Annotated in this window: 55 protein-coding genes, 1 tRNA gene and 2 pseudogenes (2 of these 58 only partly in view); 31 read left to right on the top strand and 27 right to left on the bottom strand. The window is 56.4% G+C overall.

Going from position 1 to position 56,501, the window contains the following annotated elements; genetic code table 11:
• The 9 genes and pseudogenes from I9188_RS05620 to I9188_RS20180 form a co-directional block, all read right to left on the bottom strand.
• A protein-coding gene (locus tag I9188_RS05620) for a CbiX/SirB N-terminal domain-containing protein (RefSeq protein WP_209504424.1) crosses the window boundary here: on the bottom strand, positions 1-620 show its 5' portion. The gene continues 79 nt to the left of window position 1, outside the view; only the first 620 of its 699 coding nucleotides appear in the window; its start codon is at positions 618-620; its stop codon lies beyond the left edge, outside the window.
• 61 nt (positions 621-681) lie between these two features.
• On the bottom strand, positions 682-1,614 hold the full coding sequence (locus tag I9188_RS05615) for an AEC family transporter (protein ID WP_209599572.1): 933 nt from the start codon (positions 1,612-1,614) through the stop codon (positions 682-684).
• Positions 1,615-1,647: 33 nt separating this feature from the next.
• Complete coding sequence (locus tag I9188_RS05610) at positions 1,648-2,466, bottom strand: MBL fold metallo-hydrolase (protein ID WP_209504422.1); 819 nt, start codon at positions 2,464-2,466, stop codon at positions 1,648-1,650.
• Positions 2,463-3,269, bottom strand: a complete 807-nt coding sequence (locus I9188_RS05605; protein WP_209504421.1) for a TatD family hydrolase — start codon at positions 3,267-3,269, stop codon at positions 2,463-2,465. The genes I9188_RS05610 and I9188_RS05605 overlap by 4 nt, the downstream gene beginning before the upstream one ends.
• Complete coding sequence (locus I9188_RS05600) at positions 3,266-4,387, bottom strand: DNA polymerase III subunit delta' (RefSeq protein ID WP_209599571.1); 1,122 nt, start codon at positions 4,385-4,387, stop codon at positions 3,266-3,268. Before I9188_RS05600 ends, I9188_RS05605 begins: the two co-directional genes overlap by 4 nt.
• A 3-nt stretch (positions 4,388-4,390) precedes the next feature.
• Positions 4,391-5,017, bottom strand: coding sequence for a dTMP kinase (tmk, locus tag I9188_RS05595; RefSeq protein WP_209504419.1), 627 nt, complete (start codon positions 5,015-5,017; stop codon positions 4,391-4,393).
• Positions 5,014-6,180 (bottom strand): D-alanyl-D-alanine carboxypeptidase family protein, encoded by a 1,167-nt coding sequence (locus I9188_RS05590; RefSeq protein ID WP_209504418.1) that lies wholly within the window; start codon positions 6,178-6,180, stop codon positions 5,014-5,016. The genes tmk and I9188_RS05590 overlap by 4 nt, the downstream gene beginning before the upstream one ends.
• Positions 6,181-6,197: 17 nt before the next feature.
• Positions 6,198-6,416 (bottom strand): SPOR domain-containing protein, encoded by a 219-nt coding sequence (locus tag I9188_RS20440; RefSeq protein WP_348540328.1) that lies wholly within the window; start codon positions 6,414-6,416, stop codon positions 6,198-6,200.
• Between the two features lie 618 nt (positions 6,417-7,034).
• Positions 7,035-7,481, bottom strand: a pseudogene (locus I9188_RS20180) (SPOR domain-containing protein); the annotation flags it as partial.
• Between the two features lie 202 nt (positions 7,482-7,683).
• Here I9188_RS20180 and I9188_RS05580 point away from each other — a divergent pair.
• Positions 7,684-7,773 (top strand) — tRNA-Ser (locus I9188_RS05580).
• A gap of 375 nt (positions 7,774-8,148) precedes the next feature.
• On the opposite strand, the gene I9188_RS05575 is transcribed toward I9188_RS05580, so the two are convergent.
• Genes I9188_RS05575 through I9188_RS05565 form a run of 3 tightly spaced genes read right to left on the bottom strand, consistent with a single transcriptional unit; the run spans position 8,149 to position 10,468 of the window.
• Positions 8,149-9,828 (bottom strand): recombinase family protein, encoded by a 1,680-nt coding sequence (locus tag I9188_RS05575; RefSeq protein WP_209504416.1) that lies wholly within the window; start codon positions 9,826-9,828, stop codon positions 8,149-8,151.
• Positions 9,825-10,241 (bottom strand): DUF2924 domain-containing protein, encoded by a 417-nt coding sequence (locus I9188_RS05570; RefSeq protein ID WP_209504415.1) that lies wholly within the window; start codon positions 10,239-10,241, stop codon positions 9,825-9,827. The genes I9188_RS05575 and I9188_RS05570 overlap by 4 nt, the downstream gene beginning before the upstream one ends.
• Complete coding sequence (locus I9188_RS05565) at positions 10,238-10,468, bottom strand: DUF3489 domain-containing protein (RefSeq protein WP_209504414.1); 231 nt, start codon at positions 10,466-10,468, stop codon at positions 10,238-10,240. The genes I9188_RS05570 and I9188_RS05565 overlap by 4 nt, the downstream gene beginning before the upstream one ends.
• Positions 10,469-10,916: 448 nt before the next feature.
• On the opposite strand from I9188_RS05565, the gene I9188_RS05560 reads away from it, so the two are divergent.
• The 4 genes from I9188_RS05560 (at position 10,917) to I9188_RS05545 (ending at position 16,085) form a co-directional block, all read left to right on the top strand.
• Complete coding sequence (locus tag I9188_RS05560) at positions 10,917-12,332, top strand: DNA methyltransferase (protein ID WP_245223701.1); 1,416 nt, start codon at positions 10,917-10,919, stop codon at positions 12,330-12,332.
• Positions 12,304-12,738, top strand: coding sequence for a DUF5681 domain-containing protein (locus I9188_RS05555; protein WP_209504413.1), 435 nt, complete (start codon positions 12,304-12,306; stop codon positions 12,736-12,738). Before I9188_RS05560 ends, I9188_RS05555 begins: the two co-directional genes overlap by 29 nt.
• Entirely contained in the window at positions 12,725-14,203 is a 1,479-nt protein-coding gene (terL, locus tag I9188_RS05550) for a phage terminase large subunit (protein ID WP_209504412.1), read from the top strand. The genes I9188_RS05555 and terL overlap by 14 nt, the downstream gene beginning before the upstream one ends.
• 220 nt (positions 14,204-14,423) lie before the next feature.
• A complete protein-coding gene (locus I9188_RS05545) occupies positions 14,424-16,085 on the top strand; it encodes a caspase family protein (protein WP_170417841.1) in 1,662 nt (553 codons plus the stop codon).
• 548 nt (positions 16,086-16,633) lie between these two features.
• Here I9188_RS05545 and ureG read toward each other — a convergent pair.
• Genes ureG through I9188_RS05505 form a run of 8 tightly spaced genes read right to left on the bottom strand, consistent with a single transcriptional unit; the run spans position 16,634 to position 21,805 of the window.
• On the bottom strand, positions 16,634-17,284 hold the full coding sequence (gene ureG, locus I9188_RS05540) for an urease accessory protein UreG (protein ID WP_209504411.1): 651 nt from the start codon (positions 17,282-17,284) through the stop codon (positions 16,634-16,636).
• Positions 17,281-17,934: an urease accessory UreF family protein gene (locus I9188_RS05535; RefSeq protein WP_209504916.1), complete on the bottom strand. Its 654-nt coding sequence runs from the start codon at positions 17,932-17,934 to the stop codon at positions 17,281-17,283. The genes ureG and I9188_RS05535 overlap by 4 nt, the downstream gene beginning before the upstream one ends.
• Entirely contained in the window at positions 17,918-18,370 is a 453-nt protein-coding gene (gene ureE / locus I9188_RS05530; RefSeq protein ID WP_209504410.1) for an urease accessory protein UreE, read from the bottom strand. Before ureE ends, I9188_RS05535 begins: the two co-directional genes overlap by 17 nt.
• A gap of 18 nt (positions 18,371-18,388) precedes the next feature.
• Positions 18,389-20,098: an urease subunit alpha gene (gene ureC / locus I9188_RS05525; RefSeq protein WP_209504409.1), complete on the bottom strand. Its 1,710-nt coding sequence runs from the start codon at positions 20,096-20,098 to the stop codon at positions 18,389-18,391.
• Positions 20,098-20,403, bottom strand: a complete 306-nt coding sequence (locus I9188_RS05520) for an urease subunit beta (protein ID WP_209504408.1) — start codon at positions 20,401-20,403, stop codon at positions 20,098-20,100. The genes ureC and I9188_RS05520 overlap by 1 nt, the downstream gene beginning before the upstream one ends.
• Positions 20,400-20,561, bottom strand: a complete 162-nt coding sequence (locus tag I9188_RS05515; protein WP_209504407.1) for a peptidase M23 — start codon at positions 20,559-20,561, stop codon at positions 20,400-20,402. The genes I9188_RS05520 and I9188_RS05515 overlap by 4 nt, the downstream gene beginning before the upstream one ends.
• A 16-nt stretch (positions 20,562-20,577) precedes the next feature.
• Complete coding sequence (locus I9188_RS05510) at positions 20,578-20,880, bottom strand: urease subunit gamma (RefSeq protein WP_209504406.1); 303 nt, start codon at positions 20,878-20,880, stop codon at positions 20,578-20,580.
• A gap of 1 nt (position 20,881) precedes the next feature.
• On the bottom strand, positions 20,882-21,805 hold the full coding sequence (locus I9188_RS05505) for an urease accessory protein UreD (protein ID WP_245220423.1): 924 nt from the start codon (positions 21,803-21,805) through the stop codon (positions 20,882-20,884).
• A gap of 293 nt (positions 21,806-22,098) precedes the next feature.
• Between I9188_RS05505 and urtA the strand changes: the two genes are divergently transcribed.
• Genes urtA through urtE form a run of 5 tightly spaced genes read left to right on the top strand, consistent with a single transcriptional unit; the run spans position 22,099 to position 28,061 of the window.
• Positions 22,099-23,379, top strand: a complete 1,281-nt coding sequence (gene urtA, locus I9188_RS05500; protein WP_209504405.1) for an urea ABC transporter substrate-binding protein — start codon at positions 22,099-22,101, stop codon at positions 23,377-23,379.
• Between the two features lie 60 nt (positions 23,380-23,439).
• Positions 23,440-25,392 (top strand): urea ABC transporter permease subunit UrtB, encoded by a 1,953-nt coding sequence (urtB, locus tag I9188_RS05495; RefSeq protein WP_209504404.1) that lies wholly within the window; start codon positions 23,440-23,442, stop codon positions 25,390-25,392.
• Between the two features lie 3 nt (positions 25,393-25,395).
• Positions 25,396-26,625, top strand: coding sequence for an urea ABC transporter permease subunit UrtC (gene urtC, locus I9188_RS05490; protein ID WP_209504403.1), 1,230 nt, complete (start codon positions 25,396-25,398; stop codon positions 26,623-26,625).
• The gene (gene urtD, locus I9188_RS05485) at positions 26,622-27,362 is read left to right on the top strand and encodes an urea ABC transporter ATP-binding protein UrtD (RefSeq protein ID WP_209504402.1); all 741 of its coding nucleotides are present in this window, start codon (positions 26,622-26,624) and stop codon (positions 27,360-27,362) included. The genes urtC and urtD overlap by 4 nt, the downstream gene beginning before the upstream one ends.
• Positions 27,363-27,365: 3 nt before the next feature.
• Positions 27,366-28,061, top strand: a complete 696-nt coding sequence (gene urtE, locus I9188_RS05480) for an urea ABC transporter ATP-binding subunit UrtE (RefSeq protein WP_209504401.1) — start codon at positions 27,366-27,368, stop codon at positions 28,059-28,061.
• Between the two features lie 129 nt (positions 28,062-28,190).
• Here urtE and I9188_RS05475 read toward each other — a convergent pair.
• Positions 28,191-29,126: pseudogene (locus I9188_RS05475) on the bottom strand (IS5 family transposase).
• A 219-nt stretch (positions 29,127-29,345) separates the two neighbouring features.
• Here I9188_RS05475 and I9188_RS05470 point away from each other — a divergent pair.
• From I9188_RS05470 to I9188_RS05425, 10 genes are all read left to right on the top strand, one after another.
• Positions 29,346-30,665 carry an extracellular solute-binding protein gene (locus tag I9188_RS05470; protein ID WP_209504400.1) on the top strand — a complete coding sequence of 440 codons (1,320 nt, stop codon included), beginning with the start codon at positions 29,346-29,348 and terminating at the stop codon, positions 30,663-30,665.
• A gap of 79 nt (positions 30,666-30,744) precedes the next feature.
• Positions 30,745-31,692 (top strand): sugar ABC transporter permease, encoded by a 948-nt coding sequence (locus I9188_RS05465; protein WP_170332156.1) that lies wholly within the window; start codon positions 30,745-30,747, stop codon positions 31,690-31,692.
• A complete protein-coding gene (locus I9188_RS05460) occupies positions 31,689-32,627 on the top strand; it encodes a carbohydrate ABC transporter permease (RefSeq protein WP_010442361.1) in 939 nt (312 codons plus the stop codon). The genes I9188_RS05465 and I9188_RS05460 overlap by 4 nt, the downstream gene beginning before the upstream one ends.
• Complete coding sequence (locus tag I9188_RS05455; RefSeq protein WP_209504399.1) at positions 32,624-32,812, top strand: hypothetical protein; 189 nt, start codon at positions 32,624-32,626, stop codon at positions 32,810-32,812. Before I9188_RS05460 ends, I9188_RS05455 begins: the two co-directional genes overlap by 4 nt.
• Positions 32,813-32,814: 2 nt before the next feature.
• Entirely contained in the window at positions 32,815-33,912 is a 1,098-nt protein-coding gene (locus tag I9188_RS05450; RefSeq protein WP_209504398.1) for an ABC transporter ATP-binding protein, read from the top strand.
• A complete protein-coding gene (locus I9188_RS05445; protein WP_209504397.1) occupies positions 33,905-34,897 on the top strand; it encodes an ABC transporter ATP-binding protein in 993 nt (330 codons plus the stop codon). The genes I9188_RS05450 and I9188_RS05445 overlap by 8 nt, the downstream gene beginning before the upstream one ends.
• Positions 34,898-34,908: 11 nt before the next feature.
• Positions 34,909-36,531 carry a dihydroxyacetone kinase subunit DhaK gene (locus I9188_RS05440; protein ID WP_209504396.1) on the top strand — a complete coding sequence of 541 codons (1,623 nt, stop codon included), beginning with the start codon at positions 34,909-34,911 and terminating at the stop codon, positions 36,529-36,531.
• Between the two features lie 7 nt (positions 36,532-36,538).
• The gene (locus tag I9188_RS05435) at positions 36,539-37,597 is read left to right on the top strand and encodes a LacI family DNA-binding transcriptional regulator (protein WP_209504395.1); all 1,059 of its coding nucleotides are present in this window, start codon (positions 36,539-36,541) and stop codon (positions 37,595-37,597) included.
• A 27-nt stretch (positions 37,598-37,624) separates the two neighbouring features.
• Positions 37,625-38,680 (top strand): sugar phosphate isomerase/epimerase, encoded by a 1,056-nt coding sequence (locus tag I9188_RS05430; RefSeq protein ID WP_209504394.1) that lies wholly within the window; start codon positions 37,625-37,627, stop codon positions 38,678-38,680.
• On the top strand, positions 38,680-39,834 hold the full coding sequence (locus I9188_RS05425) for a Gfo/Idh/MocA family oxidoreductase (protein ID WP_209504393.1): 1,155 nt from the start codon (positions 38,680-38,682) through the stop codon (positions 39,832-39,834). Before I9188_RS05430 ends, I9188_RS05425 begins: the two co-directional genes overlap by 1 nt.
• 164 nt (positions 39,835-39,998) lie before the next feature.
• Here the strand turns inward: I9188_RS05425 and I9188_RS05420 are convergent, their stop codons facing one another.
• A complete protein-coding gene (locus I9188_RS05420; RefSeq protein ID WP_209504392.1) occupies positions 39,999-40,877 on the bottom strand; it encodes a LysR family transcriptional regulator in 879 nt (292 codons plus the stop codon).
• A 163-nt stretch (positions 40,878-41,040) separates the two neighbouring features.
• On the opposite strand from I9188_RS05420, the gene I9188_RS05415 reads away from it, so the two are divergent.
• On the top strand, positions 41,041-41,304 hold the full coding sequence (locus I9188_RS05415; RefSeq protein WP_209504391.1) for a DUF4242 domain-containing protein: 264 nt from the start codon (positions 41,041-41,043) through the stop codon (positions 41,302-41,304).
• Positions 41,305-41,779: 475 nt separating this feature from the next.
• The gene (trpS, locus tag I9188_RS05410; RefSeq protein ID WP_209504390.1) at positions 41,780-42,790 is read left to right on the top strand and encodes a tryptophan--tRNA ligase; all 1,011 of its coding nucleotides are present in this window, start codon (positions 41,780-41,782) and stop codon (positions 42,788-42,790) included.
• 396 nt (positions 42,791-43,186) lie between these two features.
• Here the strand turns inward: trpS and I9188_RS05405 are convergent, their stop codons facing one another.
• A complete protein-coding gene (locus I9188_RS05405; protein ID WP_209504389.1) occupies positions 43,187-43,906 on the bottom strand; it encodes a sulfite exporter TauE/SafE family protein in 720 nt (239 codons plus the stop codon).
• Positions 43,907-44,217: 311 nt separating this feature from the next.
• Between I9188_RS05405 and I9188_RS05400 the strand changes: the two genes are divergently transcribed.
• Positions 44,218-45,051 (top strand): methyltransferase domain-containing protein, encoded by an 834-nt coding sequence (locus I9188_RS05400; RefSeq protein WP_209504388.1) that lies wholly within the window; start codon positions 44,218-44,220, stop codon positions 45,049-45,051.
• A gap of 223 nt (positions 45,052-45,274) precedes the next feature.
• On the opposite strand, the gene I9188_RS05395 is transcribed toward I9188_RS05400, so the two are convergent.
• Positions 45,275-46,423 carry a hypothetical protein gene (locus tag I9188_RS05395; protein ID WP_209504387.1) on the bottom strand — a complete coding sequence of 383 codons (1,149 nt, stop codon included), beginning with the start codon at positions 46,421-46,423 and terminating at the stop codon, positions 45,275-45,277.
• A 74-nt stretch (positions 46,424-46,497) separates the two neighbouring features.
• Positions 46,498-47,694, bottom strand: coding sequence for an adenylate/guanylate cyclase domain-containing protein (locus I9188_RS05390; protein WP_209504386.1), 1,197 nt, complete (start codon positions 47,692-47,694; stop codon positions 46,498-46,500).
• Between the two features lie 378 nt (positions 47,695-48,072).
• On the opposite strand from I9188_RS05390, the gene I9188_RS05385 reads away from it, so the two are divergent.
• Entirely contained in the window at positions 48,073-48,318 is a 246-nt protein-coding gene (locus tag I9188_RS05385) for a type II toxin-antitoxin system ParD family antitoxin (RefSeq protein WP_209504385.1), read from the top strand.
• A gap of 547 nt (positions 48,319-48,865) precedes the next feature.
• Here the strand turns inward: I9188_RS05385 and I9188_RS05375 are convergent.
• Together I9188_RS05375 and I9188_RS05370 are read right to left on the bottom strand one after the other, a co-directional pair.
• Positions 48,866-49,708 (bottom strand): SDR family NAD(P)-dependent oxidoreductase, encoded by an 843-nt coding sequence (locus tag I9188_RS05375; RefSeq protein ID WP_209504383.1) that lies wholly within the window; start codon positions 49,706-49,708, stop codon positions 48,866-48,868.
• A gap of 36 nt (positions 49,709-49,744) precedes the next feature.
• Positions 49,745-50,557 (bottom strand): SDR family oxidoreductase, encoded by an 813-nt coding sequence (locus I9188_RS05370; protein ID WP_209504382.1) that lies wholly within the window; start codon positions 50,555-50,557, stop codon positions 49,745-49,747.
• A 200-nt stretch (positions 50,558-50,757) separates the two neighbouring features.
• On the opposite strand from I9188_RS05370, the gene I9188_RS05365 reads away from it, so the two are divergent.
• The 7 genes from I9188_RS05365 to sulP all read left to right on the top strand — a co-directional run.
• Positions 50,758-51,465: an IS6 family transposase gene (locus I9188_RS05365; RefSeq protein ID WP_209504914.1), complete on the top strand. Its 708-nt coding sequence runs from the start codon at positions 50,758-50,760 to the stop codon at positions 51,463-51,465.
• 296 nt (positions 51,466-51,761) lie between these two features.
• Entirely contained in the window at positions 51,762-52,232 is a 471-nt protein-coding gene (locus I9188_RS05360) for an Rrf2 family transcriptional regulator (protein WP_209504381.1), read from the top strand.
• A complete protein-coding gene (locus I9188_RS05355) occupies positions 52,229-52,894 on the top strand; it encodes a Crp/Fnr family transcriptional regulator (RefSeq protein WP_209504380.1) in 666 nt (221 codons plus the stop codon). The genes I9188_RS05360 and I9188_RS05355 overlap by 4 nt, the downstream gene beginning before the upstream one ends.
• Before the next feature lie 150 nt (positions 52,895-53,044).
• A complete protein-coding gene (locus tag I9188_RS05350; protein ID WP_245220422.1) occupies positions 53,045-53,665 on the top strand; it encodes a hypothetical protein in 621 nt (206 codons plus the stop codon).
• Between the two features lie 92 nt (positions 53,666-53,757).
• Positions 53,758-54,642, top strand: a complete 885-nt coding sequence (locus tag I9188_RS05345) for an MBL fold metallo-hydrolase (protein WP_209504912.1) — start codon at positions 53,758-53,760, stop codon at positions 54,640-54,642.
• Between the two features lie 15 nt (positions 54,643-54,657).
• On the top strand, positions 54,658-56,340 hold the full coding sequence (locus I9188_RS05340) for a bifunctional protein tyrosine phosphatase family protein/NAD(P)/FAD-dependent oxidoreductase (RefSeq protein ID WP_209504379.1): 1,683 nt from the start codon (positions 54,658-54,660) through the stop codon (positions 56,338-56,340).
• A gap of 100 nt (positions 56,341-56,440) precedes the next feature.
• Positions 56,441-56,501: the start of a sulfate permease gene (gene sulP / locus I9188_RS05335; protein ID WP_209504378.1), read on the top strand. Its footprint extends 1,676 nt past the window's final position; only the first 61 of its 1,737 coding nucleotides appear in the window; the start codon lies at positions 56,441-56,443; the stop codon falls past the right edge of the window.

Below are 56,501 nucleotides of genomic sequence, written 5' to 3'. Positions count from 1 at the left end.
AGAACGCCTTTGAACCCTGCTTGGCTCAATCCGGCGGGCACGTCGTCTACTGCGTGCCCCCCGGTGCAGGCAAAGAACGGAAGGCACAGCGCCTGAGCCCCCGTGCCGGTAGCGGCATCGGAAATGGATGGTGGCTCTTCAACAAACCCAACGCGGACAGATTTGAAAACCAGCATTTCCTCAAGTTGAGATGCGAAATTCAGTGCCACGGCTGACGGGTTTCGGCTACGCCCCGACCCATGTGCAGCAATGACCAGATCGGTTGACGCAGTTACCCAATTTCTTACGGACAACTCAGATTGCAGGGCGTGCGCGGTCAATTCCGGTAGCTCTGGGTCAACACCCAATGGGTCCAGGATGCGCGCTTTGTGATCCCCTAACCGCTTGGGCAAAGCGCTGGTGACAAACCACCCATTTGCCATGAAAAGCGGATAGATGACCGTGTTCTCCGGCAGGCTGTTCAGCTTAGCCTCGAACGCGCCGGGCGCGGCCAGAGTTGCTGAATGCACCGTTACATGCTCGGTCAGGGCGTCGACTGTAGCCGCAAATGCAGCCAGGGCAGCCTCGGCCGGTTCCGGATCGGACGGCTGGCCATGAGCGACGATGATGGCATGTGGCATTTGGATCTCCTGACACGATATGCGTTAGGTGTCTCTGTACGAACCGAAGTCAACACTACAGTTAGCCCAGAACCGTTAGCCAAAGCCAGACAGTCAGAATGGATGTGGCTGTCCCAATGAGAACAGCCGAAGCTGCCACCCGCTTGGCGCGGCCATACATGTTTGCAAAGATATAGGCGTTGAACCCCGGCGCCATCGCCGCGTTCAACACGCCCGAGCGGAACAGATCCTGTGGCAGCCCCGTGGACTTGCCGAATGCCCACAAAAGGCTGGGATGCAGCATCAACGAGATTGCGCAAACAAAGGCGATGGTGCGCAGATCACCTTCGGGTTTGTATTTGACTAGTACCCCGCCCAGTGCAAACAGGGCGCCGGGCAGGGCGGCCCGCGTGATCAGACCAAGGGCTTCGTCCACCACAGCCGGGATGGCCAACCCGGACAGATTAACCACGAATCCCAGTGCAATACCAAGGATCAGCGCGTTCTTGAACATTGCGGACAGAACGGAACGCGCCATGCGTACGCCACCGTTTCCGCGATTGCGGACAACCTCCATCACAGTGATCCCCACGCCGTAACAAAAGGGGGAATGGAAGGCGATAATCGCATAATTACCTGTCAGGTTCTCGGGACCATAAGCGCGTTCAGTAATCGGCAATCCCAGCAGAACCGAGTTAGAGAACAGGCAACAAAACCCGATTGCCACGCAGTCTTCCCATTCGCGGCCGAAAAGGATGCGCGCACCAAAAAGGCCAGTGATGAAACACAGGGCGGCGGCGGAATAGAAACTTGCCAAAAGCCGGGGATCGAAACTGGCGCTGAGGTCCAGATGCGCGATGGCAAGAAACAATAGGCATGGGATCGCGAACCCTTGAGTAAATCTCATCAGCCCGTCGACATGGTATTCTTTGAAATATCCTGTTCGTGTTGCCGTGTAACCGGCGCCGATCACAAGAAAGACAGGAAGAATGACGTCAATCAGGCTTTGCAGCATTTGGCCCCCGTGCAACGGCCATGTTGCGATATCTTATGCAAAAGAAACAGGGGTCTGAAACGCGTGATGTATCACCATCCCGTCATAGGCGGGGGTGATATTGTCCGGCGTTTCCGCATCGACAGTCGCATAGTCAAGATCGATATGCATGTTGGTCAGTATCGCCTGATTTGGTTGCAGCTTCTCAATCCACTCAAGCGTTTTTTCCAGATGTGCATGTGTGGGATGTGGGCTTCGGCGTAGGGCGTCGATGATGAGATATTCCAACCCTTCCATTTCAGGCCATGCCTCGTCGTAAATTTCGGCAACATCCGGCAAATAGGCGAGCTGCCCCATTCGAAAGCCCAGAGAATCTATCGAGCCGTGATTGACCTTGAATGGACGAAACGGAATCGGTCCTCCGGGCCCTTCGATTTCGAACGGCCCGTCAATGGACTTGAGGTCGAGGATCGGAGGATAAGGTGACCCTTCGGGTTGTATGAAGGCGTATCCAAACCGCCCCAGCAGAGCGTTCTGGGTATCACCATCAGCCCAGACCGGAACGCGGGTTTTCATGTTGAACACGATCATGCGCAGGTCGTCGATCCCATGGACATGATCCGCGTGAGAGTGGGTATAGACCACACCATCAAGCCGCCCGGTGCCCGTGTCCAGCAACTGGCTGCGCATATCCGGGGTTGTGTCAATCAACACGGAGGTTCTGCCGCCGGGGCCGTCACGCTCAACAAGCAAGGAACAGCGCCGGCGAATGTTCCTGGGGTTTGCAGGATCGCAAGCACCCCAGTGACCACCCAACCGGGGTACACCGCCCGACGATCCGCAGCCCAGAATGGTAAATCGCAATTCGGTCATGCAGCGGCCCTGTACGTTGCCGCCTTGCTGAACAGCCGGTCAAAATTCGCCTGAGTTTGGGCGGCAAAAGCCGGATACTCCAGCCCGAACAGTTCGGCCCCTTTTCGGGCTGTATGCGCGGTATAAGCCGGTTCGTTTCGCTTGCCACGATAAGGGGGCGGCGCCAGATAGGGCGCGTCGGTTTCCACCAGAATGCGATCCACCGGCGCGCTTGCGAAAATGTCGCGCAACTCGTGGCTTTTGGGAAAGGCCGCAATGCCGGACATGGACAGATAAAATCCCAGATCCAGCGCGGCTTTGGCCAACTCGGCCGAGGACGAAAAACAGTGCATCACGCAGGAATAAGGCGCATTGCAATACTCTTCGGCCAGAATTCGGGCCATATCGTCGTCTGCGGCGCGGGCATGAATGATCAAAGGCAACCCAGTGCGCTGGGCAGCCTCGATATGAATGCGCAGGGATTGCATCTGAAGCTCAGCGCTGTCGGCAGTATAGTGGTAATCCAGACCGGATTCGCCGATGCCCACAAATTTCGGGTGCTGTGCCAACGCGACCAGTTCATCGACCGAGACCATAGGCTCGTCTGCGGCGCTCATCGGGTGGGTGCCTGCGGCGTAGAATACCGGTGCATGGGCTTCGGCAATTGCACGGACTGCGGGTTCATTGCGCAGTTTGGTGCAAATCGTCACCATCCGGGTCACGCCAGCGTCAGCCGCGCGCGAGATGATGTCGTCCAACTGACCGTCAAAATCCGGGAAGTCCAGATGGCAATGACTGTCGGTGATCTGGGGGATGTCGCTCATCTGACCTGGCCGGCGGTTTCCTGTATCTTGAACACCGTATCTAGGACCAGAGCGGCAGGGTCAAGGTTCACCGCCTGGCCATGTCGCGCGCGGGCTGTGATTGTCGCGGCGACTTCGGCCCAGCGACGGGCCTGATCCGAAGAATTTGACAGTCTGGCCAGCGTTTCCGCTTCATTCGGGGCGGCCTCAGAGGTCGGCGGTGCGCCGGTTGCCCCGGTCAGGGCCAGCCGAGACAAGGCAACATCGATCAGTGTCAGCAGCAGATCAAAGCGCTCGGCTGCGCCACGTTGGGCCGCAGCCTCGGCCAGGGCCAGTGCGCGCTGGCGGTCAAGGCGGGGCAGGGTACCCAGAATGGCAATCAGCTCGGCATAGATTTCAAGCCCACCAAGATTGATCAGGCGAACCGCGCCCCCGACCGAGCCAGCGGCCAAAGAAGCCAGATGTTCGGGTTGCGCTGGTAAGGTCGTCCCGGTTTGCGACAGCGCGTCCTGCATATCCCCGGCACTCAGGGGGTCCAGACGTAGGGTGCGGCAACGAGAACGGATAGTTGGCAGCAAGCGCGAGGGTTGGTGCGACACCAGCAAAAGGGTTGTACGCGCCGGAGGTTCTTCTAACATCTTCAGTAACGCGTTGGCGGCGCTGACATTCATCTCATCCGCTGAATCCACGATTACGACCCGGCGCCCACCATCGGCAGAGGACAGGCCAAAGAACTTTCCCAGTTTTCGGATGTCATCTACAATGATTTCGTTGCGCAGCCGCCCCTGATCATTCAGCGACCGGGCTATTGTGGCCAATCCCGGCTCGGCCCCGGCCAGTATGCGACGTGACACAGGGTGGTCGGGATCAATGTCGAGCGTCTCTGGCGGTGGCGGCGCGCCAAACAGCCCTCCGTCGTCTGCCAAAGGTGTTGCCAGCAAAAACCGCGCAATCCGCCAGGCCAACGTCGCCTTGCCGACGCCACGCGGCCCGGTCAGCAACCAGCCGTGGTGCAGGCGGTCCGAGTTATAGGCGGTCAGAAACGCCTGTTCTGCCGCATCCTGACCAAAAAGCCGGACGGTCTCGCGGGGATGCGGCGCACCGGGCACTTGATCCGGAGAGGGGATTTCGTCATTCATCGTCTATCGCAAAGCAGCCTGGACGATTTCTGTCACATCCTGTGCAACGCTGTCCATGTCCCGGTTGCCATCCACAATGCGGAAACGGTCGGAAAACTCATGGGCCAGTGCCAGAAAGCCCGCCCGCATCTTCTTTTGCAAGTCCGGGCCGAAATCTTCGAACCGTTCTTCCGCGCCTTGCCGTCCCTTGGCGCGGGACAGGCCGGTATCGGGGTCCATGTCGATCAGCAGAGTCAAGTCCGGCTCGCGCTTGATCATCAGGCTGTGCAGCTGATCAACAAGGCCGCGCAGGTCGCCCCGCGACAGGCCCTGATACATGCGTGTGCTGTCGGCAAAGCGGTCGCAGATTACCACTTGCCCTGCGGCAAGCGCGGGTTCGATCGTACGTTCCAGATGGTCGCGGCGGGCGGCCGTGAACAGCAGGATTTCCGTCTCGGCCGACCAGCGGTCGGGATCACCTTCCAAAACCAGGCTGCGGATTTCTTCCGCGCCAGGAGAGCCGCCCGGTTCACGCGTCAAAATGACCTCATGACCCTGCGCGCGCAGTTGATCCGCCAGCTTCCGCGCCTGAGTTGACTTGCCTGATCCGTCAATGCCTTCGAAAGTCAGAAATAACCCCGCCTTGGTCACATCGACTCCAGCGGGTTATTGATCACGTCTTTCAGAACAATGCCGCCAACAGTCAGCATACGCACGACAAATCCGCCAACTGCAACGTCTTCCGCCGCCACCAGCGGACGTCGTATTTCAGGCAATCCTTCAGGCTTGATGACAAGCTCGGCCAGTTGCTGGCCTTTCTTGACCGGAGCATTGACGGGACCCTGATACACAACTTCGGCCTTGACGTTCTGTGTCCCCAGAACCGGAAACAGAACCGTCAGATCGCCGTCAGGGACAAGACCTACGGTCTTTTTCTCGCCCATCCACAGCTTGGCTTCGGCTATCGGCGTTTCCGCGTTGGCAACTGTCCTCTCGACAAAATTTCGAAACGACCAGTTAACCACGGCCTCAGCCTCCTCTGCCCGTTGGCCGGTGCTGTCCAGCCCGCTGAGGACAAAGATGACACGCCGGTCGCCTTGTTTGGCGGAGCCGACCAGGCCGTATCCGGCCTCCTGCGTGTGGCCGGTTTTCAGGCCATCCGCGCCGATGCTCAGTTTCAGCAACGGGTTGCGGTTGCGGGCATTCGACGGCGCACGGCCATCGAATTCGAATACCTCTTCTGAAAACAGGGGGTAATATTCAGGGAAGTCGGTAATCAACCTGTCGGCCAGAACCGCCAGGTCATGAACCGACATCATATGTCCGGCGGCAGGCCACCCATTCGAATTCGCAAAGTTCGAGTTGTTCATACCCATCTGCTTGGCGCGTTGGGTCATATATCGGGCAAACCCGGCCTCTGTGCCGTCAGGGCTCAGCGCCTCGGCGAGCACCACGCAGGCGTCATTGCCTGACAGGACGATGATGCCGCGCAGCAGGTCTTCGACCCGAACCCGATCCTGCGTGTTCAGAAACATGGTCGAGCCGCCATAGCTCATCGCGTGTTCGGACACGGGCAGGGTTTCGTCCAGCGTCAATCTGCCGTCACGCAGCGCTTCGAAAGCTACATACAGCGTCATGAGCTTGGACATGGATGCAGGCGGCAAGGGCTGATCGGAGTCTTTTGCCAAAAGCACCGTACCGGTGGATTGATCGATCACATAAGCTGCGCGGGCAGATGTATCAAAAGCCTGAGCCGGAATTGCCAGCACGGTAAGCCCAATGGCCAGAACAGAAGTTCGCAATGAGGATAGCATCTTATGCCTCCTTGTATTTAGTCGGACACGGTGAACGCATCTTTGAAACCAAGATCCTTTACATCTTTTTGAATGGCTTTGCGTTCGGCCCGGGTTGCGGCAGGGCCAACCAGGACCCGCCATACTGTTTTGTTTTCGGTTTTCAGTTCCCGCACAACAGTCGACATGCCATTCCGGCGCACTTTCTCAGCAGCAGTATTCGCATTTGCTTCGACGCTGAATGTGCCGATCTGCACAAATGGTTTGCTCAGCGACGACGCAGCGCCTGTCGCTGCCGCTGCGGCCGGAACCGCTTCGGTCGCGTCAATCGCGGATGCTGCGCCTTCGATGGGGTCTAGTGGTGTTTCGGTGATTTCAGCGGGGTCTTTCTTTTGCCACCACTTCCGTTTTGCAGGCTTTTCAGCGGGGGCCTCGACGGGCGCATCTGACAACGCTGGTGTAGCTGCGGCTGCCGCAACATCTGCGGCCACATCAGCACCGCCTGTTGCTGCACCCGCCGCAGCCACGGTGGCTCCCGCAGCCGCTGCTGCTGCTGGCTCTTTTTTCTGCCACCACTTCCGCTTGGCCGGTTTCTTTTCAGCGGGCTCTGCCGGATCCTCAGCGGCTGCCGCCGCATCGGTGGTCGTTTCCGAACCTTCGGTCGCCTCGTTGGCAGAACTTTCCGCTTCCGCCGCGACTACTGCTGTACCGGCTGCTGCTGCTGGCGCCTTCTTTTGCCACCATTTCGGCTTGGCCGGTTTTTCGGTATTTGCCGCGGATGGGGCGTCGGTGGCCGCGGCGTCCGACACCGCAGCCGTATCCGTCGCCTCGTCTTCCGGTTTGGGCGCGTCCTCTGGTTGCGATTCCTTTACAGTTTCACGGCGTAGGGCGACGACACTGACCTTTGTCGGCGCGCCCGCCAGCATTCCGAGCTGTTCCGCAGCCGCAGATGAAACCTGAATCGCTGGGCCGGGCAGGTTGCGTTCACGTCGGAACAGGGCCCCTGTTACGGACTTGTTGTTTGCAGTGTTCGTAATCACGACACGCTCGGGCTGGGATACTTCCGGGTAGGCAACCCAGATACCGCCCAGCGAGGGCCTGCCATCCCAAAGCCCTGCTTCGGTGACCTGAAAAACCTCGGGGGCTTCGACGTCACGCTGCGAGCCCGAGGCCACCTCGGGAAGGAGTTCAGTTTTGTTTGAGTTTTCTTCAGGTTTTTCAGCCTCTTGAAGAATATCCTCACACCCGCTCAGAACTGTCAAAGTCAACGCCAGATACGCCAACCGTTTCGGTCCCGGGCGTGTCATGATCGCTCGCTTCATCTGCTTATCCCTTGCCTGAAGGGGTCTCGTTCTCGGAACCCCGCTGCCGGTCTGCTGGTTCTGCTTGCCAGCCTGTTTCGGTCTATTTCGGGGATCATAACGCGGCTGAAGAGTCATGGAAAGACCGCTGCGCGGGCTTCGGCAAGAAATCCCGATTTCGACTTGCCTCTGGCCGAACTTGCGCTTAGACCCTGCCTTCGACGGGGAGGTGGCAGAGTGGTCGAATGCGGCGGTCTTGAAAACCGTTGGGCGTGAGAGCGTCCCCAGGGTTCGAATCCCTGTCTCCCCGCCACTCATACCTGTCTCACTTCAGTTGTATTTTCTGATCCGGAATTGTTACGCAATTCCCGCGCGTTGGCGCATGCGCTTTCAATCAGAGACGAAGCAAACCGTACATTCAGAGGACAATTCAGGCGCGAGTCTCAGTGTCGCATTTTAGCGGGGTCGCTTTGGGCTGGATTTCCCTGATAACCTGCAATTTACAGGGAATATTCGCAAACCGGGACTGACTTCCGTCATTTCTTCTATCAGAACTGTATGTTTCTCAGAGGTTTATGTTGCAAATTCCCTAAAAGGTGGAACAGGGAATTTCCTCGTGCGAACAGGGAATTGTTCCGCCGGATCAGGGAGGGCGAAGTCTGTATCAGGGACGCAGGAGCTGGAGATGTCAGAAGCCGAACAGGCGTTCCTGTTCGGACCATTCAAGTGGGTGGGTCACGCTGACCAGACGCTTGAGTGTGAGTTCGGGCGGCTGGCTCCCGTCGAGAATCGCCGTTTGAATCTTTGGTGAGAGAAAGGCGAGCTGAGCACGGGTGCGGATGAAGGCGTCAGGGACGCTTTCGCGGCGGGCAATCTCCATCAGTTGAACTCCGGCCTTCAGATCACGGGCCCAGCCATGGGCGCGGATCAGCATGGACCGGAGGTGGGGATCAGGTTGGGGTGCCATGTCTCCGGCGATGACCTTGGCCTCGACGCCGCGGCGGCGCAGATCGAAAGATGCGGTGACGTGGGTGAGATCCGGGTGCAGTTGGTCCGCAGCAATGCCAACTGCGCTTGCCAGAGTTTTGGGGTTAAATTCGAGGTCGATCTGTCCTCGTGCAAGTTTGCCTTTGGCCAGAAGAGCAGCGCCGATCTGACAGCCATGGCCTAGAAGCCGGGTTACTAAATCCGCAACTGAAGTCTGAACTGCCTCGGCTGACCCGGCCTCCGGCTGCGCCAGTACTTGGTGCGCCGCGGCGGCGTCTTGCAAATGTCTGACGATGACATCAATGACCGCGTTTTCCAGCGCTGGGCCGGGCAGTCGCCAGCCAGAGATATCCTTGCCGCCTGAGATCAGTCGATTGGAGATATAGTAGCGCAACCGTCGGCCTTTGCGCGTGGTGTGGGTCGGCGTCAACCGATCACCAGTTTCGTCATACAGCAGACCGGTGAGCCAGGCCCCGGGGTCAGTGGAGTGTTGGCGCGCATCGGAGTCGCCGCGTGCCCGCGAGCGGTTGGAGGCCTGTCGCATTTTTTCCTGCACCCGGTCCCAGATGTCCTGATCGATGATCGCCGGATGTTGTCCGTCCCAGATCTTATCCTTGTGGCGGATTTTTCCGAGATAGACCGGATTGCGCAGCAGGTAATAGATTTGACCCCGTGACAGCGGACAATCCCCCTTCACACTGCCATCTGTCCGAACAACCCGTTTTGACCGCAGGTCTTCTGCCGTTGCCCGTTCTTCTACTTTGCGCAGGCAACCAAGCTCGTCATAAAGCCCAAAGAGATGCCGGACCGTTCTGGCCTCCTCTTCATTCACCACCAGCGTTCTTGCCTTCGGATCGGGGTGGCGATCATAGCCCAGAGGCAGGTTGCCACCCATCCAAAGCCCCTTCTTCTTCGACGCTGCAATCTTGTCGCGAATACGTTCGGCGGTGACTTCCCGTTCAAACTGAGCAAAGGACAACAGCACATTCAGCGTTAACCGGCCCATGGAAGATGAGGTATTGAAGGCCTGCGTGACGGACACAAAAGAACAGTTTGCCTGTTCCAGCCGGTCGACCAGCTTAGAGAAGTCGGCAAGCGACCGGGTCAGCCGGTCAATCTTGTAGACCACCACCATGTCAATACGCCCGGCATCGATCTCTTCAAGAAGGCGCTGAAGGGCGGGTCGCTCTAGGGTGCCGCCCGACAGGCCACCGTCATCGTAGCGCCCGGACAACAGGGTCCAGCCTTCATGTCGCTGGCTTGCGACATAGGCCGCGCAGGCCTCATATTGCGCATCCAGCGAATTGAAGTCCTGATCCAGACCATCTTCTGAGGACTTGCGCGTGTAGATGGCGCATCGGATTTTACGGCGCGGGCTCATTTGGCCGCCTTGCCGGTGAGCCCAAAGAAACGCGGCCCTGACCAATGCGCGCCGGTAATCTCTCGGGCGATGGCCGAGAGTGAGCGATAGGACCGACCGTTCCAAGTGAAGCCGTCTTCTGTAACGTCGACTACATGGGTCACACTATTCCACTCGCGTAGCAGGCGCCCGCCGGGTTTTAGGGCAGGGCATGTAGGCCGGGGTTTCTTCCCAGAGCCCTTTTCCAGCGTGGCTTTGACCTGGCGGGGTAGCCTGCCATGACGGCGGGACTGCATCTCAAAGGCGATAAAGCGGCGCAGAAAGGGTTGGCTGAGCATGGCGGGGGCAGGCTGATCAAACAGCTGCTGCCAAAGCGTGACCAGATCCGTTCGACCCATGGCGGCCAGATCGGCGACATCGCTCGTCTTCGTCATGACTCGCCGCCCTTGTTTGCTGTGAGGTGATATGTGGAAAAACCATGTGGCTTGTCGGATTTGCGCCGTTCAATCGTTGCGGCTGTCTTCCGCAGCCCACTCAATGCAGCTCGGACCGAATGAGGTTGCCACCCCGTTGCTTTGCAGAGCGCCTCAATGCTGGCGCCGCTCGGGCGGCGCAACAAGTGTTGCACCTTGTCAATTTTGGTTTGTTTGGATTTGGACATGTATTGTCTCCTCTGATCTGGGGTTGGCGGAACGCCAAACCCTGGTACCGAGGAGCGTCCGAATGGCTCGGGCGTGGGTTCAGTGATGCGTGGTTCACAGCAACAGTCCAGCTCTTTCTGGGGCAATCCCAAGAGGGGTGAGTTTTGCAGGGCGTTGCTGCCGTACCCCCGATTATTCGTCAACAATCTTAATCGGTTACTTTTGGTTTTGGGGGGTGCGTCTCCTAATGATGGCACCTACATTCGACCTAATCGCCCGGACTATCAGGGCGGGAAACTGCTCCCGCAGGCAGCACTCATTGGAAACACAGGTTTCCGCAGAGAGCATTCAAAGGAGCAACGTCTCGGATCGATTGGTCCGGGGAGTTGCGATTTGTGCTCTCTCCGATTTTCCAGCGCGATCCCTCCATCTCGACGTCCGCGCGGCGTCACGCAAAAGGAGGCGGTTATGCCTGCCAAAAACACACACAGCGACGTTCGGGCGTCCAATACGCCTATCTGGATGGCCGAAAAAGTTATCCAATCCCAGATCAGCCAGATCAAGCCCTACGCCAACAACAACCGCGTGCACGCGGCCAAGAATGTCGACAAACTGAAAGCATCGGTGGCCCAGTTTGGCTTTGTCACTCCGATCCTGTTGGATGGTTCGGGCACAATCATCGCGGGTCATGGCCGCTATGAGGCCGCTAAGGCCCTGGGGTTGAATTCCGTACCGACTGTTGTCGCGGATCATTTGTCAGAAGCGGAAGTGCGCGCTCTGCGCATTGCGGACAATAAGCTGGCGGAATTGTCGGACTGGAATGAAGCGGCGTTGCAGATCGAATTTGCCGAGCTGATGGACCTCAACCTTGATGGCGAGTTGAACTTTGATCTGGACATCACAGGGTTCGAAACACCGGAGATCGACATCATTATCGACAGCGTCGGTGAGGTGACGGTATCTGTAGCGGAAACTGTTGAGACGCCGAACCTTGCGGCACCCGCAATTGCGCAGCCGGGCGACCTCTGGGTTCTCGGAGATCATCGCATTTTCTGCGGGGACGCCCTTCAAGCCCAGAGCTACGACACCTTGCTGGAAGGCGAGACCCCGCAGATAGTCTTCACCGATCCGCCTTACAACGTGCCTGTCAATGGGCATGTGCGGTCCGGCAATAGCGCCGAACACCGCGAGTTTGCCATGGCGTCGGGAGAAATGACGGATAGCGAGTTCCGCGGCTTTCTTTCAGGCGCGATCACGCAGTTGTTTGACTGCCTGCCGAACGGAGGCATCGCGATGATCTGCATGGACTGGCGTCATATCGAAGAACTGATTACGGCGGGCAAAGCAGCTGGATTGGACCTCATCAATCTCTGCGTCTGGAACAAGACGAACGGAGGCATGGGCAGCCTTTATCGCTCAAAGCATGAGCTGATTTGCGTTTTCAAGAAGCCTGGTGCGCCGCACATCAACAACGTCGAGCTGGGCAAACACGGGCGCAACCGGACCAACGTCTGGGATTACGCCGGTGTGAACAGCTTTGGGGCAGGGCGCGAGGCGGATCTCTCAGATCATCCCACGGTGAAGCCGACAGCTTTGGTGGCAGATGCCATCATGGATGTGAGCCATCGCGGCGATGTCGTGCTGGACGTCTTTGGAGGGTCCGGCGCGAAGTTGCTGGCAGCTGAGAAAACCGGGCGCCAGGCGCGGCTCATTGAGCTCGATCCGGCCTATGTGGATGTCGCCATCCGCCGTTGGCAGGAAATGACTGGCGAGCGCGCCGTGCATTCGGTGACAGGCCAGGCGTTCGATGCGCGTTCTGCGGCCAACGACACCACTTCAGAACAGGAGGTGGGTCATGTCCGACGATACGAAAGAAGAGTATGAGGTGGGCTACGGCAAGCCGCCCAAAGCAACCCGGTTCAAAGAAGGCCGATCCGGCAATCCGAAAGGGCGGCCGAAAGGTGCTAAAGGCGTGAACGCCAGCTTGAAACGCGAACTGGAAACAAAGATTACAGTTCGCGAAGGCAGCCACGAAATCCGGATTTCCAAGGCTGAGGCAATTGCCAAGCGGCTCACGGCTGGCGCGTTGAATGGCGACACGAAATTGTTGATGGCGCTGCTGAAGCTGGACGCAGATCTGTTCAACACAAGTGACATGGACGCGCAAGAAAGCGTCCGTGCGGTTGAGCCGGACGCTGTCGACTACGAAATCCTCCGGGATTTCTTTTCCAGTCACCCGGATGGTGACGGCGGTCCTGAAGATGAAGAGGCCAATGATGTCGGCTCCTGATCCCAAAATGGTCCGGCAGGTCGCGCGCGAGGTTTGCCGGGACAATTTCTTTCCCTTTGTGTGGCGCGTGTTTGACACGCTGCATCAAGGGACGGACCGCGGCTTTGATCCGGCCTGGCATGTGCGGGCCATGTGCCATGAGTTGGACAATGTCCGCCGAGGCGAAAACAAGCGGCTGATCATCAACATCCCGCCACGTTGCCTGAAATCAGTCACCGTGGCCGTTGCATATGTCGCTTATCTTCTGGGGCATAACCCCAGCGCCAAAATCATTGTTGCCAGCTACGGGCTGGATCTGGCGCGCAAGCATTCCGAAGATTGTCGTCGGATCATGTCCGCGCGCTGGTACCGGGAAATGTTCCCTGAAACGGTCTTGGCCAAAAAGGGCAACACCTCAGAAGAAATCCGCACCACAAAGGGAGGCAGTCGCAAGGCTGTCTCCATCGGCTGCTCTGTCACTGGCCATAGTGCCGATTACATCATCATCGATGATCCGCTGAAAGCGGGTGATGCGGGTTCCGAAGCTGAACTGGCCAAGGCACAGGAGTTTATTGAGGGAAACTTGCTGTCGCGCTTTGACAACCCGGCCGAGGGGCGCGTTGTCATGGTTGCACAGCGGTTGCCCGAGATGGATTCGCCGGGCTACGTGCTGGAACGCGGTACCTATCGGCACCTGTATCTGTCTGCCATCGCCGAAGAACATGAAACGGTGCCTCTTGGGTTTGGAAGGGTCATGCACCACAAACCGGGTGATCTTCTTTGCCCGTCTCGTTTGGATCAGAACACGCTGGATACCAAGCGTCGCGAAATGGGCGCAGCTGTGTTCAATTGCCAGTATCAGCAGAACCCAGTTGCGCCAGACGGATCGCCGCTGCGCTGGGAATGGTTCGGGACCTACGAGACCGTCGAAGATCGCCAATGGTTCCAGCTGGTTGTTCAAAGCTGGGATACGGGGATGTCTGCGGATCCCCGGTCCGACTTCTCGGCCTGTACAACCTGGGGGTTCCGCGAAAATGCGTGGTACCTTCTCGACGTCTGGCGCGGGCAGGTGGACTACCCAGACCTGAAAGCCAAGGCGCTGCAGCTTGTCGGCCGTTGGGATCCGGATCGCGTTCTGATCGAAGATGCGGCCTCCGGCAAACCGCTTCTGGACGAGTTGTTTCGTGATGACCGTCGGCGCTATGAACGCATTAGACCTGACAAGGACAAGGAAACCCGTTTCCAGTCCGCGTGCGGTCCTGTCGAAGAGGGCAAGGTGCATCTGCCTGCAGATGCACCCTGGCTGGCGGCGTTCAAACGGGAACTGCAGTCCTTTCCGCGCGGGCGAAACGACGATCAGGTCGACAGCTTTGCCCATTTTCCGAACTGGTCCAAGGGCCAGGGCTTCTACCGGGCGCTGGGTCGCGATAACCAGATCAACTTCGAACGTCGGGAGCGAAATCGTGAGCGGATAAGACGGCGGTAGAACAGAAAATAGAGTTCGAGGCCGGTATTCGGCCTTGAACCGCACAGCCAAACCTTGGTCATTGGGTCTGAAGGGCGGGAAGCGAACCTTCGTCGTGTCAATCCCGAACTCCGCTATGCGGCCTAAGCCGAGCTAGAGCTTGTCCACGCCGGTCATATTGATTGAATTCCGAAAGTGTGGAAACGTTCATATGGTAGACGCGTTAACGGCGATATTTCACATGAAGCGTATCCTGTTCTCAGTTGTGTTTTGTTTTCTGCCTGCGATGGTGCTGGCGGACAAAGTTGCCTTGGTAATTGGCAATGCGAACTACCAACATGTCAGCAATCTCAAAAACCCGTCGAATGATGCGATCGACATTGCAGAGGCATTGCGCAGGATCGGGTTTGAGGTCACAACAGGTCTTGATCTGGATTACCGCGACATGCGCCTTGCCATACGTGACTTTGGAGAAAAGGCAAAAAACGCCGAGTCGGTCATCGTATACTTCGCCGGCCACGGCATCGAGTTGGACAACACGAACTTCCTGATCCCTGTCAGTGCGGAACTGCGGAGCGACCGTGACATCGAACTCGAGGCAATCCGCCTCAACACATTGATTAGCTCCATCGCGGGCGCACCCGGCTTGAAGATCGTGTTGGTTGACGCCTGCCGCAACAATCCATTCCTCGCGACTATGGAGCGCACAAACAGCACCCGCTCAATTGGACGCGGACTTGCACGTATCGATCCGGGAGGTGTGTTGGTTGGATATGCTGCAAGGAGCGGAACGCTGGCGCTTGACGGCGATGGCCGCAACAGCCCCTATGCTCAGGCTCTGCTCAACCACATCGAGGAACCCGGACTTGAGATTGGCAAGTTGTTTCGGCGAGTCCGCGACAGGGTTTACACTCTGACAGAAGGCTATCAGGAGCCATTTACTTATGGCTCGCTTCCCGCCAGAGACATTTTTCTTGTTCCAGATGCGGCTGCAGGCTCGACGCCAGAGGAAGAAATTGAGCGTGTCGAAGACCAGATTTATGCGGACTTTGAACTTGCGCGTTCGCTCGGAAGGCTTGATGCGATCGAGATGTTTCTGGAGCGATACGAAGGCGAAAGGGATCATTTTGCAGTCGCGCTCGCCCTTTCGTTGCGGGACGACTTGCTTGCTGAGCACCAGAAGGACGAAGTGCCGGGCAACAGTAGTACTGCGCGAGACAAAGTAGCAGCTCTTGTGCCGACATCGCCTCAAAGCGCGAAGGATGATACAGAGACGCGCAGCCTGATCCGTGATATACAAACTGAGCTAAATCGCGTTGGCTGCAGCGCTGGCACAGCGGACGGTGTTGCGGGCCCACGCACGAGATCTGCTTTCTCTCGGTATATCAGCGCTAGAGAGAATCTTGGACTGACGCCTGAGAGCCTCGAGACCAGTGAAACTCTTGCCGCACTTCGAGGAGAGCAAGGAAGAGTCTGTAATCAGTTGGTCGCGCCGTCTTTCGCGACTTTTGATGGTGACTACATTGTCTTAATCAGACGCAGATGGGACGATGATTATTGGCAAACAACCAGTCGGCCCGACAAGGCCTATTTCCCCGGAAAAATCGAGCCACTTGCAGCCTTGCGCATCAATCGCAATGGAGACAAGCTGACCTTGCTATCTGCCCAAGGCTTTGCGGCCGAAGGGCCTTGGTTTAGGGACTTCACTGGCAAATTCGATGACTCCGGTCAGTTGAAATTGCGCTTCACATTGAGTTCGCATTTCGGGCAGGCGACACCCTATAAGGTCAATATAAGCGTCAAACTGCCCGAAGGACTTTCGCCAGGAAGAAGGCTTGTCTACGAGCCGCGCAGGATTGACGGGCAGTTTTTTCTGAATTTTCTAATACGCCGTGTCAGTTGAAACTTTAAAGCGATGTCCTTGCCTGCTCCGCAAGAAGACCGTCGCTCTGGGCTCCTCGTCGCTGTTCGCCGCAGATTTCGCCAAGGTCTTGTTTGGGCCGATTTCGCCCACAAGTTCGGACGTTCTGAGGACTCGGGTACTCAGACTTAGCTGCTTCAAATGACTAGGTTCCTTGGCCGCCCAAACACGTCGCCTAGTGTCTAAAGTCCAATGCTCAGGCGGGTTCTATACTTTGGCCATATCCCATAAACCGATCAACATGGTCAGGTTACGCCAACAAATTTTGAAGTGGAAAACTGAGGCAAGGCGAAGACTGGTTGCAAGTACTGGTGGACCCTTCGAGCAACGAGACAAACGAGCTCTTTCGGAGACTTGCCGAAGATAACCCATTGATGACGATTGCGTTCATCCTCGGAGGGTGTCGGCACGACACCTTGCGGTGGAGCACTGTATCGGCGATCGGGCCGGTTCGCCGCGCCCAAGAACGAAATTGTGAGCGGACTACGAGCTACATGGTTCGGTCGTCATTCCGCCGTCAAAGGAACACGTCAACCGCCAGAAGCCTCTGCAACACATCCATCTGCAATTTTCAGACCCCCAATCTGCGCTAACAAACTGACGATCGCGTCAACGCCCGTTCGGTGGCGTAGGGCCGAAAACACGAAAGGTCGGCCCTTTCGAATTTGCGTGGCGTCGCGCTCCATCACTTCGAGCGACGCGCCGACATGGGCGGCGAGATCTGTTTTGTTGATGATCAGAATGTCCGATTTCGTTATCGCAGGACCGCCCTTGCGCGGAATTTCCTCACCCGCTGCAACGTCGATCACGTAGAGTGTCAGGTCCGCCAGTTCCGGGCTGAATGTGGCCGACAAATTGTCGCCGCCGCTTTCGATCAGAACTATATCCAAGCCGGGGTGACGGGCCTGCATCTCTGCCACGGCGGCCAGATTGATCGAGGCATCCTCGCGGATCGCGGTATGCGGGCAACCGCCGGTTTCGACACCGATAATCCGGTCCCGGGGCAGAATCTGCATCCGCATCAACGCTTCGGCATCCTCTTGCGTATAAATGTCGTTGGTGATGACACCAATCGAAAAGGCCTCGCCCAGGGCCTCTGCCAAAGCGGCAGTCAGGGTCGTTTTACCAGCGCCAACCGGGCCGCCGATACCAACGCGCAGGGGGCCGTTCATACTGCTCATGTTCGGAATATCCTTGAATATTGAGTTTCATGTTTCATCGACAAGATATCGGACAGGAATGCGGTTGAACCCAGTTCATCAAGGCCCGTGTGTTGTGCTGTTTCCGCAATCGAAGTGCAGAGCGGGGTCAGATCACGAATCAGCCGCTGAGCATCGGTCTGTCCCAAAGGGACAAGGCGGGTTGCGCAGGCCACAAGATTGCTCATGAAGGCCTGAAGGAACATCTGCGACACCAGCGGGCGCGGCAGATTCTGCATCCGCGCGGCACGGCCCACCGCGACCGGGTAGGTGAGGCGCCGCAGGTCGAGCCCCCAGATATCTCCGGTCACGGATCCGAAAGCCTGACCCAGAAGGTCGGATTCCATCAGCCGTTCCGACCCGGCGCAAAAGGCGCGGGCGGAGGCATCGATTCGGGCCAACGCGGCCCTGTCATCGGCGTTATACGCGGCCACAAGAAATAGCGCGTCATTCCAGCCCGAGCCATGTTGCAGTATCGTGGCGACCCAGTCGCCTGTCTGGTTTGCGCTGGCGACCCGGCCCAGTTCAATCGCTGCCTCCAGCCCGTGGGAATAGGCGAAGCCCCCAACCGGATAGGCGGGGGACAACCATTGGGTCAGTGTCAGGATGTCAGAGCTAGTGGGCGTGACCATGGGTCCTGCCGTGGCCATAGGCCCCGCCTTCGGGGGTGAAGGGTTCGACGACTTCGCGAATATCGGCCCCCAGTTTCATCAGCATGTCGCGAATGACGTGATCGCGCTGGATCAGCAGCCTGTCAGATTCGATTTGGCAGGGTGTGTGCCGGTTGCCGATATGCCAGGCAAGGCGCAGCAGGTGGTCACCCTTTACCTCCAGCAGCTCTTCGGGGGCCGCGACGATTTCAATCTCACGACCGTCTTCCAATACCAGAACCCCGCCATGATCCAGCGATTTGGTGTTGGAGAGATCAACCAGAAACGCCTCGCCATCATCCGTGGCCAGCATCTTGCGGCGCAGGAAGCGGCCATCATAGTCCAGCGAGACCTGCGCATGAGCGGGTGCATGCGCATGGTCGTGGTAGATACGAGCGGTTTTGATCGCGGTGGTCATCTTGGTGCTCCTTGTATCTCAGAACATAAAGTATCGCTGCGCCATCGGCAGCACCTCGGCAGGTTGGCAGGTCAGCAATTCACCATCGGCGCGGACCTCGTAGGTTTCCGGGTCTACTTCGACATGGGGCGTCGCATCGTTTAGCGGCAAATTGCGTTTGCCAATCTCGCGTGTGTTCCGCACAGCGACTGTTTTCTTGGCCAGGCCTAGAGTTTCACCGATCCCGTCCGCCTGCGCTGCTGCCGAGACAAAGGTAATCGCCGAGTGCTCCACCGACCGCCCATAAGCCCCGAACATCGGACGGCTGTAAACAGGTTGCGGTGTCGGGATCGAGGCATTTGGGTCGCCCATCTGCGCGCAGGCAATTGTACCGCCCAGCAGAACCATCTCGGGTTTCACGCCGAAAAAGGCCGGGTTCCACAGGACAAGATCGGCGCGCTTGCCTACCTCGATGCTGCCGATTTCATGGCTCAGACCGTGGGCAATCGCCGGGTTGATGGTGTACTTGGCGATGTAACGGCGGACCCGCAGGTTGTCGTTTTCACCGGTTTCCTCGGTCAGACGCCCTCGCTGTTTCTTCATCTTGTCGGCGGTTTGCCATGTGCGGATCAGCACCTCTCCGACCCGGCCCATGGCCTGGCTGTCAGACGCGATGATCGAGAACGCACCCATGTCGTGCAGGATATCCTCGGCCGCGATGGTCTCGCACCGGATGCGGCTTTCGGCAAAGGCTACGTCCTCGGGGATGGACTTGTCGAGGTGATGGCAGACCATCAGCATATCCAGATGTTCCTCGACCGTGTTTACAGTGAAAGGTCGCGTCGGGTTGGTCGAGGAGGGAAGAACGTGATTCTCGCCACAAATCTTGATGATGTCAGGGGCATGGCCGCCACCTGCGCCTTCGGTGTGGAAGGCGTGGATGGTGCGTCCTTTCATGGCGGCGACAGTGTTTTCGACGAAACCGGATTCGTTCAGAGTATCGGTGTGGATCATCACCTGTACATCCATCGAATCGGCCACCGACAGGCAGCAGTCGATGGCGGCAGGGGTCGTGCCCCAATCCTCATGCAGTTTCAGAGCGCAGGCCCCGGCATTGACCTGTTCCTCGAGCGCAGCTGGCAATGAGGCGTTGCCCTTGCCCGCAAAGGCGAGGTTCATCGGGAAGGCATCCGCCGCCTGCAACATCCGTCCGATATGCCAGGGGCCGGGGGTGCAGGTGGTGGCCAGCGTGCCATGGGCCGGACCCGTGCCGCCGCCTAACATGGTGGTCAGGCCGGAATGCAGCGCGTCTTCGATCTGCTGAGGGCAAATGAAGTGGATATGGCTGTCGAACCCGCCTGCGGTCAGGATGCGCCCCTCGCCCGCGATGGCTTCGGTGCCGGGGCCGATGATAATGTCGACACCTGGCTGCGTGTCGGGGTTCCCCGCCTTGCCGATCCTGGCGATACGCCCGTCTTTCAGACCGACATCCGCCTTGTAGACACCCGAATGATCCACGATCAGCGCATTGGTGATGACTGTATCCACCGCCCCCTTGTCCCGTGTGACCTGAGACTGCCCCATCCCGTCGCGGATCACTTTCCCGCCACCGAACTTGACCTCTTCGCCATAGATGGTCAGATCGCGTTCGACCTCGATGATCAGGTCGGTATCGGCCAGCCGCATTTTATCGCCGGTGGTGGGGCCGAACATGGCGGCATAGTCGGAGCGTTTGATTTTTGCTGGCATCACAACGCCCCCATGACCTTTTGATTGAACCCATAGACCTTGCGTGCGCCGCCGATCGGGATCAGCGAAACCTCGCGTTCCTGTCCCGGTTCGAACCGCACGGCGGTGCCGGGGGCGATGTCCAGACGCAGGCCATGGGCGGCAGCGCGGTCGAACTCCAGCGACGGGTTGGTCTCGGCAAAATGATAGTGCGAGCCGACCTGAATCGGGCGGTCGCCAGTATTGGCGACCATCAGCGTCAACGGCTCGGCGCCCAGGTTGAACGTGATTTCGCCTTCAGCGGGGAAATGCTCGCCGGGGATCATTTGTTTAGCTTCACCATCAAGGCAACAGCAGCCAACGCGACAATCGCGAGGCCCACGGCCAGAGCGGCATAGTCCGTGCCATGCGCGTGGATATGCGTGCCGTTATGCGCGGCGGCGGGGCCAGCCAGGATCAGAACAGGGAAAAGCATGCGGGTCATATCAGTGTTTCTTTTTTTAGCGAATAGGGTTGTGAACGGTCACCAGCTTGGTGCCGTCGGGAAAGGTGGCCTCAACTTGAACCTCGTGAATCATCTCGGGGACGCCTTCCATGCATTGCGCGCGGGTGATCACCTCGGCCCCGGCTTGCATCATATCGGCGACCGACCGCCCGTCGCGTGCGCCTTCAACCACGGCGCTGGTGATAAGGGCAATCGCCTCGGGATGGTTCAGTTTGACACCACGGGCCAGTCGTTTGCGGGCAACTTCAGCGGCCATGGCGACCAGCAGTTTGTCTTTTTCACGGGGAGTCAGGTTCATGTCAGATTGTCCAGCATCTTGGAAGCGAGTCGTTGTTCAGTCGCCGAAGCACGGGCATCAGACTTCGGCGCAGGGCATACCCGTTCTTGGCCAGCAGTCGGACGACCAGCAGGTCAGGTTGAAACAGGCTGGCCCCGGCGGTATCGGGCAGCATCTGGCGGATTGCCTTCAGATGCCCTTCGGCCCTGGGCGAGGCAAATGCGACTAAGGCCATCGCGCCCGCGCCATCTGCAATGTGCTGACGGGCCAGATGCGCGCTAAGGTCGCCGGTGAACCGGGTGGCGTCCAGAAACACCATCCTTTCGTTGCGCCGAATCTCGATCCGATCGCTGAGGCGGATATCCGTCAGAGTTTCACCCATCGCGGTACGACCAAAGATCAAAGGTTCAACCATAAGGGCCGAGGCATCCTCGGCCAAATCAATACGCAAGCGCCGATTCAATGCGCTGCCACTGTACAGGATCGTCTCTTGCGGAAGCCAGTTCAGCCTTGCCTGCGGACCGGCGGTTAAAGCGTTGACGATGCGTGCGGCCTGACCGGGTTGCGCTTTGTATGCCCGCTCACAAGCCTGCGTGGTCAGTGTCAGTTCGGTGCCCCGGCCTGCGCGACCTGAAAACCGGAAATCATCACCGCCAGTAACACCACCGGCCGTGTTCAAAAGCACGGCGTCCAATTGGGTGCCGTGTCCGCGTGGGAAGAGACATTTGAACGAACCCGCCAGCCGCAAGCGATCAATCACACTGCGCCCGTGGAACAGTTTGGCCGACAGCGTAACCCGGCCTTCAGCGCGTGGCGGTCTCGCATGTGACGCTGACGATATGGGCGTGAATTGAGTGATGGCAGCGGCTTTCGCGTCATGAACGTTTGGCGCTTTTTCACCTTTGGGATGTCGAAACTCTATCGACAGGTGTAGATTTTCGACCAAGTCCCGTCCCGTAAGTGCAATTTTTAATCACGCATGCAGCATGTAGATCAAAAATCGGGCATATCAGTCCACTTTGCCAGAATGCTATGGGGCCAGATTTGCCTATTTCGCTGCAATGCAGAATCGATGTGGGGCCTACCGGGCTAACGACCACCGGGGGTGTGTGACGGCTGCGCGAATTGGACCTCGGACACAACCGCCACACGTAACGCAACATACAGTTGCGGGGATCAGGTAGTAGAAGACAGCGTGTCAACGCAAGGCTTCTGTGCCCGCCCCGCCAGGAGAATTACATGACATCTCTCAAATCCACGCTCTTCGGATCGGTTGTCTTTGCTGCCATGGCAACGGCCGCTCTGTCTGCTGAAGACACGATCAAAGTCGGCGTACTGCACTCGTTGTCAGGCACTATGGCGATTTCGGAAACCACGCTGAAAGACACGATGTTGATGCTGATCGACCAGCAGAACGCCAAAGGCGGCCTGCTGGGCAAGCAGCTTGAGGCAGTTGTGGTTGATCCTGCATCCGACTGGCCGCTGTTTGCGGAAAAAGCGCGTGAGCTACTGACCGTGCATGAGGTGGATGTGATCTTTGGCAATTGGACGTCCGTCAGCCGCAAATCGGTGCTGCCGGTGATTGAGGAACTGAACGGCCTTCTGTTTTATCCGGTGCAGTATGAGGGTGAAGAAAGCTCGAAAAACGTCTTCTATACCGGTGCCGCGCCGAACCAACAAGCGATCCCGGCGACCGACTATTTCCTGGACGAGCTTGGCGTTGAGAAATTCGCGCTGCTTGGCACAGACTATGTCTATCCCCGCACCACCAACAATATCCTCGAAAGCTATCTGAAGCAAAAGGGCATCGCGGACGGTGATATCTTCGTCAACTACACGCCCTTTGGCCATTCCGACTGGTCCAAGATCGTGGCGGATGTGGTTGCGCTGGGTGCGGATGGTAAGAAGGTCGGAGTGATCTCAACCATCAATGGCGACGCCAACATCGGCTTCTACAAGGAACTGGCTGCGGCTGGCGTCTCGGCGGATGACATTCCGGTCGTTGCGTTCTCGGTTGGAGAGGAAGAACTGTCGGGCCTGGATACAACCAACCTTGTGGGCCATCTGGCTGCTTGGAATTACTTTCAGTCGGCGGATACCGACGCCAACACTGAATTTGTTGAAACATGGAAAGCTACCATGGGCGAAGACCGGGTGACCAACGACCCGATGGAGGCACATTACATCGGTTTCAACATGTGGGTTAACGCCGCGACCGAGGCCGGTTCGACCGACGTAGATGCCGTGCGCGCCGCGATGTACGGGCAGGAATTCCCGAACCTGACCGGTGGAACCGCTGTCATGCTGCCGAACCACCATTTGGCCAAGCCGGTTCTGATCGGTGAGATTCAGGAAGACGGCCAGTTCGACATCATCAGCGAAACCGACGTTGTGCCGGGCGACGCCTGGACCGACTTCCTACCGGAATCGGCGGTGCTGGTATCGGATTGGAAAGAGCTGGGCTGCGGTATGTACAACACCGAGACCGAGACCTGCGTTCAGACCCTGTCGAACTACTAACCGACACGCAAGGTGGGTGTGATGCCCGCCTTGCCCCCAAAGACACTCGGGTTTCACCACATGTTACGACTTTTCCTTGCGGGCCTCGCAATTCTATGCGCCTACCTGACCGCCAACGCACAAGAGGCAGGTCTCCAACCGATCCTGCAAGAGCATCAGGAGATTATCGCCAAAAGCTCACGCAAGACAATCGGGCCCGCGATTGATGCGATTGCCAGCAGCGGGTTGCCGCAAGCGCAGGTGATGCTTGAGACATGGGCCGCCAAGGACGTGTGGATGCGCAAGTCGGACGGCCTGTTCTTTGCAGGCAAAAAGGTCGAAGGCCGGTCGTATGAGCTTACCGATTTCGATACTGGCGAGGTCGTTGGTATTTTCGAGAAATCCAACCTGAAGCAGTTGAAGCCCAATAGCGGCATCCGCGCGATGATTGGCACGGCTCTGGTGCAGTACCAGCTAACAGATCCGGACCGCGCTCGGCGGCTGGCCGCTTTGCAATCCATCCAACGTGACCCCGAACGTGCTTTGCTGGAGCCCCTACGCGCGTCGATTGCCGATGAAGCTGATGCTGATTTGAAAGCTCACAAACAACGGCTCGAACGGTTGCTGACGATTGGATATGACGAAGATACCGCGGCGCGCGTGGCTGCGATTGAGCAGATGTCCGACGATCTGGGCGTGGACGTCCGTGGCGCATTAAATCCACTGATCGCGACGACGCGACAAGCAGCACCGGAACTGCCGTCTAATGTGAATATCGCCGCCGTTTTAGAACCGGGTTCGAGTGATTTGACGCGCGATGAGGCCTATGACTTGCTGGTCACTGGCAATCTGGCGCCCCCACGCTTGTCACGGGATGATATTCGGACAGCACTTGCGGCCAATATTGACGGGGGTCGCGTTGGTGACATTCCGCTTGCGCAACTGAATACAGATGAAACGCGCGCTCGGGCATATGTAACCTTGGCAGAGGCAAGGGTCGTTCCCGCCTTGGTAACCGAGGCCGACATAAACACGGCGCTGGCTGAACATGTGTTCATTGATACCTACACGGAACCCTCGCCCGAAGTGACCGCAGCTGCAGTGCAGGCACTTGAACAGATCGAGCTGAAGGTCGGCCTGAACCAGACGCTCGACCTGACACTGGACGCGATCTCATTGGCGTCGATCTATTTCTTGGCAGCCATCGGTCTGGCGATCACCTTCGGCGTGATGGGTGTGATCAACATGGCTCATGGTGAGTTCATCATGATGGGCGCCTATACCGGATACGTGGTGCAGCAGTTCATCCCCGACCACACGCTGTCGATAATCGTCGCCATCCCGATGGCCTTTGCCGTCACCTTCGCGATGGGCGTCGCGATGGAGCGGCTAGTTATCCGCTGGCTCTATGCCCGTCCGCTTGAGACGCTGCTGGCGACCTTTGGCATCTCAATCGCACTGCAACAGCTGGCCAAGAACATTTTTGGCACGCAGGCCCGCCCGCTGACCGCGCCCGGCTGGCTGGATGGGGCGTGGGTGCTGAACGATGTGGTTTCGATCAGTTATATCCGCATCGCGATCTTTGTGCTGGCGACGATCTTTTTGGGACTGTTCCTCTACATTATGAAGCGCACGCGGCTTGGGCTTGAGATGCGCGCGGTGACACAGAACCCACGCATGGCCGGGTCGATGGGTATCAATCCGGGGCGGGTGAATATGCTGACCTTCGGCTTGGGCTCGGGCATCGCCGGGATTGCCGGGGTTGCGATTGGTCTGTTCGCAAAGGTCACGTCCGATCTGGGCAGCGACTATATCGTGCAAAGCTTCATGACCGTGGTTGTTGGCGGCGTCGGAAACATCTGGGGCGCGCTGGCAGGTGCGGGCATGATCGGCTTCCTGCAAAAGGGGATCGAATGGATGAACCCCTCGAACACCCTCGCCGCGCAAACATACATGATCATCTTCATCATCATTTTCATCCAGTTCCGGCCAAGGGGCATCATTGCCCTCAAAGGTCGTGCGGCGGGGGATTGAGCCATGGAACGCAGCTTTGTCGCCAAAAACCCATCGGTACTGGTCTTTCTGGCCATCCTCTCCCTGTTCACTTTGGGCGTCACCGTCCTGTCCGAAGGGTTCGGGATTGGCGTGATCTCGACCAGCTTTGTCAAAACGCTGGGCAAGACCCTGTGCCTTTGCCTGATCGCTGTGGCCATGGATTTGGTCTGGGGATTTACGGGCATCCTGTCCCTCGGCCATTTCGCGTTCTTCGGGCTGGGCGGCTACATGATCGGCATGTGGCTGATGTATGAACGTACCCGCCTGATCGTGGTGGAGTCGCTCTCCCAAGCCGACATTCCGCCAACATCGGCCGAGGTCGTGGATGCCATCGGCACGCAAATCTTCGGCGTCGTCGGATCGTCCGAATTCCCGCTGATCTGGGCCTTTTCGGACAGCCTGTTCCTGCAACTGGCGCTGGTCGTGCTGGTGCCGGGCCTTCTGGCACTGATCTTTGGTTGGCTGGCGTTCCGCAGCCGGGTCACGGGTGTCTACCTGTCGATCCTGACCCAAGCCATGACATTGGCACTGGCGCTGTACCTGTTCCAGAACGACAGCGGTATGCGTGGCAACAACGGCCTGTCGGGCCTGCAGAACCTGCCGGGCGTCACGGCCTCGCAGGACTTGGTGTCAATCTGGTTCCTCTGGGCCTCAGCGCTGGCCCTGGGGCTGGGCTACATGCTGGCGGCATGGATCGTGGCGGGCAAGTTCGGCTCGGTTATCCGCGGCATCCGCGATAATGAGGCGCGAGTGCGGTTCCTTGGCTATTCGGTCGAGAATTACAAGCTGGCTGTCTTCACATTGACCGCCTGCATCGCCGCCATCGCGGGCGCGCTGTATTATCCGCAGGCGGGGATCATCAACCCCGAGGAGATGGCCCCCATTGCCTCGATATATCTTGCCGTCTGGGTCGCCATCGGCGGGCGTGGTCGCCTGTATGGAGCGGTCATCGGCGCGGCGTTTGTCAGCCTGCTCAGCACATGGTTCACAGGTGGACAAGCGCCGGACATCCCACTTGGGTTCTACACGATCAAATGGGTCGACTGGTGGCAGGTGCTGCTGGGCGTCTCATTCGTGCTGGTAACCCTGTTCGCACCAAAGGGTATTGGAGGGCTATTCGACCTCTGGACCAACCACCGCGCGCCGCAACGCTACGGTGCCCCGCTTGGACCCGATGAAAGCGCATTGCGCGAAATGGAGGCCTTGGAATGAGCACTCTGCTGGAGGTCAGCGGCGTTTCAGTCACCTTCGACGGGTTCCGCGCCATCAACAACCTGTCCTTCCAGATTGGCAAGGCCGAGCTTCGCGCGGTTATCGGGCCGAACGGGGCAGGTAAAACGACCTTCATGGATATTGTCACCGGCAAGACCCGGCCTGACGAGGGCCGGGTAACCTGGGGTGAGAAATCCGTTTCCCTGCTGCGAATGAGCGAGGCCAAGATCGCGCAAGCCGGCATCGGGCGTAAGTTCCAGAAACCCACCGTGTTCGAGGACCAGACCGTGCAGGAAAACCTGCTGATGGCGTTGAAGAATAAACGGGGCTGGCTGGGTGTGCTGTTCTATCGCCCTTCGACAGATCATCTGGAGAAGGTCGAGGAACTGGCCGCTGAGATTGGCCTGTATGGCGAACTGCTCCGCAAATCCGGCGAACTAAGCCACGGACAAAAGCAATGGTTGGAAATCGGGATGCTACTGGCGCAGGAACCACGTCTGTTGCTAGTGGACGAACCCGCCGCCGGGATGACCTCGCAAGAACGCGAACACACAACCGACCTGCTGGTACAGGCCGCCAAGACCCGCGCCGTCGTGGTTGTGGAACATGACATGGAGTTCGTCCGCCGCCTGAATTGTCGGGTCACGGTTCTGCATGAAGGCTCGGTTCTGGCCGAAGGTTCGCTGGATCATGTCACATCAAATCAGGATGTCATCGACGTTTATCTGGGGCGCTAAACAATGCTGAAACTGACCGATCTGACCCTGCATTACGGGCACTCGCAAATCCTCAACTGTATCTCGTTGGAGGCCGCGCGAGGAGAGGTGACTTGCGTGATGGGCACCAATGGTGTGGGCAAGACCAGCCTGATCAAGGCGATCTCGGGCACGCATCCGCGCTCGGGCGGCGATCTGATGCTGAATGACGAGGCCCTGCCGCCTCTGCCAGCCCATCGCATGGCGTGGAAAGGCGTGGCCTATGTGCCGCAGGGGCGCGAGATTTTCCCGTTGCTGACTGTGCGCGAAAATCTGGAAACCGGTTTTGCCTGCCTGTCAGCAAGCGAACATTTCGTTCCGGACGAGATCTTCGATATGTTCCCGGTGCTGAAGAAAATGCAGAACCGGCGCGGGGGTGATCTGTCGGGTGGCCAGCAACAGCAACTTGCCATCGCCCGGGCGCTGATCGCCAAGCCTCAACTTTTGCTGCTGGACGAACCAACCGAAGGCATTCAGCCCAACATCATCCAGCAGATCGGCGAAGTAATTCGTCACCTCCGAACCAAAGGAGAGATGGCCATCATTCTGGTCGAGCAGTATTTCGATTTCGCCTATGATCTTGCCGACAAGTTCATCGTCCTGCGGCGCGGCGCGGTCCTGATGCAAGGCACGCGGGACGAGCTATCGCGGGAACAGGTTCTGCAAGGCGTAACGGTTTGACATTCATAAAGGAACCAGCCTATTGAGCGGCGAGAAGCTTCAGGGTTTAAGGGGCGCAATTTAGCACTCCAGCTAGGCTTTGTTGCGCGAAGAGCCTGAAGCCCGGACTTCCCTTTTCCCCGGACGTACTTATCCTGTGGGCTCTGTGACCGGTATGCCGAGCGCGGTGTAGCTGTTCAGGACGGCTGCACGGATTGGGAGTTCGGCGACTGGACGCTCGAAGTCGCGCGCCATGAGGCTCTGCCCCAACAGCTTCACGCAGTGCATCTTCGTTTCGGCGCGACTGCGGCGGTGGTATCCGCTCCAATTTCGCCGGATGGCACGGCCAAGGTATTTCGAGGCGCACAGCGCCTCGTTACGGGCGATAGCGCCTGCTGTCGATGGCTTTCGCGGTTTTGCGTTCTTGCGCGGCGGGATAACGGCGTGGGCACCCCGGTTTGCGATGGCATCGTGGCATTTGCGCGTGTCATACGCCCCGTCTGCGGTGACCGAGGCGATCTCGACATCGACCGGGATCTGGCTGAGTAGTTCAGGCAGCATGGGCGCATCACCGATGTTGTTACCGGTGATTTCGATGGCGCGGATCTCCAGCGTCTGTTCGTCAACGCCGATGTGGATCTTGCGCCAGAGACGGCGTTTCGCGCGGCCATGCTTGCGGGCATGCCATTCGCCTTGGCCCTCCGCCTTGAAGCCGGCGCTGTCGATCAGAAGGTTCAGGGAACCTTGCTAGCCGCGATAGGGTATGGAAACCGCCAGGGTCTTCTGGCGCCTGCTCAGCGTGCTGAAATCCGGCACCGACCAGTCGAGGCCGACCAGGCGCAGCAGGCTCTCCACGAAGTCCGTGGTCTGCCTGAGGGCCATGCCGAAGAGGACCTTCATCGTCGTCAGGCATGTCTGAATCGCAGCGCCGCTATACTGCGGCTGCCGGCCTTGCTTACCGGTCGGCGGTGGTACCCAAACCATGTCCGGATCAAATCAGATCGCCAGGGAGCCACGTCGCTTGAGGGCTTCATTGTAGGCTGGCCAGTTCTTGGTCTTGTAGCTCGGCGGGATAGGTCTGCTCATGCAGTCCAGCTACCACGCTGGATTCACGAGATGAATCCCTCACCCAACCTTTGCGCAACAAAGCCAATCAACAGCTAAAAGAATATCTGACGGCCTCTTCTGACAGTTTGAGGTACGAACCTCAAAAAAATCTGGACATGAGGTGCGTACCTCAAATAGCCTTGGAAGTATGCCGCGATTCGCACATCCTCGATTGACGGCGCAAAAAGGGAGGAATGGATGACTTACACAAAACTGGCCTCGGCCAGCGCAATAGTCCTTGCCGCTACTACTCTTTCTACCAAGGCAAATGCTGAAGATCTGACGCTATGTTGGGCTGCATGGGACCCGGCCAACGCGCTTGTCGAACTATCAAAAGAATTCGAAGCAGAATCCGGCCACACGATGAACTTCGAATTTGTTCCCTGGCCAAATTTTGCGGACCGGATGCTGAATGAGCTGAATTCCGGTGGTAAGCTCTGCGATCTGCTTATTGGTGACAGCCAATGGATCGGCGGTGGCGCTGAAAATGGCCACTATGTCAAACTGAACGACTTCTTCGATGCTGAAGGCATCAGCATGGACGATTTCGCGCCGGCCACTGTCTACGCCTATTCAACTTGGCCCAAGGGCACACCCAATTACTATGCCCTGCCTGCGATGGGCGATGCGAATGGCTGGTTCTATCGCAAGGACTGGTTCGAAAATCCTGAAATCCAAGCCGCATACAAAGAAGCAACTGGTCAGGATTTACGTGAGCCTGAATCTCAGAAAGAACTATTACAGATCGCCCAGTTCTTTCAGGGTCGTGAGATCGACGGCAAGACAGTCTACGGCGCAGCTATCTTTACCGAGCGCGGCTCGGAAGGGATCACCATGGGTGTGACCGGAGCACTGTATCCTTGGGGCTTTAAATACGAAAACACCCCGGGCTCATATGACATGGAAGGCGCCGTAAACTCACCCGAAGCGGTAGAGGCGCTGGAATTCTATAAGGAATTCTACGAAACGGCGACGCCTCCGGGATATACCAACTCTTACATGGGTGAGAGCTTGGACGCCTTCAAGTCCGGTCAGGTCGCCATGGCCATGAACTGGTTTGCGTTCTTCCCAGGTCTCTATGCTGACCCCAATACCGGCGGTGACAAGATCGACTTCTTTGTGAACCCACCGCAAAATCAGGCAGGTTCGACGCTGGGCGGACAAGGTATCTCTGTTGTCAGCTACTCTGACAAACAGGACGCTGCACTTGAGTACATCAAGTGGTTCGCACAGCCTGAAGTGCAGGCCAAGTGGTGGGAGCTAGGCGGCTACTCGGCGCATAACTCAGTGCTGGAAGATCCTGGTTTCGTGGACAGCCAACCGTTTGCCGGTGACTTCCTGGAAGCAATGGCTGGGGTTCAGGATTTCTGGCAAGAGCCTGCCTATGCAGAACTCCTGCTGGCCATGCAGAAACGCATCCACGACTACGTCGTTGCTGATCAAGGTACAGCTCAAGAAGCTCTTAATCTTTTGATCGAAGATTGGACTGAAGTCTTCGAAGACGAAGGCAAGCTGTAGTCCGGACACAGGCAGGAGCGGGCGCAATCCCGCTCCACCTTCACCCGTGAGTCCTAAACCAACAAGAACTGGCAAAGAGATGTCTGACCGGACCGTAGATCGCGTTGCCCAGGCAACGCCCGAGCGAGTTGCGCGAAAAATCCGAGGGTTATCCGACCGCGCGATCGCCTGGATATTCATCTCCCCGACGATTTTTCTATTGCTGGCGATCAACATCTTTCCGTTGATCTGGACCATCCAACTGAGCTTTACCAACTACAAGGCCAACCGGATCGGGCGCGAAGTCAAAGATGTCGGGCTCAGGAATTACGAGCGTATTCTGACAGACTCGGACACCTGGCTAAATATGCAGGCGACGGCGCACTTCCTGTTCTGGACGATCTTTTTCCAGGTCTTGATCGGGTTTACTTTGGCCTGGTTGATCAACAAGAAATTCAAGGGCAACGATCTTTGGACCACGATCATCGTGCTGCCGATGATGCTGTCTCCTGCAGTCGTCGGGAACTTCTGGAAGTTCCTGTATCAACCTCAAATCGGGCTGTTTAACTACATCGTGTCATGGTTCACAGGCAAAGACCCATCGAGCTTTGAAATGCTGGGATCCGTTACTTTGGCCCCTTGGGCGATCGTGATTGTCGACACCTGGATGTGGACCCCCTTCGTGATGCTAATCTGTCTGGCCGGGCTGCGCAGCATTCCCGATTACATCTACGAGGCGGCTGAGATCGACAGGGCCAGCAAGCTGCGGCAGTTCTTTACGATCACCATCCCGATGGTCCTGCCGTTCCTGATGCTTGCCGTGCTGTTTCGAGGGATCGAGAACTTCAAGATGTTCGACCTGGTGGTTCAGCTAACCGGCGGAGGGCCCGGTTCTGTAACGGAACTCACCTCAATCAATCTCAAGCGGGAGGCGTTTGAGAAGTGGCGTACGGGCTACGCCTCGGCCTATGCGATCATCCTTTTCGTCACCGTGTTCGGCCTCGCGTCGATCTACGTCAAAGCCTTGAACAAGGTGAAACAGAGATGAGCAGTTTTTCCGTAACCGAACCTTCGAACCGTTCCAAGTGGATCGCCGGTTTTCTGGTCATCACTTATGCGCTGATCACAATGATCCCGCTGGTTTGGATTTTACTGACAGGTTTCAAGTCTCCAGCCGATGCGATCAGCTACCCACCCAAAGTGGTCTTTGACCCAACGCTTGAAGGGTATGTAAATCTCTTCACCACGCGCACGCGGCAGACGCAGGAGTTTTTGGAAGCGAACCCGCCGCAGAACTGGGCCGATGAGATCGTCCGCCAATACGACATGGTGATTGTCGGGCCATCAAAGTTTGGCGAGCGCTTTATGAATTCGGTTATCATCGGATTTGGCTCGACGTTCTTGAGTATCTTCCTTGGTACGCTGGCCGCCTATGCGTTCAGCAGGTTCAAGGTCCCGCTCAAGGACGACCTTTTGTTCTTTATCCTGAGTACAAGGATGATGCCACCGGTCGCTGTCGCCATCCCAATCTTCCTGATGTTCAGAAACCTTGGATTAAGCGACACGCATCTGGGGATGATCCTGCTGTATACGGGCGTGAATATTTCCTTGGCGGTCTGGTTGCTAAAAGGCTTCATCGACGAAATCCCAAGAGAGTACGAAGAAGCCGCGCTCATAGATGGCTACACGAGGTTTCAGGCGTTTTACAAAGTGGTGCTGCCGCAAGCCGCGACCGGCATAGCCTCAACAGCTATCTTTTGCCTGATCTTCGCCTGGAATGAGTACGCGTTTGCCGTGCTGCTGACATCCGCGAACGCGCAGACTGCACCACCGTTCATCCCAACCATTATCGGTATTGGCGGCCTGGACTGGCCTGCAGTGGCGGCAGGTGCCACGATCTTCCTGATCCCTGTCATGATTTTCACCATCCTGATGCGCAAACACCTGCTGCGTGGGATCACATTCGGAGCCGTGCGCAAATGAGCGAGTTTCTTACTGGATTGATGCGTTTTCGCCGGGGCCCATGGGAGATGATCGCGACCATCCTCATCGCTCTGGGTGTCTTCATGCTTATGCAGCCCTTTGTCCTTTGGGCCTTCACATATTCTTTCATCGTCACGCTGATCGGAACCGTCATGTTCATCATCGTCAGCCATTTCCCGGAGTAGAAATGGCCCAGATCGTAGTTAAAAACGTAAAGAAGATGTTCGGCGATTTCACGGCTGTCCGCGAAAGCTCGTTCACGATTGAGGACGGTGAGTTCTTCATGTTGCTAGGGCCATCCGGCTGCGGAAAGACGACGACGCTGCGGATGATCGCAGGCTTGGAACTTCCGACGTCGGGTGAAATCTACCTGGACGGCGAGGAGATCAGCCAGCGCCCCCCATCGGAGCGAGACATTGCCTTCGTGTTCCAGATGTTTGCGCTGTATCCGCACATGAACGTGCGAAAAAATATCAGCTACCCCCTGATATCGCAGGGCATGCCGCGTGCTGCTGTCAAAGCCAAAGTAGAAGAAGTCGCGGGAATTCTGGGGATCAAGGACATCCTCGATAGCCCGGTAGGTGGGTTGTCAGGCGGCGATAGGCAGCGCGTGGCGCTTGGACGCGCGATTGTTCGCGAACCCAAGGCGTTCATGATGGACGAACCTCTTGGTGCCCTGGATGCCGAATTTCGTGAGCACATGGCCGAAGAACTGCGCGCGCTTCATGATCGCATGGGGGCGACCACTGTTTACGTCACACATGATCAGCTAGAAGCCATGCAAATGGGGGACAAGATCGTGGTGATGAACAACGCTGTGATCGAGCAATTCGGCACACCTCAGGAAATCTACGACAAACCAGCTACGATGTTCGTTGCAGATTTTATCGGGTCTCCTTCGATGAACTTCCTGCCGTTTCAGGGAAAGGTCGCGCATGGCTCGGAAACGGTGCGACTGAATGGTCACGACGAAGCCGTACCCACACTGTTGGAAGGGGCGGAAGGTGACTTGGTTTTCGGTGTTCGCCCTGAGCATGTTTTTCTGTCGGATGCCAGCGCCTACCGAGCCAAGGTCCTGGCCGCAGAATATCTTGGAACCACCCAGATCGTGACGCTGCAAAGCCCGAACGGAGAGCTGAAAGCCCGCATTGATGCGCGCGAAACCCTTAACCCCGGCGAGACGGTTGGCTTGAAGTTCCGCTCATCCGCAGTGACCCTTTTCGAAAATTCTACCGGACGCGCGTTGAGGTCCGCTCTGAACGACGAGGTACTAAGCAATGGCTGAAGTCGTTCTGGAAAACATTTCGAAGTCATTCGGCGAAATCAAAGCGGTGGATGATATCTCAATGACGATCCCCAACGGTGCCTTTGTGGTTTTGTTGGGTCCGACGGGCGCGGGAAAAACAACGACGCTGAGATTGATATCCGGGCTTGAGAAACTGGATTCCGGAACGGTGCGCATTGCCGGGCGTGACGTTGGGATAGATACACCTGCCCAGCGTGATGTGGCGATGGTCTTCCAGCAATACTCGCTGTACCCCCATATGACGGTGCGTGAGAACCTGTCCTTCCCTCTGAGGTCACCGATCCTGAAGACGCCAGAGGATGAGATCGCCAGGAAGGTCAACGAAGTCTCGGAGATCCTGCAGATCCCGCACAAGCTGGACAACAAAGCCACTGAACTGTCTGGCGGCGAAATGCAGCGCGTTTCAATTGGACGGGCACTGGTGCGCGATCCCCAGATTTTCCTGATGGACGAACCGCTCAGCTCTTTGGACGCCAAGCTTCGGGCGGATTTGCGGGTCGAACTGAAAAGGATTCAGGCCGATCTGGGATCAACCTTGCTTTACGTGACCCACGATCAGGTCGAAGCCATGACAATGGCTACGCATATCGGCGTTTTAGAGAACGGCCGGTTGGTTCAATACGGGACACCCCGGGATATCTACGAAAACCCGGGCAGTGTTTACGTTGCCAGCAGGTTGGGTCTGCCGCGAATCAACATCCTGCCGTCCGAGTTGTTCGGAGGCGATCACAAAGGACCACAGATTGGTCTTCGCCCGGAAAACATCATTGAAGGCGAGGGCAGTGAAGCGCGTGTCATACGTGCCGAACATCTGGGCGACCAAACACGGCTGCACCTGGACCTGAATGGCCACCCGGTTGTCACCCTGATTGATGTTCATCAGGATTACCCCTCTGGAAAAATTATAAAAATTCGCCCCCATAACCCGTTGTATTTTGACGCGTCTGGCGCGCGCGTGAATTAAGGAGCAAAAGCATGGCCCAGTTCCTCAACACAAAAGAAACCCTGGTAACCGAGGCGATAGATGGCCTTTTGGCTTCCTCAGGCGGGCAGCTTACACGGCTGGACGGATACCCGCATATCAAGGTTGTCTACCGGTCGGATTGGGACAAGTCGAAAGTCGCCTTGGTTTCTGGCGGAGGGTCTGGTCACGAGCCCGCCCATGCAGGTTTCGTTGGCGCCGGTATGTTGACAGCCGCGGTCTGCGGCGAAGTTTTCGCCTCACCCTCGGTCGAGGCAGTTCTGGCGGGCATTCTTGCGGTCACGGGTGAGGCCGGGTGCCTGCTTATCGTCAAAAATTACACCGGTGATCGATTGAATTTTGGACTGGCGGCTGAACGCGCCCGTGCATTGGGCCGCAAAGTAGAGATGGTCGTAGTTGATGATGACATCGCCTTGCCCGACCTTCCGCAACCACGTGGCGTGGCAGGTACGTTATTGGTGCACAAAATTGCCGGAGCGCTTGCTGAAGGGGGTGCCGATCTGGACACCGTTACCAAAGCAGCAAGAAGTACCATAGCAAAGGTTGTCAGCATCGGAATGAGCTTGGACACCTGCACTGTTCCGGGCTCTCCAAAAGAAGACCGGATTGCCCCTGGCAAAGCGGAACTCGGCTTGGGCATCCACGGCGAGCCCGGTGTACAACAAGTCGAATTTTCAAATGCTGTATCGGCCATGTCCACGGTGGTGGAGAAGCTGAAGCAAAGGGTGGGTGCCGGGCATTGTGTAGCGTTGGTCAACAACCTGGGCTCTACAACTCCTCTGGAAATGGCTGTCCTCACGCATGCGTTGTCCGAAACTGGTATTGCCCACCATATCATTGGCCCGGCACCGATGATGACGTCGCTGGATATGCACGGGTTTTCGGTATCCATTCTGCCTGTGGATCAGGACGAATTGTCAGCTCTTGAAGCACCTGTTGATCTGGCCGCATGGCCCGGCGTCAATTCCATCGACCCGATCAAAGTAGCCCCGTTGCCTGATGGCCTGACACCAATCGATCCAATCCCTTCGAACAATCCCACCACGAGGGAAACGATCACCCGCTTATCTGAGCTGCTCATCAACGCAGAGAAGTCTCTGAACGAGCTGGACGCGAAGTCCGGAGATGGCGATACAGGAAGCACACTGGCCACCGCCGCAAGAGCATTGCAAGGTAGCCTTGACCGCATGCCTCTTGCTGATCTGACGCAACTGTTTCCGGCGTTGGGCAATGAGTTAAGCCAGACAATGGGCGGGTCGTCCGGTGTGATACTCGCAATCTTCTTCAATGCAGCCGGAGATGCCTGTGCAAGCGGGGCTTCGGTATCGAAGTCTCTGGTCGAAGGCCTGAATCGCGTGAGCCAGGTTGGGGGTGCCAAGGTCGGTGACCGGACAATGATTGACGCTCTGGCACCTGCACTTGCCGCCCTCCCGTCTGGACTGACCGATGCGGCCGAGGCTGCCCGCGAAGGCGCGAACAACACCGCGAATATTCGTCGTGCGAAGGCAGGCCGCGCGGCCTATGTTCCCGAAGAAAACCTAGTTGGACATAACGATCCCGGTGCCGAGGCTGTTGCTTTGTTGTTTGAAGGCTTGGCGCGGGAGATTGAGGGCTGAAGAACACGTGGAAGACCAAAAACAAAAACTAGAATTGGTGAAAAAGCCAACCGTCAACGACCTCGCGCGCGTCGCCGGTGTCAGTCTGGCGACTGTTGACCGGGTCTTGAACAGACGCCCCGGTGTGCGGGCCGTTACCGTACAGAAAGTACAAAAGGCAATTGACGAGCTGGGGTATGTGCGCGACACCGCTGCGGCCAACCTTGCGCGAAACCGAGTTTACAACTTCCTCTTTGTTCTGCCGGACACGGACAACGAGTTTGTGGAGGCAATCAGCAGTCAGATCGCAGAACAGTCACGTGACCAATTTATCGAGCGAACTCGCATTGCGATAAAAAAGGTAGCTCCGTTTGAGCCGCAAGATATCGTCAATATTTTGGATGCTGTCGCCAGTTCGGATGTTGATGGCGTTGCCGTTTTTGGGCCCGAAACGCCTTCTGTTCGTGATGCTGTAAAAAGGCTCAGGGACAAAGGCGTTCCGGTGGTTGCGTTGGTGTCTGACTTGCCGAGTTCTGAGCGAGACCACTTTGTAGGAATTGATAACGTTTCGGCAGGGCGAACCGCAGCTCAGCTGATGGGACGATTTGTGCATCGTGACGGCAAGGTTTTGGTACTTACAGGATCCCGTTTGGCACGTGACCACCTAGAGCGCCGTCAAGGCTTTGATCTAGTTGTAGCTGAGGAATTTCCACACCTCGAAGTCGTAGCGTCTGTCGAGGGCCGGGATGACCCGGATCTGATTTACAAGATGATGCCCGAGATCTTTGAAACCTACCCGGATCTGGTTGGAATTTATTCCTCCGCAGCAGGCAATGCAGGACTGATTCAATTTCTTTCAGAAAACAAGCTCAGCAAAGATCTGGTGATCATAGCTCATGAGCTTACTCCGCTTAGTCGTGAGGCGCTTACGCTCGGTACATTTGACGCTCTTATCTCGCAAGACACTGGGCACATTGTTCGTTCAGCCGTCCGTCTGCTGCGTGCAACTTCAGACAAAGTGCCATTCAACAAAGCCCAGGAACGTATCCGTATCGACATCTATCTGAAGGAAAATTTACCGCCATAGAGACTCAGGTTTTGGGGAGGAAATTCAATGAAGACAATCAAAGGTCCAGCTTTGTTTCTTGCACAATTTGCCGGGGACGAAGCGCCGTTCAATTCGTGGGGCGCGATCACTAAATGGGCGGCTGACTGTGGATACAATGGCGTTCAGGTTCCCAGTTGGGATGGCCGGTTGTTCGACCTCGAACAGGCCGCATCCAGCGTCGGTTACTGCGATGAGTTCAAAGGCAAGGCCCAAGAAAATGGCGTCGAAGTCACCGAGCTTTCAACGCATCTTCAGGGTCAGCTTGTTGCCGTTCACCCAGCCTATGACAGTGCGTTTGATGGCTTTGCAGCGGAAAGCGTCAGAGGAAACCCTAAAGCCCGTCAAGAATGGGCCGTAGACCAGGTCAACAAAGCGCTATCCGCTTCGAAAAATTTAGGCATTTCGGCACATGCGACATTCTCAGGCGCGTTGGCATGGCCATATGTCTATCCTTGGCCGCAGCGCCCTGCCGGTTTGATTGAAACGGCATTTGATGAGCTTGCGCGCCGTTGGGTGCCCATCCTGAATCACGCCGATGAATGCGGTGTCGATGTCTGCTACGAAATTCACCCCGGAGAGGACCTCCACGATGGTGTGACCTACGAGATGTTTCTCGAGCGGACAGGCAATCACCCACGGGCCTGCATGCTATACGACCCGTCGCATTACGTGCTGCAATGCCTCGACTATCTGGACAACATCGACATCTACAAAGATCGAATTCGGATGTTCCATGTCAAAGATGCCGAGTTCAACCCGACCGGGCGGCAAGGTGTTTATTCCGGGTATCAAAGCTGGGTAGATCGGGCCGGGCGGTTCCGCTCACTGGGCGATGGTCAGGTGGATTTCGGTGCAGTTTTCTCAAAAATGGCCGCGAATGACTTTGATGGCTGGGCTGTGGTCGAATGGGAATGCTGCCTCAAACACCCCGAGGATGGAGCGCGTGAAGGTGCTCAATTTGTGTCAGATCACATCATCCGTGTGACCGAGAAAGCCTTTGATGATTTCGCCGACGGTGGCGCTGACGAAGCCGCCAATCGTAAAATGCTGGGGATTGAGTGATGGTCACAGGACGCAGTGAAGAAACCTCAGGACGCATTCGGCTTGGCATGGTTGGCGGCGGAAACGACGCCTTCATAGGGGGTGTTCATCGCATCGCCGCGCGATTGGACGACAAGTTCGAGCTGGTTGCCGGTGCTTTGTCTTCGACGCCAGAGAAATCTCTTGAAAGTGGTCAGGCATTGGGGCTCGAACGGGTCTATGAAGACTTCAAACAAATGGCGATTAGGGAAGCCCGACTGAAATCTGGGATCGAGGCAGTCTCAATTGTCACGCCAAATCACGTTCATTATGCAGCCGCACGTGAGTTCCTGAAACGCGGTATTCATGTAATTTGTGACAAGCCACTCACCTCGACCCTTGCCGATGCGAAAAAGCTGGTCAAAGCAACAGAAAGTGCGAATGCCCTATTCATTTTGACCCACAATTACACAGGCTATCCAATGGTTCGGCAGGCGCGTGAAATGGTTGCCAACGGCGACATTGGCAAGATCCGCGTGGTTCAGGTTGAATACCCACAGGATTGGCTGACCGAGCAGCAGGATTTCAAACAGGCGGAATGGCGAACCGATCCCGAACGCTCGGGCGCGGGTGGATCAACCGGTGACATCGGAACTCATGCATACAACCTTGCCTGCTTCGTGACCGGGCTAAAAGCGGAAAGCCTTGCGGCAGACTTGCAGGCCTTTGTGCTGGGGCGCAAAGTCGATGACAACGCCCACGTCTTACTTCGCTTCAAAGGCGGAGCGCGCGGTATGCTGTGGTCTTCTCAGGTGGCTCCCGGCAACGAAAACGCACTTCGTTTGCGCGTCTATGGCGAAAAAGGCGGGTTGGAGTGGGCTCAGGAAGATCCCAATTACCTGTGGTTCACGCCATACAACGAACCAAAGCGTCTAATCACACGAAATGGAGCTAGTGCTGCTGATGCAGCCAACCGGTTGAGTAGAGTTCCTCCGGGACATCCCGAGGGATATCTTGAGGGGTTCGCGAATATCTATGGAGAGGCTGCTGAAGCGATCCAAGCTTTCCGAAATGGTATTTCACCTGACGCTTCGGTTGTTTATCCAACAGTCTATGACGGGCTCAATGGCGTTAAATTTGTGGCCGCGTGCGTGCAAAGCTCTTCAAGGAATGCGGCTTGGATCGACTTAGCTTAGAATCTGGTTGTGGGCATAGGGCAGACGGGGGTTGTCACGTTAACTTGCCGTTTAATGAAAGTGTCGCAAACTCTTGGAACGACCAAAGGAAAATACGAGCGAAAAACTCTAACTACAAACGGCAGGAAAATCGGGTTTCAGAGCAGGCCCAAAACCGAAGTTTTTTATCCCGGCCATGCAAAAGTCTGCGAAAACCTCATCAGCGCATCGAGAGCCGGCGAGTATTTTCGGCCAGGGACTGTAAAGGCCGCGATAGTTCTTGAAACTTCTGGCTCCACAAGCGGGCGCTGCAACAAGCCCGGCAGAGTAACCGAATACTCAGGCATGAAAGCAAAACCAATGCCTGCAGCAACCATTGCTTGTACCCAATCTTCGCGCTCAGAACGGAAGCGAGCGTAAAGTTCCACTCCTTTTGACTGACAAACGGACATTACCATCTCGCGCAACTCGCAAGCCAAACGATCTACATAGTTTTCTCGAGATAAATCTTGGAGCGAAATTGAGTTTAGTTGTCCAAGGCGGTGCTCCGGCGGAAAAACAACCACATATCTTTCGACGTAAAGTGGTCTAGCCCTAAACTCTTCTTCCAGTTCTTCAGTCAGCGTCATCAAAGCGACATCGATATCACCATCAGAAAGTTTTTTCTTGAGATCCGACGCGCTTGCTTCATTGACTGACAACTCCAAGCCGCTGTGGTTTTTCTCGAATTGAGCCAGAAACCGTGCAAGGCGAACGTGCCCAATTGTTGAAAGGACACCTAAGCGCAACGGCACCTTTTCAAGCAAACGAAAATTCTGAGCCAGCGCTTGTGTAGCTTCTGCTTCGTCAACGATGTGCTGTAGATGCGGCAGCATTGACTTTCCAAAGTCGCTGACCAAAATTTTCCGGCCTTCCCGATGAAAAACCTGTGCGCCAAGTTCGGTCTCTAATGACTTGACGCCCTTGGTAAGCGCTGGTTGGCTTACATTGCATTCTGCGGCAGCTTTGGTGAAATTCAGATGCTTTGCGGCAGATAAGACATATCTAATCTGAGACATCTCCATATTGGGGCACCTCGTCACTGATGGCGAAAGACAATCACAACGCAGGATACACCGTTTTATCCAAACCTGGAGTTATTAAGTCATAAGGTATCGATAGTTCCCCGAGCCGACGCTCCATAGTGTAATAGATGCACTGGTTTTGATTGTTCGGAAAGGGAACGAGATGTCTGTTTTTATGGTCGAAAGAAACCTCAAGGGTATCACCATGGATGACTTGGGTGCTGCTCAAAAAGCCGCGATAGCAACAGCACAGAAAATGACAGCAGATGGCGACAAAATCAGCTATGTTCGTTCAACATTTGCTCCCGAAGACGGGCGCTGCATGTGCTTGTTTGATGGTGAAAGTGCCGATCAAGTTCGTCGATTGAATGATACCGCCGGACTTCCTTACGACAAGGTCGTGGCGGCAATGGATCTTACCCCGTGACGACTTCTGAGCTTTGGAGTTGTGATTGGGCCCTGAGTACGTGCTCTAGGGCCCTCAGCAATGGTTGAACAGTTTGCAGAGAAATGCAGGTTCGTCCACAGAACGTGAGTTCAATCATCTCCAGATTTAGCACGCGCGGTGAATGGCCTGTCTGGCGAGCAGCGGCGCAGCATCCAGACCAGACGGCCAAGGGCAGCAAAGGGCCGTACTTGCATCGCATAGCGACCCCGATCGCGAACGTACTGCACCGCATCCGAGTTCAGCCTCGAGCCCTTTCCACCATTTGGTTGACGAGTAATCTCGCAGACGATAGCCAGTGTTCTATGGTAAACACTTCGATCATCGCAATGACTTGGTGGCTGGCCTCCTGACAGGGTGGCCCGATGACCAAACGTATTCCGAGGCCGCCGCATGGGCGGCCTTTTGTTTTCCGAGCTTCCCGATGCTCCGTATCCCGTTTCATGAGAAGACGCAAATGAACAGACCAACCATTCTGACAGGTGACCGCACCACAGGACCGCTTCACATCGGGCACTATGCAGGCTCGCTTGCAAACCGGCTGCGCTATCAGGGCAGTCATGAACAATTTCTGCTGCTGGCGGATACTCAAGCCCTAACCGACAACGCCCATGACCCGGAGAAGGTGCGGCGCAGCGTGATGGAGGTCGCGCTGGACTATTTGGCCGTGGGCATTGATCCCTGTCGCACCACCATCTGCCTGCAATCGCATCTTCCGGCGTTGGCCGAGTTGTCGATGCTCTACCTGAACTTCGTCACGGTCGCGCGGCTGGAACGGAACCCGACGATCAAGGACGAAATTCGCGTGCGCGGGTTCGGACGGGATATTCCCGCCGGATTTCTGTGTTATCCGGCGGCACAGGCGGCGGACATCACAGCCTTCAAGGCGACGGTCGTGCCGGTCGGCGAGGATCAGGCCCCGCTGATCGAACAAACGAATGAGATCGTGCGGCGCATCAACGCAACCTCAGGCCGCGCCGTGTTGCCCGAGGCGCGGGCGATCATCCCCAGGGCGGGCCGGTTGCCCGGTATCGACGGCAAGACCAAGATGTCGAAATCCGGTGGCAACGCCATTGCGCTGTCCGCGTCGTCCGAGGAGATCCGAAATGCTGTCAAGGCGATGTTCACCGATCCGAACCACCTGCGTCTCGAAGACCCGGGCTGCATCGAGGGCAATGTCGTCTTTACCTATCTCGACGCCTTCGATCAGGACCAGGACGGGCTTGCCGAGCTCAAGGCTCAGTATCAGAGAGGCGGGCTTGGCGATAGCAAAATCAAGGCGCGTCTGGAAGCTATCCTTCAGGAGCTCATCGCCCCAATTCGCGAGCGTAGGGCACAGCTCTCCGAGGACCGGGGATACGTCCTTGAGGTAATCAAAGAGGGCACGGAACGGGCGCGAGAGCGCACCGAGGCGACAAGGCGCGATGTGGTTAGTGCCTGGGGTCTGTTCCAGTTGTGGGTAACCTGAGGCGGGCGAACCGGATGAAGGTCCGTTTCGCCCGTGCTCCCGACCTTCGCCCTTCATCAATTCATGCAAATTCAGCGAATGGCGGTTCTAGCGGGTCGCACTGCAGAGGAGTGGATCTTCGGAAAATGACTGGAATGGGCCGCTCCTCGAAGGTAGTTTGAACATGGAGCAGAGCTTGCTGCGGTCGCCATAAAGTCGGCAGTGAGCCGAGAGTGTGTGAAAACTCCGGCCCACAAGCTCTCTCGTCGCGCTCGTTTAAAGTGTCTGTGCAAAAGCTCTCCGAGAAGCACCAGAGAATGTACGTAGAGGGTGTTTTCGGCGTATTTTGCCAGCGGTCAGAGTTTTCACACAGACAAGCCCATACCTCCCAAATGCTGCATGATGCACGAATGTCGGCTATCCGAAAACGAGCAACAGTCCGCTTATTGCAGAGATTGACAACACAAAAAGCCGAAGAAAACGTACATTGATCAGTCGCACAAGACTTGGCGCAAGCCAAAGCCCCAATAGGACGCCGGGTATCAACAGCATTGTCGCCAGAGCCTGATTAGAGCCAAATCGACCAACGATCACTAAGGCTATGATCGAGAACAAGTTGCCAATCCCGACAAACGTGAGGATAGCGCCTCTTACCCGATCCGGTTCCTGACCTTGATACAGCAGGGCGATTGGTGGTGCGTGGACACCGGCTATCGTTCCAAGGAAACCAGCCCCACCTCCCGCAGCAATCAGGTTTCGTTGGTTGAGAATCGCCGACCATCCAGAAAGCGCAAGCCCGACACCCAAAACCAAGAACGCACCTAGCAATCGTGTCAGGCTCGAACTATCTATGAGCGCCGCAATAAGTCCTGCTAGAGCAATTCCTGTCGCCAAGCCGATCAGAGCAAACTTCAGCTCGGTTCGATCAACCTTCGCGGGGACGCGCCAAAGCGCGAGAAACGACAACGCAAAAGATGCAACTAGCACCGGCCCTGGTGCATAGATTGGGTTGATGAGCAGAAGGAGTAGGATCGCGATAAGGTTCAGTCCCATGCCAATGGCAGCCTGGCTTGCTGATCCGTTAAGGATCACCAGTGTCACCAAGTACAGTTCCATGAAATCAAGTTGAACTTCCATACGCTTCCCGACCCTGCTTGGCTATCACCTTAGGTGCCGGAAGCTACGGAAGCACGAGATTCTTCTGAGTCCTGTTTTGGTTACAGGAGCAATAGAAATCGCACGTGATCATTTGAAGCGGACATTGAATCACAAACAACCAAAATCCGCTTGTCCCGCCCTGCAGCCATCCGAACGCCTTGCAGCTAAGGTCGTGAGCGAGCCCACTTTGACGAATGCTGCGTGGCGGCGAATGTCGTCTTCAGGGAACACTCGTTGACGATCAGTCTACTCAGAGTGTTCACTACATCAAAGATTTGCAGGAGAGTGGGATGCGAGAATCTGAACAATCCGACACCTTCGCTGCGTTGGAGAAACGCGAGTGGGCTAAAACAAACGTAGCGAAATCCTATGCGCAAGTATTTGCGAAAGCTGCAGATATGGTGGTGCCCACCTTGGTAAAGGCGGTTGAAGCCCGTTCAGGTACCGAAGCACTCGACCTGTGCTGTGGTCACGGGAATGTAACCGAAGGTCTCATCAAAGCTGGTGCCAGTGTAACGGGACTGGATTTCTCGTCTTCTATGCTGGAGATGGCCCGGTCGTCAGTTCCGGAGGCCAAATTCGTTGAAGGAGACGCGATGGCGTTGGACTTCGACGATGGCACTTTTGACATCGTGACAATTGGGTTTGGAATACCGCATGTCCCTGATCCGCCGAGAGTATTTACTGAAGCCCGCCGCGTGCTTCGTCCAGGAGGACGCCTTGCGTTTTCGGTTTGGTGTGGTCCGGAAGTGGATACGGCACTTGGATATGTCTTCGGTGCAATCGGCAAATACGGAGCCCCGGACATTGTATTGCCGCCAGGACCCGGAGCAAATGATTATGCTGATCCGGAAAACGCCTTTCCAGCACTTCTGAAAGCAGGATTCGCCAATTTTCACCAATCTATAGTCGCTTCGGAGTGGGTGGTTAGTGACCCCGGTGCACCGTTTGATTTCTTCTTAGAGGGCACGGCACGGGGCGGCGCATTATTGCGCCCTCAGCCGCCGGACAATGCGGTAGCGATCAGGAAGGCGGTTGTATCCCAAGTCTTAGAAAGACATGGTTCAGGTCCCGAATGGGAAGTGCCAATACCTGCGGTGGTAACCGCGGCGAAAGCGGTTTAGGAACGTCGGGTTGGTACAGCGACGTTGTTCAAAGCTGACGTTAATTCTCTTGCAACGAGCGGCAGAAATGTCCGCTCACCGCCAATTCACGCGCGACCAGGTGAACGGCCCCTATCTCGAAGGGCGGCCATTCAAGCTTGGCGCAGCGAAGGTTCCGAGAGAGCCCTAAGCAGAACGTTAGATTTTCTCAGTGTGCCACGCTGCAACAGATACGCTGCCGAATTCAGCGTAAACTGGAGTAGTAACAATCAGCGTTGAAACCTGTTATTTTGCTGATCGTTTCGAGACGGCCCTTTGATCTGTAAGCTGACGTTGTTGTTATACCGTAGCCATATTCCCGTTTTAAGATGATCGGTAAGCCAACGGCGAACTGATGCATGTGGGGGATTTCTGCGTTTGGGTCCTTGATTGCATTTTTCGGAGATTTTTGCAGGGCGCGCTCGCGAAAATCAGAGTAACTCTGCCCACCAATCACCGTTTGATTGGCAAGGTTCTGAAGCCTTGGACCAAGTTTGGCGTCCTTGAAAAAGTCGGTACCGAAACTTCTGGCAACTAGCGCGTAACCAAAGGCGCTTTCTGCTCCCAGAGTGTGATACCAATAGCCGCGGTAGCCGCGAAATGAGTTTTCTTTCAGCATGCCTTGGGCATCTATCTTTTTGATGAAAGAGGAGCGGCGCTTGCGTATTTCGCTTTTGGCGAGCCATGCATCACGTTTCCACCTAGCGTAGGCAAGCACGCCCAAACCATAGTCTCCAAATTCATACAATCCGTCACTTTGCGCGCCGTTTGACGCCAGTGGGGAAAGGAATTTCTTGTAGATCTTGTCAAAGTACGTATCCAGTATTCGTTTCTGGTCTGGTGTCGCGTATTCCTCAAGCACAATGGCCGAATACAACATTGCAACGCCAGTATAGCCAGTGTGTTGCACAACATGCAGTGGACATGGTTGGTCGCTTCGGCCACCTTTCCAGCACTCCACTTTCTTTGCGCTATTATATGATGGGGCATTCAGCAGGGCGTTCGCTTTCCCAAGATTGACCAGAGTGCCCAAGATTTTTTTGCTGGCCGCGGCGTCACCTTTTGCCGCCGCGCCATATGAAACTTCTAAGAGCTTTGTCCACCTTTTGGAGAAGGCATCGTGGTTGACGTTCAGAGAATTGGTGCTCGTCATGCTCGCTGAACTTAGTGCTGAAATCATCTTAAGGTCACTGTTCAGGCGAGATGAAGAAAAAAACTTCGAGCATGCAGAGCCTTGCAGGCGTTCAGCAAAGAAGTCCATTGGGAACGTCACGTTTTGCGCACTTGCCGACGTCGCAATGATCGACGACACTAAAAAAACGGATAAGATCCAATGTCTAAAGAATATTTGCATTTTGCTTCTTCAGGTTCCCCGTATTCAGAGAATTGGAATGTACTGATATTTACAACGTCAAAGGCCCGCTTTTATCAGTTAGTACTATCCACGCGCTCAACTTCTAAAATATACCCTCGTGATGATCCGGTGCCGTTTGCATCGTCCCAATACGGTGAAGGCTGATGAACGTAATTGTGGAACCGAACGACGTCCGAGTTCCCGCCATGATTGTTTGGCTGGCCTTCTGACCAGTTCGAAAACGTAACCGGTTCGCCGCTGACCAGCGCCCACCCACCGTCTGGCTCAATAGCACCTTCCTCCTGATATGTGCCGATCCAAGGTCCGAAAGCTTGCCCATCCTGATGCATATCCCACAAGCGCTCATCGTTCTTAATGAGTTCGAAAACAAAACTGTTCTCAGCTTCGGATGTAATGGAAGCTAAATAGCCACCCCTCTCTTTGGCATCTGCAACAGCTGACTGCCAGGAACTGCCCCATGTCAAAATTGCATAATAGGAATGTTCATTCCATTCGCCTGATGCAACTACGTCAGACATCTGAGGCAGTGGAGGTGCATCCAGGTTGCTTTCAGACGTCCACGGCGGCGATCCACCAGAAAGCGTTGTAGTGCTGTCACGAGCAGTAAGAACATACACAAGACCCAAGCAGGCGGCAGCGAAAAAGGCACCTCCCGCGGCCAGAATGCGCAGCTTATTTTCTTTACGCACACTGACATCTTGGACGCCTTCAACGTTGTAAGCGCGCACCGGACGATCAATGTTCCTTAATCGCTTGGTTCCCATGGCACGGAATCCAAGGGATAGCTTGCCTTGTATCTGGTCGTGTACCTCGCCAGACAAGCAGATTCCACCAGGTTCAGCGAGGCTTTCTAGTCGAGCGGCCACATTTACGCTGTCACCTAAAAGATCACCATCTTGAAGGATCACGTCTCCGACATTTATCCCGATGCGAAACTGAACTTGAGAAGACGACGGAACCGAGAGGTTGCGTGTCCGTATTGCTTCCTGAATTTCAACGGCACATCGCACCGCTTCGACAGAGCTCGCAAATTCAGCAATAATGCTGTCACCTGCGGTGTTGGCAATCCGACCACCAAAATTCTCAATAAGCGCATCAGTCACTGATCGATGCTCTAAGAGCATTTTAGCAGTGCCTTCTTCATCGATGCTGGTAAGACGACTATATCCGGCAACGTCGGCAGCCAGTATCGCTGCAAGACGTCTTGCAATCTTGTTAGAACTCGCTTGCGTTTCGTTATCTTGCGGCAAAATTCATCATCTTCTGATGCAATGGTAAGAGCGTTACGTTCGCGACTAACGCTTACCAAAAAATACCGAGACCAAATCGAAAATCTAGCGCTTTCTCATTTCCAACTCCCGCGGTTTTCCAATGATCAGGCGTTCGTGTAGCTTATTTGCTTCGAGGTGAGTGCCAGCTACATCCGCAGACCACCAGCTCGCCGTACGCTCAATTTTGCCACTGCAGCGAAAGTCTGGTCTGGTGAAGCTATGCCGCAGCGCTTGACCGATCCTCCGATCCGCCGCATGCCTCCCCATCGTCAGTTCGATGACGTGCCACTGTACCACGTATCCGGGGATATTAAAAAAATACCGAATATTGGTATATGTGATATCTAGGAGGCAAACATGGCAAAGAACACTTCGATGTCCCTTGGGGACCATTTTGCCGGTTTCATCGACACTCAGGTCAGCAACGGACGCTACGGCTCGGCAAGCGATGTCGTACGGGCAGGCCTAAGGCTTCTCGAGGAGCATGAAGCCAGAATCCAGGCGCTGAAGGACGCATTGATCGTTGGTGAAAACTCGGGTGAACCACGTGCCTTTGACCGCGAGGCGTTTCAGGAACGCATGCGCCAGAAGAACAGCACCTGATATCTCAAAAATATGTGCTTTCACCGATGGCGGAAGCTGATCTCGAAGGGATTTGAATTTACACGGCGCAAGAATGGTCACGCGAACGAGCCGAGGTGTATTCCAACGACATCATCGACGCGTTTGAAGATATCGCGGCGGGGAAGAAGGCGGGCAGACCATCTTTAGTCCGCGAGGGATATCTCAAGACATTGATCGGTAGGCATGCGATTTACTATCAAATTCGAGGCGAGTTGATCGCGATCATCAGAATACTGCATCAAAGTATGGATATGGAACAGCACTTGTAGTCTCGGCGAATGGCAGAAATGCGGGCTGCACACACAGCATTTGATCGCATTGTCCAAGGTATCCTTCGAGCCGGAGTGAAGGCCGGATTTGACTATGGCCAATTTAATGCTGCGAAGCCGAGAACGACGACATTGAGCCCAAAGTCTCAGATGCCGCGCTTCGTACGAATGTTTGCTAGGTATTTCGACGAGGTGTAAGCCCTGTGATTTGGATAGCAGTTTCGTTGGCTCCATTTACGGCCGCACTTTTGGAGCGGCTATTCCGAGACCTCGTGGGTGGCAAAGGCATCCGCATAGTCAGGATGCCAGCGCGACAGCGCGGGCCGGTTATGGACAATATCACCCAGGGCCCATTCGACGCGTTTCCTGTCGCGGGCTTCTGAGACATCGTTGTCGGGGCAGAGAATATAGAAATCTCCGTTCGACATGCGCTTCAGCAGATAGTCGATGGCCTCGACGCTTGACCATGCCGCCGCGGGCTTTTCGGGCATGAACTTCTGGATCATGCCCGTATAGGTAAAGCCGGGCACAAACAAATGGACGCTGATTTCGGCACCCGCCTCGCGCAGCTCGTGGGCCAGCATCTCGGTCATGACCTTCACAGCGGCCTTGCTGGTGTTATAGGCGGCGTTACCGGGTGGCGTGGTGATCCCCTGTTTCGAGCCTGTGTTGATAACCACGGCAGGGCGTGCTGCGGCGATCATCCGCGGCAGGAAGGCGTGCACTCCGTTCACGACGCCAAACAGATTGACCTCTATCAGTTTCCGCCAGTTCTCACTGTTTTCCCAACTGCCGGTCGGCAGCGCAATCCCGGCATTGTTCATCAAAACAGCCACCTCTCCGAGTTCAAAGACCTGATCGGCGAGATCCGTCATGGCTGCGGCGTTGGTCACGTCCGCGGGGATCGCCCGAACCGTCTGGGACGTATCCGCCAGTTCGATCAAATCCGCCTCGGCCTTGTCCAGCGCCTCTCCCGGAAGATCGACCAGCACAACACCCAGACCCGCCTGCAGGAACCGTTTGGCCGCAGCGAGACCCACGCCGCTTGCCGCCCCGGTGACAACGGCCAGGCCGCCTTTTTCGACTGCTTTTTGGTACATGTTTTTTCCTCTCATGATGACGGGTCACGTCGTGTTTCAGGGCGCCATCTTTTGTTTAATGCCCCCGATGAACGCCGCATCGTCCTGTTGTTTGCGGGCATCCAGCAAAGCCTCGGCATCAGGTCCTGCGCGATACCGTAAACGGTCGCTGCTATCGTTGGCCGCGTCCCAAATCACCTCAGCAACCGTCTCTGGCGCAGAAGGGTTCGATGCGAGTCTGCCGAACAGGCGCCCCATAGCTTCGGCCATCGGCGTGTAGCCTGACAGATTTTCATCCATCGCAAAATCGAACGAGCTGCCGCCGAAATTCGTCTGGATCATGCCAGGCTGAACAATACGCACCCGTATGCCCAACGGTTCCAACTCGTAGTGCAGGGCTTCGGACAGACCTTCCACCGCAAACTTGGTGCCGTGATAAAGCGCGCCCAGTGGGAAGGTGATCTGCCCACCGATGGACGAGATATTGATCACCGTGCCGGAACGGTTTTGACGAAAGTGCGGAAGCACCGCTTTGGTCACCTCTATCAAGCCGATAACGTTGGTGTCGAACTGGCGTCGGATGCGGTCCATCGTAAAGGCTTCGAGCGCGCCATAGGCCCCATAGCCTGCATTGTTCAGCAAAACGTCGATCTGTCCAAAGCGATCGATGCCCTCTGCCACGGCCGTCGCGATTGATTTGGCATCCGTCACGTCCAGCCGCGCCAGGTGGACGTTCTCAAAATTGGCAAGATCCAAGCCGCTGGCAGGGGTCCGCATCGTGGCAACGACGTTCCATCCCCTGGCCTGAAAATACCCGGCCGTTGCCGCGCCGATACCGGACGACGCGCCGGTAATTAGAATGGTCTTCATATCATCGATCCCCTGGTGCCTATAAGCACAATACTCAAGAAATCTGCGTGACTCTTTTTCTATACTCCAAAATTTTTGCACAATTCTCTGGAAACGGAATTTTTTTAAGAAGTAAGTCTGCGTCCATGCAAAAGGAGGGCAAAGGCCTTATCAGAAGAACTTTGCTTGAGCGGGGCAGGGCGGTTGCGCAGCTTTTGCCCATGACCAATCCTGCCTCTTTCAAGTGTTTCAAATCCAGTCCCGAGATTATCCGCCTCGCAGTGATGCTGTACATCCGTTTCCCGCTCTCGCTTCGGAATGTCGAAGACATGTTGCACGAGCGAGGCATCGACGTGAGCCACGAAACTGTCCGGTATTGGTGGAACAGGTTTGGCCCAGTGTTTGCTGCTGAAATTCGAAGAATGCGTGTTCAGCAATTGAGAGCATACTGCAAATGGAAGTGGCGCGTAGACGAAGTTTTCGTGAAGGTGAATGGCAAGCGGCATTACCTTTGGCGGGCTGTGGATCATGACGGCGAGGTGCAGGAGGCCGTTGTTGCCAAACGCAGAAACAAAGCTGCGGCGCTGAAATTCCTCAAGAAATTGATGAAGCGACATGGTAAGGCGGAAACCGTCGCCACGGGTCGCTTCGCATCGTACCGGGCCGCTCTCAGAAAGCTTGGCTCTACCGAAAAACAAAGGACGGGTAGGTGGCTCAACAACCGCGTCGAGAACTCGCACCTGCCTTTCCGACGAAGAGAACGCGCGATGCAGCGTTTCAGGCGCATGCAAAGTTTGCAGAAGTTCGCCGCCGTCCACGCGTCCGTCTACAACCACTTCAACCAGGAAAGATCGCTAGCCAGCCGAGACAACTTCAAGTTGACACGCACCGCCGCTCTCGCCGAGTGGCGTCAGCTTTGTTCTGGATAGGTTCGTGGTTTCTGCGGCAAACTGAGAATGGTTCGAATTCGTCTGACAGCACCGCCACTCACACCGTCTTTGTTCAGCGTTTTTTGCAGAGAGTCGAACTGCCGCGCCGGCCGGACGCCAACAGCTTCCGGATCAAAAATGCCGTGATGTTCGTTGCGTCCCAGTCAGCCACCCAGTCGCTGCGCAGGTTCGGTAAGTTGGTCTGACTTCACATTCAGCGAACCACGTGGTCCGTGAAAACAAACAGAAATTGCAAATAAGTTATATTGCGTCTACAGCTTTTGCCGGAGGCACGTATGAAACTGACATCCTATTCCAACTATGCGCTGCGGTCTTTGCAACTGGCTGCGCTCAAGGCCCCGGATCGCATTCGCGTTGACGATGTCGTGCGGGTGCATGGCCTTGCCCGGCCGCATATCGTAAAAATCGTGCACGAGTTGGGTCGGGCCGGGTATCTGGAAACAGCACGCGGCAGAGGCGGTGGTTTCTGGTTGGCGAAACCGGCGGAACAGATCAAAATCGGCGATGTAATTCGCCTGACCGAAGGGCCCCTGGATGTGGTCGAATGCTTTAACCCTGAAAAAAACACCTGCCCTCTGATCGGAATATGTAAACTGTCTCAAGCGATCCAAAAGGCAACAGGGGCATTCATGGCTGTGCTTGATGATCTGACGCTGGCTGACATCGCCTCAAACAGAAACGAGTTGTTGAACCGTATCGCGCCGATTGAAGAGGGCATCGTGGCACCCATGCGCAACGCAAGATGACAATTTTGGACTGGACTGAGCGATTTCATGGGACAAGTCGCCTTCCGAAAGCTGTGCGGGATAGGTTACGTACGGCGGCCCGTATCGTGCGGTGCCCTAAAGGTGGCCAGGTTTTCGGACCCGACAACGTCCCCGACAGCCTGTTGTTCCTGTATGACGGACGGATACGCGTTTCTCAAAGTTCGGATTCGGGCCGCGAGATCGTGCTCTATCGGGTCGAGGCGGGGGAAAGCTGTGTGCTGACGACGGCTTGCATGCTGGCAGAGGAAGCATATAACGCTGAAGGTACTGCCGAAACCGACGTAACGGCGGTGACCTTGCCGAAACATGCCTTCGATCGACTGGTCTCGGAAGAAGACGCATTTCGCGAGTTTGTGTTTGAGGCCTACTCGCGCCGGCTGATTGATCTGTTGCGGGTGGTGGATGACGTGGCATTCGGGCACTTGGATATTCGCCTTGCTGAACGTCTTCTGGTTCTGGCCGGGGGGCGGGAATACATTCAGGCAACGCATCAGCAACTCGCCAGCGAACTGGGCACCGCGCGTGAAGTTGTTTCGCGGATATTACAGGACTTTCAAAAGCGCGAGATGATTACACAATCGCGGGGGCGCATTGCGATAACCGACAAGGCGGCTTTGAAACAGTTGGCGCAAAGCACCTGACCATTTCGGGAAATTTTCCGGTTTCGTGACTTTGTCACTGAAGTCGGGGTTTCAAAGTTATATTTACTCCTCAACTTTTCATGCCGCCACGGTGAATGCAGGTCTCACGCGAAGGCCGGATGTGGGCTGGCAGAAACGGAGGAGGCGAAGATGAAGGACCGCAATCCCGCCCGGACGTTCGGCGGCATCGCCATTGCGTTGCTTGTTGCTGCTTTGGTCGGCGCGGCTGGCAGTTACATCTTTCTGATGTCCGGGCACGGGCATCGCCAGGGCATGGCCGGTGAACGGGCAGAGCATCGTCATGGTGCAGACGGGCAAGGCCACGACGAGGTCAACATGCCGGGGCTGCGGGGCGAGAACGCGACGCCCGAGGAAAGCGCCGAGCTGGCTGTGATGTTCCGCAATTTCGATACGATCACGCGCGAGGTTGAAAACCTTCCCAATGGAATTCGCACTGTCACAAGATCTTCCGACCCGGATGTCATGGATGCTCTGGTCTCCCATGTTGCCGGGATGATCGATCGGGTGGGCCGCAAGGATGATCCGATGATCATCATTCAGAGCCCGACCCTCGACATATTTTTTAAAAATGGCGACAAGATCACGTCGGATATCGAAGTGACCTCTGAAGGGATCGTAGTGGTGCAAACATCCGACGATCCGGAAATAGCCAAAGCCATGCATATCCATGCGGCCGAAGTGAGCGCGATGGCGGATCGCGGCATGGACGCCGTCCACGAAATGATGATGACACGCGGCGGAAACGGGTAACGGATCCGCGCCAGTTAGGAGGCAAGATCATGAATGATCAGAAGTCAATCGAGATACACAACCAAAAGATGGCCGACGCGATAGCGACGCCGATTGGAAGCTACCCAGTGGATCTGAGCGTGAAACCCGATGTTCAGGGTTTTTACGACGAGGCAACGGCGACAATCAGTTATATCGTTGCGGACCCGACCTCGAATTCCTGTGCGATTATCGACAGTGTCATGGACATCGATTATGCCGCTGGCCGTATTACGTTTGGCCATGCCGACATGCTGATTGCCGAGGTTGAGAAGAGGGGCCTCAAGCTGGAATGGATCATTGAGACCCACGCCCATGCCGACCACCTGTCAGCCGCGCCTTACATCCAGCAAAAGCTGGGCGGCAAGATCGGCATCGGTGAAAACATCAAGATCGTGCAAGACGTGTTTGGCAAGATCTTCAATGAAGGCACCGAATTTCAGCGGGACGGCAGCCAGTTTGACGCCCTGTTCGTCGATGGCATGACCTACAAGATCGGCAACATGACCGCCTTTACCATGCATACACCGGGCCACACACCCGCCTGCATGGTGCATGTTGTCGGGGATGCAGCCTTTGTGGGCGACACGTTGTTCATGCCTGACGGTGGCTCGGCGCGGGCCGATTTCCCCGGTGGCGACGCGGGGACATTATTTGACTCGATCCACAAAGTGCTCAGCCTGCCGGACGAAACCCGGCTGTTCATGTGTCACGATTATGGTCCCAACGGGCGTGACATCCAGTGGGAAACCACGGTGGCCGAGGAGAAGGCTCACAACATTCACGTGGGCGGCGGCAAGACAAGGGACGAGTTCATCAAAATGCGGTCCGAGCGGGACGCGACGCTGGCGATGCCGACACTGATCGTGCCCTCGATTCAGGTCAACATCCGGGCGGGTGGTATTCCAACGGACCAGGATGGGAACCAGATGCTCAAAGTCCCAGTCAACAAGCTCTGAACGCAAGAGGCACCCATGGACATCAGGAAGATATCAGGCGCAGTTTCGGTTTCACCGCAGATTACGCCAGGTGACATAGAGGCCATAAAAGGCGCGGGCTTTCGTGCCATCATTTGCAACCGCCCCGATGGCGAAGGTGCCGATCAGCCGACGTTCGAGGAAATCGAGGCAGCAGCGAAAAAACTGGGTCTCGAGGTGCGCTATGTTCCAGTGCAAACCGGGATCGTCAGGGATGCCGACGCTGAGGCCTTTGGTAGTGCACTGACTGAGTTGCCGGGTCCGGTTCTGGCTTATTGCCGGACCGGCACGCGCTCGGCCACTTTGTGGTCGCTGAACGAGGCGGCGCACAAGCGTCCGGTGTCCGAGATTCTGTCAGCCACCAAGGTCGCCGGTTATGACATGAGCGGCGTTGCCCGCCGCATTGCCAATGGTGGGAAAACGCCGACCGACACGGGCGACGCATCCTTTGACGTGGTTATCGTGGGTGGTGGGGCAGGTGGTATAGCCACTGCGGCCAGCCTGCACGCGCGCAAATCCGACCTGTCCATTGCCATCATTGATCCGTCTGACGTGCACTATTATCAGCCCGGCTGGACTTTGGTGGGCGGGGGTGTCTTCTCAGCAGAACAGACCGCCAAGACGATGGGGTCGCTGATCCCGCGCGGGGTGAAGTGGATCAAGGCGGCAGTTGCGGCCTTCGAGCCGCAGAACAATGCCGTTATTCTGGATGGCTGTCGCGTGGTGAAATACGACCGTCTTGTCGTGTCTCCGGGGCTCAAGCTGGACTGGGGCGCGGTCGAAGGGCTGGAAGAAACCTTGGGCCGCAACGGGGTGACTTCGAACTACCGTTATGATCTGGCGCCCTACACATGGCAGCTTGTCGAAGGGCTGAAGGAAGGCCGGGCGCTGTTCACACAGCCGCCGATGCCGATCAAATGCGCGGGCGCGCCACAAAAAGCGCTGTACCTGTCGGGTGATGCGTGGTTCCGGCGCGGCGTTCTGGAGGATATCGACATCCAGTTCATGAACGCGGGCGGCGTGCTGTTCGGGGTCAAGGACTATGTTCCGGCGCTGATGGAATACGTCAGAAAATACGATGCCTCTCTGAATTTTTTTCACAATCTGGTGTCGGTAGATGGGACGGCAAAAAAAGCGACCTTTAAGGTTGCAGTACCCGACGCCGAGCCCGAGTTGGTCACAGTCGAGTTTGACATGATGCATGTCTGCCCACCACAGGTCGCGCCGGACTTTATTCGCGTGTCGCCGCTGGCGGATGCTGCGGGCTGGGTCGATGTTGATCAGGCGACACTGCGCCACAAGAGTTTCGACAATATCTGGTCGCTGGGTGACGTGATGAACGCGCCCAACGCCAAAACCGCTGCGGCGGCGCGTAAACAGGCACCGACCGTGGCCGATAATATCGTGGCAGACATTCAGGGCCGCGGCCCGGTTGCCGCCTATGACGGCTACGGTTCGTGCCCGTTGACGGTCGAGCGCGGCAAGATCGTTCTGGCCGAGTTTGCATATGGTGGGGTAATGACACCCAGCTTCCCGAAATTCCTGATCGACGGAACCCAACCCAGCCGGTTGGCGTGGCTGTTGAAAGAGAAGCTGCTGCCGCCGATTTACTGGTCTGCGATGCTGAAGGGCAAAGAGTGGTTGGCCAAGCCCGAACCACTGAAGGTGGCGACCGATTAACTCCTTTCGAAACTGACACCGGAAGAACCGGTGTCAGTTCTGGCCTGTGCCGCCTCCACCAAATGTGCAACGGGCCGCCGCTTTCTCAGGACGTGAACCTATGCAGAGCCTTTTACGTTTCCTTCCAATTCTGGACTGGGGTCGCCAGTATAGCCGTGCGT

Origin of the sequence: Ruegeria sp. HKCCSA071, assembly GCF_017872555.1 — a bacterium.
Lineage (GTDB): Bacteria > Pseudomonadota > Alphaproteobacteria > Rhodobacterales > Rhodobacteraceae > Ruegeria.
This window is presented reverse-complemented; position numbering and strand designations above follow the sequence as displayed.

Excerpts from the sequence above, each read along its gene's own strand:
- urtB (WP_209504404.1), top strand. The coding sequence starts at position 23,440 with ATGTTACGACTTTTCCTTGCGGGCCTCGCAATTCTATGCGCCTACCTG.
- I9188_RS05615 (WP_209599572.1), bottom strand. The coding sequence starts at position 1,614 with ATGCTGCAAAGCCTGATTGACGTCATTCTTCCTGTCTTTCTTGTGATC.
- I9188_RS05555 (WP_209504413.1), top strand. The coding sequence starts at position 12,304 with ATGTCCGACGATACGAAAGAAGAGTATGAGGTGGGCTACGGCAAGCCG.
- I9188_RS05510 (WP_209504406.1), bottom strand. The coding sequence starts at position 20,880 with ATGAACCTGACTCCCCGTGAAAAAGACAAACTGCTGGTCGCCATGGCC.
- I9188_RS05535 (WP_209504916.1), bottom strand. The coding sequence starts at position 17,934 with ATGGTCACGCCCACTAGCTCTGACATCCTGACACTGACCCAATGGTTG.
- I9188_RS05395 (WP_209504387.1), bottom strand. The coding sequence starts at position 46,423 with ATGCAAATATTCTTTAGACATTGGATCTTATCCGTTTTTTTAGTGTCG.
- I9188_RS05370 (WP_209504382.1), bottom strand. The coding sequence starts at position 50,557 with ATGAAGACCATTCTAATTACCGGCGCGTCGTCCGGTATCGGCGCGGCA.
- I9188_RS05350 (WP_245220422.1), top strand. The coding sequence starts at position 53,045 with ATGAAGGACCGCAATCCCGCCCGGACGTTCGGCGGCATCGCCATTGCG.
- I9188_RS05465 (WP_170332156.1), top strand. The coding sequence starts at position 30,745 with ATGTCTGACCGGACCGTAGATCGCGTTGCCCAGGCAACGCCCGAGCGA.
- I9188_RS05450 (WP_209504398.1), top strand. The coding sequence starts at position 32,815 with ATGGCCCAGATCGTAGTTAAAAACGTAAAGAAGATGTTCGGCGATTTC.
- urtD (WP_209504402.1), top strand. The coding sequence starts at position 26,622 with ATGAGCACTCTGCTGGAGGTCAGCGGCGTTTCAGTCACCTTCGACGGG.
- I9188_RS05425 (WP_209504393.1), top strand. The coding sequence starts at position 38,680 with ATGGTCACAGGACGCAGTGAAGAAACCTCAGGACGCATTCGGCTTGGC.
- I9188_RS05400 (WP_209504388.1), top strand. The coding sequence starts at position 44,218 with ATGCGAGAATCTGAACAATCCGACACCTTCGCTGCGTTGGAGAAACGC.
- I9188_RS05610 (WP_209504422.1), bottom strand. The coding sequence starts at position 2,466 with ATGACCGAATTGCGATTTACCATTCTGGGCTGCGGATCGTCGGGCGGT.
- terL (WP_209504412.1), top strand. The coding sequence starts at position 12,725 with ATGTCGGCTCCTGATCCCAAAATGGTCCGGCAGGTCGCGCGCGAGGTT.
- I9188_RS05575 (WP_209504416.1), bottom strand. The coding sequence starts at position 9,828 with ATGAGCCCGCGCCGTAAAATCCGATGCGCCATCTACACGCGCAAGTCC.
- I9188_RS05385 (WP_209504385.1), top strand. The coding sequence starts at position 48,073 with ATGGCAAAGAACACTTCGATGTCCCTTGGGGACCATTTTGCCGGTTTC.
- I9188_RS05415 (WP_209504391.1), top strand. The coding sequence starts at position 41,041 with ATGTCTGTTTTTATGGTCGAAAGAAACCTCAAGGGTATCACCATGGAT.
- I9188_RS05605 (WP_209504421.1), bottom strand. The coding sequence starts at position 3,269 with ATGAGCGACATCCCCCAGATCACCGACAGTCATTGCCATCTGGACTTC.
- ureG (WP_209504411.1), bottom strand. The coding sequence starts at position 17,284 with ATGAGCAGTATGAACGGCCCCCTGCGCGTTGGTATCGGCGGCCCGGTT.
- I9188_RS05460 (WP_010442361.1), top strand. The coding sequence starts at position 31,689 with ATGAGCAGTTTTTCCGTAACCGAACCTTCGAACCGTTCCAAGTGGATC.
- urtE (WP_209504401.1), top strand. The coding sequence starts at position 27,366 with ATGCTGAAACTGACCGATCTGACCCTGCATTACGGGCACTCGCAAATC.
- I9188_RS05355 (WP_209504380.1), top strand. The coding sequence starts at position 52,229 with ATGACAATTTTGGACTGGACTGAGCGATTTCATGGGACAAGTCGCCTT.
- I9188_RS05455 (WP_209504399.1), top strand. The coding sequence starts at position 32,624 with ATGAGCGAGTTTCTTACTGGATTGATGCGTTTTCGCCGGGGCCCATGG.
- I9188_RS05560 (WP_245223701.1), top strand. The coding sequence starts at position 10,917 with ATGCCTGCCAAAAACACACACAGCGACGTTCGGGCGTCCAATACGCCT.
- I9188_RS05360 (WP_209504381.1), top strand. The coding sequence starts at position 51,762 with ATGAAACTGACATCCTATTCCAACTATGCGCTGCGGTCTTTGCAACTG.
- I9188_RS05600 (WP_209599571.1), bottom strand. The coding sequence starts at position 4,387 with ATGAATGACGAAATCCCCTCTCCGGATCAAGTGCCCGGTGCGCCGCAT.
- I9188_RS05405 (WP_209504389.1), bottom strand. The coding sequence starts at position 43,906 with ATGGAAGTTCAACTTGATTTCATGGAACTGTACTTGGTGACACTGGTG.
- I9188_RS05445 (WP_209504397.1), top strand. The coding sequence starts at position 33,905 with ATGGCTGAAGTCGTTCTGGAAAACATTTCGAAGTCATTCGGCGAAATC.
- trpS (WP_209504390.1), top strand. The coding sequence starts at position 41,780 with ATGAACAGACCAACCATTCTGACAGGTGACCGCACCACAGGACCGCTT.
- ureC (WP_209504409.1), bottom strand. The coding sequence starts at position 20,098 with ATGCCAGCAAAAATCAAACGCTCCGACTATGCCGCCATGTTCGGCCCC.
- I9188_RS05430 (WP_209504394.1), top strand. The coding sequence starts at position 37,625 with ATGAAGACAATCAAAGGTCCAGCTTTGTTTCTTGCACAATTTGCCGGG.
- I9188_RS05470 (WP_209504400.1), top strand. The coding sequence starts at position 29,346 with ATGACTTACACAAAACTGGCCTCGGCCAGCGCAATAGTCCTTGCCGCT.
- I9188_RS05440 (WP_209504396.1), top strand. The coding sequence starts at position 34,909 with ATGGCCCAGTTCCTCAACACAAAAGAAACCCTGGTAACCGAGGCGATA.
- I9188_RS05365 (WP_209504914.1), top strand. The coding sequence starts at position 50,758 with ATGACCAATCCTGCCTCTTTCAAGTGTTTCAAATCCAGTCCCGAGATT.
- I9188_RS05545 (WP_170417841.1), top strand. The coding sequence starts at position 14,424 with ATGAAGCGTATCCTGTTCTCAGTTGTGTTTTGTTTTCTGCCTGCGATG.
- I9188_RS05515 (WP_209504407.1), bottom strand. The coding sequence starts at position 20,561 with ATGACCCGCATGCTTTTCCCTGTTCTGATCCTGGCTGGCCCCGCCGCC.
- I9188_RS05590 (WP_209504418.1), bottom strand. The coding sequence starts at position 6,180 with ATGCTATCCTCATTGCGAACTTCTGTTCTGGCCATTGGGCTTACCGTG.
- I9188_RS05375 (WP_209504383.1), bottom strand. The coding sequence starts at position 49,708 with ATGTACCAAAAAGCAGTCGAAAAAGGCGGCCTGGCCGTTGTCACCGGG.
- I9188_RS05340 (WP_209504379.1), top strand. The coding sequence starts at position 54,658 with ATGGACATCAGGAAGATATCAGGCGCAGTTTCGGTTTCACCGCAGATT.
- I9188_RS05565 (WP_209504414.1), bottom strand. The coding sequence starts at position 10,468 with ATGTCCAAATCCAAACAAACCAAAATTGACAAGGTGCAACACTTGTTG.
- urtA (WP_209504405.1), top strand. The coding sequence starts at position 22,099 with ATGACATCTCTCAAATCCACGCTCTTCGGATCGGTTGTCTTTGCTGCC.
- I9188_RS05520 (WP_209504408.1), bottom strand. The coding sequence starts at position 20,403 with ATGATCCCCGGCGAGCATTTCCCCGCTGAAGGCGAAATCACGTTCAAC.
- urtC (WP_209504403.1), top strand. The coding sequence starts at position 25,396 with ATGGAACGCAGCTTTGTCGCCAAAAACCCATCGGTACTGGTCTTTCTG.
- ureE (WP_209504410.1), bottom strand. The coding sequence starts at position 18,370 with ATGACCACCGCGATCAAAACCGCTCGTATCTACCACGACCATGCGCAT.
- I9188_RS05570 (WP_209504415.1), bottom strand. The coding sequence starts at position 10,241 with ATGACGAAGACGAGCGATGTCGCCGATCTGGCCGCCATGGGTCGAACG.
- I9188_RS05420 (WP_209504392.1), bottom strand. The coding sequence starts at position 40,877 with ATGGAGATGTCTCAGATTAGATATGTCTTATCTGCCGCAAAGCATCTG.